This window comes from Candidatus Dormiibacterota bacterium, from assembly GCA_035536395.1.
Taxonomy (GTDB): domain Bacteria; phylum Patescibacteriota; class Saccharimonadia; order UBA4664; family DATLOE01; genus DATLOE01.
In genome coordinates this window covers 1-55050 of record DATLOE010000006.1, presented here as the reverse complement: position 1 = coordinate 55050, position 55050 = coordinate 1, and the positions used below count along the sequence as shown (strand labels likewise).

Annotated in this window: 66 protein-coding genes, 6 tRNA genes and 1 other RNA gene; 23 read left to right on the top strand and 50 right to left on the bottom strand. The window is 48.6% G+C overall.

The window, feature by feature from the left end; all coding sequences use genetic code 11:
* Positions 1-163: 163 nt before the first annotated feature.
* The 3 genes from VNA68_01560 to VNA68_01550 all read left to right on the top strand — a co-directional run bounded on the left by VNA68_01560 (position 164) and on the right by VNA68_01550 (position 2821).
* Positions 164-382 (top strand): hypothetical protein, encoded by a 219-nt coding sequence (locus tag VNA68_01560; protein ID HVE80807.1) that lies wholly within the window; start codon positions 164-166, stop codon positions 380-382.
* Positions 383-500: 118 nt separating this feature from the next.
* Positions 501-1517 (top strand): glycosyltransferase family 4 protein, encoded by a 1017-nt coding sequence (locus VNA68_01555; protein HVE80806.1) that lies wholly within the window; start codon positions 501-503, stop codon positions 1515-1517.
* Positions 1514-2821, top strand: a complete 1308-nt coding sequence (locus VNA68_01550) for a glycosyltransferase (GenBank protein HVE80805.1) — start codon at positions 1514-1516, stop codon at positions 2819-2821. The genes VNA68_01555 and VNA68_01550 overlap by 4 nt, the downstream gene beginning before the upstream one ends.
* 550 nt (positions 2822-3371) lie before the next feature.
* On the opposite strand, the gene VNA68_01545 is transcribed toward VNA68_01550, so the two are convergent.
* Positions 3372-4172 carry a helix-turn-helix domain-containing protein gene (locus VNA68_01545; protein ID HVE80804.1) on the bottom strand — a complete coding sequence of 267 codons (801 nt, stop codon included), beginning with the start codon at positions 4170-4172 and terminating at the stop codon, positions 3372-3374.
* Positions 4173-4299: 127 nt separating this feature from the next.
* Between VNA68_01545 and VNA68_01540 the strand changes: the two genes are divergently transcribed.
* Entirely contained in the window at positions 4300-5796 is a 1497-nt protein-coding gene (locus tag VNA68_01540) for a YifB family Mg chelatase-like AAA ATPase (GenBank protein HVE80803.1), read from the top strand.
* On the opposite strand, the gene VNA68_01535 is transcribed toward VNA68_01540, so the two are convergent.
* Positions 5797-6033, bottom strand: a complete 237-nt coding sequence (locus VNA68_01535) for a hypothetical protein (GenBank protein ID HVE80802.1) — start codon at positions 6031-6033, stop codon at positions 5797-5799.
* A 74-nt stretch (positions 6034-6107) separates the two neighbouring features.
* Between VNA68_01535 and VNA68_01530 the strand changes: the two genes are divergently transcribed.
* The 6 genes from VNA68_01530 to rplT all read left to right on the top strand — a co-directional run bounded on the left by VNA68_01530 (position 6108) and on the right by rplT (position 8994).
* Positions 6108-6605, top strand: a complete 498-nt coding sequence (locus tag VNA68_01530) for a DUF4446 family protein (protein ID HVE80801.1) — start codon at positions 6108-6110, stop codon at positions 6603-6605.
* Positions 6589-6981 (top strand): polymer-forming cytoskeletal protein, encoded by a 393-nt coding sequence (locus tag VNA68_01525; protein HVE80800.1) that lies wholly within the window; start codon positions 6589-6591, stop codon positions 6979-6981. Before VNA68_01530 ends, VNA68_01525 begins: the two co-directional genes overlap by 17 nt.
* Entirely contained in the window at positions 6981-7856 is an 876-nt protein-coding gene (locus VNA68_01520) for a diacylglycerol kinase family protein (protein ID HVE80799.1), read from the top strand. The genes VNA68_01525 and VNA68_01520 overlap by 1 nt, the downstream gene beginning before the upstream one ends.
* Positions 7857-7925: 69 nt before the next feature.
* Positions 7926-8456, top strand: coding sequence for a translation initiation factor IF-3 (infC, locus tag VNA68_01515; protein HVE80798.1), 531 nt, complete (start codon positions 7926-7928; stop codon positions 8454-8456).
* Positions 8434-8634 carry a 50S ribosomal protein L35 gene (gene rpmI, locus VNA68_01510; protein ID HVE80797.1) on the top strand — a complete coding sequence of 67 codons (201 nt, stop codon included), beginning with the start codon at positions 8434-8436 and terminating at the stop codon, positions 8632-8634. The genes infC and rpmI overlap by 23 nt, the downstream gene beginning before the upstream one ends.
* A gap of 3 nt (positions 8635-8637) precedes the next feature.
* A complete protein-coding gene (gene rplT, locus VNA68_01505; protein ID HVE80796.1) occupies positions 8638-8994 on the top strand; it encodes a 50S ribosomal protein L20 in 357 nt (118 codons plus the stop codon).
* Here the strand turns inward: rplT and VNA68_01500 are convergent, their stop codons facing one another.
* The 6 genes from VNA68_01500 to VNA68_01475 form a co-directional block, all read right to left on the bottom strand.
* Positions 8995-10104, bottom strand: a complete 1110-nt coding sequence (locus tag VNA68_01500) for a glycosyltransferase (GenBank protein ID HVE80795.1) — start codon at positions 10102-10104, stop codon at positions 8995-8997.
* Positions 10104-11561, bottom strand: coding sequence for a sugar transferase (locus tag VNA68_01495; protein HVE80794.1), 1458 nt, complete (start codon positions 11559-11561; stop codon positions 10104-10106). The genes VNA68_01500 and VNA68_01495 overlap by 1 nt, the downstream gene beginning before the upstream one ends.
* Positions 11562-11617: 56 nt before the next feature.
* Positions 11618-12022: RNase P RNA component class A (gene rnpB, locus VNA68_01490), an RNA gene on the bottom strand.
* 37 nt (positions 12023-12059) lie between these two features.
* Positions 12060-12491, bottom strand: a complete 432-nt coding sequence (locus VNA68_01485) for a ribonuclease HI family protein (GenBank protein HVE80793.1) — start codon at positions 12489-12491, stop codon at positions 12060-12062.
* A gap of 60 nt (positions 12492-12551) precedes the next feature.
* Positions 12552-12627, bottom strand: a tRNA-Pro gene (locus tag VNA68_01480).
* A 217-nt stretch (positions 12628-12844) separates the two neighbouring features.
* A complete protein-coding gene (locus VNA68_01475; protein HVE80792.1) occupies positions 12845-13486 on the bottom strand; it encodes a site-2 protease family protein in 642 nt (213 codons plus the stop codon).
* Between the two features lie 79 nt (positions 13487-13565).
* Here VNA68_01475 and rpmB point away from each other — a divergent pair, with 79 nt between their 5' ends.
* Complete coding sequence (rpmB, locus tag VNA68_01470) at positions 13566-13799, top strand: 50S ribosomal protein L28 (GenBank protein HVE80791.1); 234 nt, start codon at positions 13566-13568, stop codon at positions 13797-13799.
* Between the two features lie 36 nt (positions 13800-13835).
* Here the strand turns inward: rpmB and VNA68_01465 are convergent, their stop codons facing one another.
* The 11 genes from VNA68_01465 to VNA68_01415 all read right to left on the bottom strand — a co-directional run bounded on the left by VNA68_01465 (position 13836) and on the right by VNA68_01415 (position 23698).
* Entirely contained in the window at positions 13836-14450 is a 615-nt protein-coding gene (locus tag VNA68_01465) for an MBL fold metallo-hydrolase (GenBank protein ID HVE80790.1), read from the bottom strand.
* Positions 14451-14454: 4 nt separating this feature from the next.
* Positions 14455-15132 carry a winged helix-turn-helix domain-containing protein gene (locus VNA68_01460; protein ID HVE80789.1) on the bottom strand — a complete coding sequence of 226 codons (678 nt, stop codon included), beginning with the start codon at positions 15130-15132 and terminating at the stop codon, positions 14455-14457.
* A gap of 120 nt (positions 15133-15252) precedes the next feature.
* Positions 15253-16593, bottom strand: coding sequence for a divalent metal cation transporter (locus tag VNA68_01455; GenBank protein ID HVE80788.1), 1341 nt, complete (start codon positions 16591-16593; stop codon positions 15253-15255).
* A 38-nt stretch (positions 16594-16631) separates the two neighbouring features.
* Positions 16632-17357, bottom strand: a complete 726-nt coding sequence (locus tag VNA68_01450; GenBank protein ID HVE80787.1) for a glutamine amidotransferase — start codon at positions 17355-17357, stop codon at positions 16632-16634.
* Positions 17348-18718: a MurT ligase domain-containing protein gene (locus tag VNA68_01445; GenBank protein ID HVE80786.1), complete on the bottom strand. Its 1371-nt coding sequence runs from the start codon at positions 18716-18718 to the stop codon at positions 17348-17350. The genes VNA68_01450 and VNA68_01445 overlap by 10 nt, the downstream gene beginning before the upstream one ends.
* Positions 18719-18725: 7 nt before the next feature.
* The gene (gene miaA / locus VNA68_01440) at positions 18726-19616 is read right to left on the bottom strand and encodes a tRNA (adenosine(37)-N6)-dimethylallyltransferase MiaA (protein ID HVE80785.1); all 891 of its coding nucleotides are present in this window, start codon (positions 19614-19616) and stop codon (positions 18726-18728) included.
* A complete protein-coding gene (locus VNA68_01435; GenBank protein HVE80784.1) occupies positions 19603-19935 on the bottom strand; it encodes an MGMT family protein in 333 nt (110 codons plus the stop codon). Before VNA68_01435 ends, miaA begins: the two co-directional genes overlap by 14 nt.
* Positions 19928-20734, bottom strand: coding sequence for a hypothetical protein (locus VNA68_01430; protein ID HVE80783.1), 807 nt, complete (start codon positions 20732-20734; stop codon positions 19928-19930). Before VNA68_01430 ends, VNA68_01435 begins: the two co-directional genes overlap by 8 nt.
* A 12-nt stretch (positions 20735-20746) precedes the next feature.
* Positions 20747-22588 carry a threonine--tRNA ligase gene (thrS, locus tag VNA68_01425; GenBank protein HVE80782.1) on the bottom strand — a complete coding sequence of 614 codons (1842 nt, stop codon included), beginning with the start codon at positions 22586-22588 and terminating at the stop codon, positions 20747-20749.
* 767 nt (positions 22589-23355) lie between these two features.
* Entirely contained in the window at positions 23356-23544 is a 189-nt protein-coding gene (locus tag VNA68_01420; GenBank protein HVE80781.1) for a hypothetical protein, read from the bottom strand.
* 77 nt (positions 23545-23621) lie between these two features.
* Positions 23622-23698: transfer RNA gene (locus tag VNA68_01415), tRNA-Val, on the bottom strand.
* A 72-nt stretch (positions 23699-23770) separates the two neighbouring features.
* Between VNA68_01415 and VNA68_01410 the strand changes: the two genes are divergently transcribed.
* From VNA68_01410 to VNA68_01385, 6 genes are all read left to right on the top strand, one after another.
* Complete coding sequence (locus VNA68_01410; protein HVE80780.1) at positions 23771-24220, top strand: NUDIX domain-containing protein; 450 nt, start codon at positions 23771-23773, stop codon at positions 24218-24220.
* A 66-nt stretch (positions 24221-24286) separates the two neighbouring features.
* The gene (locus VNA68_01405) at positions 24287-24820 is read left to right on the top strand and encodes a host-nuclease inhibitor Gam family protein (protein ID HVE80779.1); all 534 of its coding nucleotides are present in this window, start codon (positions 24287-24289) and stop codon (positions 24818-24820) included.
* Positions 24821-24945: 125 nt separating this feature from the next.
* Positions 24946-26082, top strand: a complete 1137-nt coding sequence (locus VNA68_01400; GenBank protein HVE80778.1) for a helix-turn-helix domain-containing protein — start codon at positions 24946-24948, stop codon at positions 26080-26082.
* Positions 26079-27287: a helix-turn-helix domain-containing protein gene (locus tag VNA68_01395; GenBank protein ID HVE80777.1), complete on the top strand. Its 1209-nt coding sequence runs from the start codon at positions 26079-26081 to the stop codon at positions 27285-27287. The genes VNA68_01400 and VNA68_01395 overlap by 4 nt, the downstream gene beginning before the upstream one ends.
* A 117-nt stretch (positions 27288-27404) precedes the next feature.
* A complete protein-coding gene (locus VNA68_01390; GenBank protein ID HVE80776.1) occupies positions 27405-27599 on the top strand; it encodes a hypothetical protein in 195 nt (64 codons plus the stop codon).
* Between the two features lie 148 nt (positions 27600-27747).
* The gene (locus tag VNA68_01385; protein HVE80775.1) at positions 27748-28932 is read left to right on the top strand and encodes a hypothetical protein; all 1185 of its coding nucleotides are present in this window, start codon (positions 27748-27750) and stop codon (positions 28930-28932) included.
* A 33-nt stretch (positions 28933-28965) separates the two neighbouring features.
* Here VNA68_01385 and VNA68_01380 read toward each other — a convergent pair whose 3' ends face one another.
* Both VNA68_01380 and VNA68_01375 read right to left on the bottom strand, forming a co-directional pair.
* A complete protein-coding gene (locus VNA68_01380) occupies positions 28966-29307 on the bottom strand; it encodes a hypothetical protein (GenBank protein ID HVE80774.1) in 342 nt (113 codons plus the stop codon).
* Between the two features lie 134 nt (positions 29308-29441).
* Positions 29442-30212: a hypothetical protein gene (locus tag VNA68_01375; GenBank protein ID HVE80773.1), complete on the bottom strand. Its 771-nt coding sequence runs from the start codon at positions 30210-30212 to the stop codon at positions 29442-29444.
* 289 nt (positions 30213-30501) lie between these two features.
* On the opposite strand from VNA68_01375, the gene VNA68_01370 reads away from it, so the two are divergent.
* Entirely contained in the window at positions 30502-30945 is a 444-nt protein-coding gene (locus VNA68_01370; GenBank protein ID HVE80772.1) for an ATP cone domain-containing protein, read from the top strand.
* Positions 30946-30986: 41 nt separating this feature from the next.
* Here the strand turns inward: VNA68_01370 and VNA68_01365 are convergent, their stop codons facing one another.
* From VNA68_01365 to VNA68_01345, 5 genes are all read right to left on the bottom strand, one after another.
* Complete coding sequence (locus VNA68_01365; protein ID HVE80771.1) at positions 30987-31721, bottom strand: 50S ribosomal protein L25; 735 nt, start codon at positions 31719-31721, stop codon at positions 30987-30989.
* A gap of 90 nt (positions 31722-31811) precedes the next feature.
* Positions 31812-32141, bottom strand: coding sequence for a hypothetical protein (locus VNA68_01360; protein HVE80770.1), 330 nt, complete (start codon positions 32139-32141; stop codon positions 31812-31814).
* Positions 32142-32209: 68 nt separating this feature from the next.
* Positions 32210-33250: an MraY family glycosyltransferase gene (locus VNA68_01355; GenBank protein ID HVE80769.1), complete on the bottom strand. Its 1041-nt coding sequence runs from the start codon at positions 33248-33250 to the stop codon at positions 32210-32212.
* The gene (locus VNA68_01350; GenBank protein ID HVE80768.1) at positions 33247-34953 is read right to left on the bottom strand and encodes a glycosyltransferase family 2 protein; all 1707 of its coding nucleotides are present in this window, start codon (positions 34951-34953) and stop codon (positions 33247-33249) included. The genes VNA68_01355 and VNA68_01350 overlap by 4 nt, the downstream gene beginning before the upstream one ends.
* Positions 34954-34956: 3 nt before the next feature.
* Positions 34957-35352 (bottom strand): hypothetical protein, encoded by a 396-nt coding sequence (locus tag VNA68_01345; protein ID HVE80767.1) that lies wholly within the window; start codon positions 35350-35352, stop codon positions 34957-34959.
* Between the two features lie 84 nt (positions 35353-35436).
* On the opposite strand from VNA68_01345, the gene VNA68_01340 reads away from it, so the two are divergent.
* Together VNA68_01340 and VNA68_01335 are read left to right on the top strand one after the other, a co-directional pair.
* Positions 35437-35512 (top strand) — tRNA-Thr (locus tag VNA68_01340).
* Position 35513: 1 nt separating this feature from the next.
* Positions 35514-35587 (top strand) — tRNA-Gly (locus VNA68_01335).
* Positions 35588-35917: 330 nt separating this feature from the next.
* Here the strand turns inward: VNA68_01335 and VNA68_01330 are convergent.
* The 6 genes from VNA68_01330 to VNA68_01305 all read right to left on the bottom strand — a co-directional run bounded on the left by VNA68_01330 (position 35918) and on the right by VNA68_01305 (position 38394).
* Positions 35918-36097 (bottom strand): hypothetical protein, encoded by a 180-nt coding sequence (locus tag VNA68_01330; protein HVE80766.1) that lies wholly within the window; start codon positions 36095-36097, stop codon positions 35918-35920.
* A gap of 145 nt (positions 36098-36242) precedes the next feature.
* Positions 36243-36674 carry an SH3 domain-containing protein gene (locus VNA68_01325; protein HVE80765.1) on the bottom strand — a complete coding sequence of 144 codons (432 nt, stop codon included), beginning with the start codon at positions 36672-36674 and terminating at the stop codon, positions 36243-36245.
* On the bottom strand, positions 36637-36936 hold the full coding sequence (locus VNA68_01320) for a hypothetical protein (GenBank protein HVE80764.1): 300 nt from the start codon (positions 36934-36936) through the stop codon (positions 36637-36639). Before VNA68_01320 ends, VNA68_01325 begins: the two co-directional genes overlap by 38 nt.
* Before the next feature lie 85 nt (positions 36937-37021).
* Positions 37022-37771, bottom strand: coding sequence for a hypothetical protein (locus tag VNA68_01315; protein HVE80763.1), 750 nt, complete (start codon positions 37769-37771; stop codon positions 37022-37024).
* Positions 37768-38184: a cupredoxin domain-containing protein gene (locus tag VNA68_01310; GenBank protein ID HVE80762.1), complete on the bottom strand. Its 417-nt coding sequence runs from the start codon at positions 38182-38184 to the stop codon at positions 37768-37770. The genes VNA68_01315 and VNA68_01310 overlap by 4 nt, the downstream gene beginning before the upstream one ends.
* Before the next feature lie 133 nt (positions 38185-38317).
* Positions 38318-38394 (bottom strand) — tRNA-Asp (locus tag VNA68_01305).
* Positions 38395-38537: 143 nt separating this feature from the next.
* Between VNA68_01305 and VNA68_01300 the strand changes: the two genes are divergently transcribed.
* Complete coding sequence (locus VNA68_01300; GenBank protein ID HVE80761.1) at positions 38538-38936, top strand: hypothetical protein; 399 nt, start codon at positions 38538-38540, stop codon at positions 38934-38936.
* Positions 38937-39105: 169 nt separating this feature from the next.
* Here the strand turns inward: VNA68_01300 and VNA68_01295 are convergent, their stop codons facing one another.
* The 10 genes from VNA68_01295 to VNA68_01250 all read right to left on the bottom strand — a co-directional run bounded on the left by VNA68_01295 (position 39106) and on the right by VNA68_01250 (position 47752).
* Entirely contained in the window at positions 39106-40293 is a 1188-nt protein-coding gene (locus VNA68_01295) for an MFS transporter (protein HVE80760.1), read from the bottom strand.
* A gap of 12 nt (positions 40294-40305) precedes the next feature.
* Entirely contained in the window at positions 40306-41343 is a 1038-nt protein-coding gene (locus VNA68_01290; protein HVE80759.1) for a peptidylprolyl isomerase, read from the bottom strand.
* 56 nt (positions 41344-41399) lie between these two features.
* Positions 41400-41927, bottom strand: coding sequence for a PH domain-containing protein (locus VNA68_01285; GenBank protein HVE80758.1), 528 nt, complete (start codon positions 41925-41927; stop codon positions 41400-41402).
* Positions 41928-42005: 78 nt separating this feature from the next.
* Positions 42006-42233: a hypothetical protein gene (locus tag VNA68_01280; protein HVE80757.1), complete on the bottom strand. Its 228-nt coding sequence runs from the start codon at positions 42231-42233 to the stop codon at positions 42006-42008.
* Positions 42234-42573: 340 nt separating this feature from the next.
* Positions 42574-42649: transfer RNA gene (locus VNA68_01275), tRNA-Arg, on the bottom strand.
* Positions 42650-42679: 30 nt separating this feature from the next.
* Positions 42680-43189 (bottom strand): nucleoside-diphosphate kinase, encoded by a 510-nt coding sequence (locus VNA68_01270; protein ID HVE80756.1) that lies wholly within the window; start codon positions 43187-43189, stop codon positions 42680-42682.
* Positions 43189-44472 carry a pitrilysin family protein gene (locus VNA68_01265; protein HVE80755.1) on the bottom strand — a complete coding sequence of 428 codons (1284 nt, stop codon included), beginning with the start codon at positions 44470-44472 and terminating at the stop codon, positions 43189-43191. Before VNA68_01265 ends, VNA68_01270 begins: the two co-directional genes overlap by 1 nt.
* Complete coding sequence (locus tag VNA68_01260) at positions 44469-45086, bottom strand: DedA family protein (GenBank protein ID HVE80754.1); 618 nt, start codon at positions 45084-45086, stop codon at positions 44469-44471. Before VNA68_01260 ends, VNA68_01265 begins: the two co-directional genes overlap by 4 nt.
* Positions 45087-45878, bottom strand: a complete 792-nt coding sequence (locus VNA68_01255) for an undecaprenyl-diphosphate phosphatase (protein ID HVE80753.1) — start codon at positions 45876-45878, stop codon at positions 45087-45089.
* 38 nt (positions 45879-45916) lie between these two features.
* Positions 45917-47752 (bottom strand): O-antigen ligase family protein, encoded by a 1836-nt coding sequence (locus VNA68_01250; protein HVE80752.1) that lies wholly within the window; start codon positions 47750-47752, stop codon positions 45917-45919.
* Positions 47753-47815: 63 nt separating this feature from the next.
* On the opposite strand from VNA68_01250, the gene xerA reads away from it, so the two are divergent.
* Complete coding sequence (gene xerA, locus VNA68_01245; GenBank protein ID HVE80751.1) at positions 47816-48727, top strand: site-specific tyrosine recombinase/integron integrase; 912 nt, start codon at positions 47816-47818, stop codon at positions 48725-48727.
* Positions 48728-48733: 6 nt separating this feature from the next.
* On the opposite strand, the gene VNA68_01240 is transcribed toward xerA, so the two are convergent.
* The 4 genes from VNA68_01240 to VNA68_01225 are packed head-to-tail and all read right to left on the bottom strand — an operon-like array spanning position 48734 to position 51177.
* A complete protein-coding gene (locus VNA68_01240) occupies positions 48734-49756 on the bottom strand; it encodes a hypothetical protein (GenBank protein HVE80750.1) in 1023 nt (340 codons plus the stop codon).
* Positions 49756-50403, bottom strand: a complete 648-nt coding sequence (locus tag VNA68_01235; protein HVE80749.1) for a prepilin-type N-terminal cleavage/methylation domain-containing protein — start codon at positions 50401-50403, stop codon at positions 49756-49758. The genes VNA68_01240 and VNA68_01235 overlap by 1 nt, the downstream gene beginning before the upstream one ends.
* Positions 50388-50939, bottom strand: a complete 552-nt coding sequence (locus VNA68_01230) for a hypothetical protein (protein HVE80748.1) — start codon at positions 50937-50939, stop codon at positions 50388-50390. Before VNA68_01230 ends, VNA68_01235 begins: the two co-directional genes overlap by 16 nt.
* The gene (locus VNA68_01225) at positions 50923-51177 is read right to left on the bottom strand and encodes a hypothetical protein (GenBank protein ID HVE80747.1); all 255 of its coding nucleotides are present in this window, start codon (positions 51175-51177) and stop codon (positions 50923-50925) included. The genes VNA68_01230 and VNA68_01225 overlap by 17 nt, the downstream gene beginning before the upstream one ends.
* 130 nt (positions 51178-51307) lie before the next feature.
* Here VNA68_01225 and VNA68_01220 point away from each other — a divergent pair, with 130 nt between their 5' ends.
* Positions 51308-51754 carry a hypothetical protein gene (locus tag VNA68_01220; GenBank protein HVE80746.1) on the top strand — a complete coding sequence of 149 codons (447 nt, stop codon included), beginning with the start codon at positions 51308-51310 and terminating at the stop codon, positions 51752-51754.
* 10 nt (positions 51755-51764) lie between these two features.
* Here VNA68_01220 and VNA68_01215 read toward each other — a convergent pair whose 3' ends face one another.
* From VNA68_01215 to VNA68_01200, 4 genes are all read right to left on the bottom strand, one after another.
* Entirely contained in the window at positions 51765-52985 is a 1221-nt protein-coding gene (locus VNA68_01215) for a prepilin-type N-terminal cleavage/methylation domain-containing protein (GenBank protein ID HVE80745.1), read from the bottom strand.
* 22 nt (positions 52986-53007) lie between these two features.
* Positions 53008-53805, bottom strand: coding sequence for a prepilin peptidase (locus VNA68_01210; protein ID HVE80744.1), 798 nt, complete (start codon positions 53803-53805; stop codon positions 53008-53010).
* 56 nt (positions 53806-53861) lie between these two features.
* Positions 53862-54302 (bottom strand): type II secretion system protein, encoded by a 441-nt coding sequence (locus VNA68_01205; protein ID HVE80743.1) that lies wholly within the window; start codon positions 54300-54302, stop codon positions 53862-53864.
* A gap of 74 nt (positions 54303-54376) precedes the next feature.
* Positions 54377-55050 (bottom strand): type II secretion system F family protein (locus VNA68_01200; GenBank protein HVE80742.1); only part of this gene is annotated, 674 nt, incomplete at its 5' end.

Here is a 55050-nt window from a genome sequence, read left to right as displayed (position 1 = left end):
TTAACTCAGCTCCACCAAAAACGCATCAGTTCAAACTGGTGTGTTTTTGTGCCAGTTTTGCCAAAAATCCGCTTGTGAGAGCGAGCTATTTTGTGAGCCTGCAACTACCTCCCTTATCTGTAATACCGTTAAAATAATACCCAAGTAATTAAAAGGAGACAGTATGGCACAAGACCAGAAATGTGAAGACGCAGAGGGAATGGAGTTTGGCGAACAAATTAAAAGAGATGCCCAGCAAAACGCGGATCCGGAGCTAAATGACGCTCTTCAAGAAGAGTTTTCTGGAGAAGAAACAAAAAACCACCCAACTTTTGGGGAGCAATTAGATCACTCTGGTACTGAGGGAGAGGAAACCGAACCTGGCCAAGAAGACCGCATGTAGTTAGTGCGGTTCTACTGCAACCGGAGGCAGCTAGCCTCCGGTTTTTGTTTTATTACTATAATTTTTAGTACAATATAGCCCAGTGCCTAATTTCTTGTTATAAAACCGCGATTATTATATGAAACTGAAAGTAAATATTATTTCTGAATCGGCCTTTTCTATTGGTGGGCATGGGGTCGATACAGCCTTTAGAGAGCATGTACTGGCCCTGGGTGAGCGTAATGATGTCCTGGTTAGAGTTAACCAACTGGGATCCGCTGACATTACGCACGTGCACACTACTGGCCCGTACGGCCTAGTGGCGCTCGTGTTGGGTGGCAACAAAAAGGTCGTAACGGCCCACGTTGTGCCAGACGCTTTCGTGGGAACGGTAGCCGGAGCTAAGTACTGGTATCGTCTGGCGGCTTGGTACCTAAAATTTTTCTACAACCGCGCAGACAAAATCATAGCGATATCGGAAGAAGTAGAGCAAAGCTTGATTAGAAAGCTTGGAATAAAGTCAGATAAGATTACCGTAATACCCAATACGGTCGATACAGCCCAATATAAACCGGCGAAAGATGGTAAGCGGCTGGCCCGGCAAAAGCTGGGGCTTGGATCCACTGACTTCATCGTACTGTCTGTCGGGCAGATTAACCCCACCAAGCGGTATGAGAGCTTTTTGAGTCTTGCAAAGCAGTTTCCGGGCTTCAGATTCATTTGGATTGGCGGTACGCCGTTCAAACACCTAAGTGCCAGTTATAAGGATATGCTAGAGCTTACGCACAAGCAGCCAGCAAATATGAGTACTATTGGCCCCCTTGAGCATAGCGAGGTCAAGCAGTACTACTGGGCTGCCGATGTGTTTATTATGCCCTCCAATCGGGAAGGACACCCATTAGCTGTACTAGAAGCCGCCGCCGCCGGCCTGCCTATTGTCGTTAGAGATATCCCCTCTTACGATTCTAACTTTGGCCAAGATATTCTTCGCGGCACAGACAAGACCTTTGCGCATATAGTGCAACGCCTTCACGACAACCAGGTATACTATAGGGAGGCAGTTGAGTTATCACGCGCAATTGCCACCAAGTTCGATAATGCCAGCGGAGCCAAGCAACTATGCAGACTATACCGACAACTAATAGCTAGTAAATGAAAATAGCTTTTTTCACAGATTCATACCTGCCCAGAGCTGATGGAGTAGCTTACTCCATAGAGACTTTTCGGGTTGAGCTGGAAAAGCTGGGCCACGAGGTTCACGTGATCGCCCCGGCTCCTGGGCTTCGTTATAAGGAGAAATCCCCTAACATCCTTAGGTTTCCGGCAGTCAAGGGCCTGGTATTCGATGACTATCTGACTAGTATATTCTTCCCCCCGCAGGCTCTGCTGAAGATAAAAAAGATAAACCCTGACATCGTGCATTACCATACCCCTGGCCAAATCGGCCTACTAGGAGCCTACTACGCCATACACAACCGCAAACCCCTTGTTACCACCTATCACTCAGACTTATATGAGTACGTTACTTACTACCCCCAGGTCTTGCCTGGCGCGATTGCCCTTTCTATGCTTTCCCCTTTAATTACCGGGGGCAAAATGGACGACCTACGATTTGCTCTAAGCAGCATAAAGCCGGAACGTAATGTGGATGCCTGGAATCAGAAAATAATCGTTAAAGGCATTACTATGCTGCATAACTATTGTGATCGGGTTATTGTACCCTCTATCAAAATCGAGCAGCAGCTGCGATCGTGGAAAACCAAGTCTTTAATCAGGGTTTTACCGACAGGTGTTGACAAAATTACTACGACCACTAGGGCTGCTAAGCTGTTCCGTGAGAGATATGGGTTAAAAGAGAGCGATCAGGTAATCCTCTTCGTCGGCCGGCTGGGAGATGAAAAAAGCGTGGATCTGTTAATTACCGCCTTTGCTATAATTGCGCCCAGCCACCCTAAGGCTAAGCTGGTATTAATCGGCCGCCACGAGAAGCAGGACAAGCTGGTGAGGCAGGCTAAGAACCTGGGTGTAGCCGATCGCGTCGTATTTACCGGCCGAATAGAAAGAAGTCGGCTGGGGGCAGCCTATAAGGTAGCCACCGTCTTTGCCTTCCCTTCCACCACCGACACCCAAGGCCTGGTTATCCAGGAAGCGGCTTGGGCCGGATTGCCGATTGTTATGATCGATCACGACATCACTAATGTAGTTATAGATAAGGTTAATGGTCTATTCTCCCGTAATAACGCGCGCAGCTTTGCCCGAAGACTCAGCCAGGTGCTGACGAACGATCGGCTGCGCCAGGATATGGGTGAAGCCAGCATTAAGCTTGCGGCTAAGTACTCTGCCGAGCGCCAAGCCAAGCAACTGGCCAGACTGTATGAAACGGTACTAAAGGGCCATATTAACGCTAAAAAACCGCCTAAAAGACGGTTTAGACTACCTGCGCGCCTGCCTAAAAAGTAAAAACCCTGATATATCCAGAGCCGATAGACTAAACCGGTCCAAGGAGCTTATATTGAAAAACCTCCAGCAGAACTGGAGGTTACTGAGAGCTAAAAGCTCAAAGTTGAGAAGCGTGGCCGGGGACGGTCTTTTGGACAAAGTCCTTGGGACCGATCCCCGGCGCCGCTCGGTGCAATGGGTTCCTGAGGTGACTCTCGAGCCAATCCTTGGCCCGGCAGTCCATGCTCAGGATTCCCTGTCTTCTTCCCTTAGCTGACGCGCGGGGCGTCACTCCTAAGCGACAGCATAGGCAGAAGAAGTCTTTGACGCCCCGCCGAAGCGGAACTACAGCTAGGTAGCCGTGAAGAAACCGCTTTCAGCGGGGGCGCCATGTGCGTGTCGATCTACAGACCGAACATGGCATCCCACTCTCCTTGCCTGGTCGGCTTCTTCGACGGGGCGAAGAAGCTTTTTGTACTGCACTTCTTTTGGCATAAACCATAGGCCGATGCCAAAGAGACAAAACCGATTGTACTCCTATTACGGCTTAAAGTCAACTACAAGTTTTAACTTACTTACTCTTATTTTCTTTATCATACTTTTCAGCGCCTTCCCAGGCCAGCTCAAACACAGCCTTGAACCCCTTAGCCAGAGCTGCGCTTTCAATAGTAATTCCCATTGGCCGTGGTGTTTCAAGTGACATGACCGAGATAAAATCCCCCACTATACCAATGTCACAATTGAAGGGGAATTTATCTAAAGGCACAAACCTTGATTCGCGTATTGCGACCGAATCTGATTCTTTAATAATTGGTCCTTCTTTAGTGGTGTAAATAAATCTGCTCTTTACTTTGGCATCAACACGAGAGGGGTTAGCCTGGGCATCTTTTATCTCAGGAAAGGAAGCATATAGTTGATCCAAATTGCTGATACCGAAACTTTCCTTAACATTGTATTTTTTAAAAACGAGAGGCAAAGACTTATAAATAGTCATCATACTCTCTGCACCTTCATAAAATTTTACTGCTGGAACATCTTTAGAAAGCGATTTAAGCTTCTTTATATCTGGCAGCAATTCGCTAAGGTTCTGCTTCTGCTCCTTAAGCGCTTCCTCCCTCTTCTCCAGTAGACGGCTGAGATGTTGAGGGTCTTCCGCATTAAATAAAGTTTTTTTGGCATGGGTAGTCTGGCTGACCAGCCCCAGGCCGACTAAAGATTCGAGTATAACGTAGGTAGTAACCCGCTTTATACCTGCGGCTTCTGCTATCTGCTGCACGCCAGAAGGGCCAAGCATTAGGTTGGCTAGATAAACCCGGGCTTCCTTGTTGCTCAGGCCGAGATCTTCTACTTGTTTTACCAGTTCTTCATTCATAGCTTATAGATTGTACGCTGATTTGTAGCATTTGTAAATAAGCATTGACAACATAAGACATTTGACAGTTCGCTTTTTGTTCGCTAACATCGTTTTATTACTAATTAACGGGCGGCGGAGAAATAAAATGCCAGCTAAAGTGCTCGCCCCAACCTGTATAGGTGTAAAAGGACAACTCATCGATGTGGAGTGCGATCTGGCCAGCGGCCTCCCCTCCTTTACGGTAGTAGGTCTAGGAGATAAAGCCGTAGCCGAAGCCAAAGATCGCGTACGCAGCGCTATTAAGAACAGTGGCCTATTTCTGCCCCCCAAGCGCATTACCCTTAATCTTGCTCCGGCCGACCTGCCTAAAGACGGCACGGCTTATGACCTGAGTATTGCTGTTGCTATACTCACAGCCAGCGAACAGCTCAGTATAGACCCAAACGATTATCTCTTTACAGGAGAGCTGGCACTGGATGGTTCGGTGCGCTCCACCAAGGGCGTACTCTCGGCAGTACGGCTAGCCAAAATCAGCGGTATATCTGAGATATTCGTACCCGAAGCTAACATTCAGGAGGCTTCTTTAGTGGAAGGGTTAACCCTCTACCCCCTTAAGTCCTTGCGGCAGCTGTACCGGCACTTGGCGAAAGAAGAGGCAGTAAAGCCCTATTCCGGCTCTGCTAGGAAGGTTAAAGCTCAGGCTAAACCGGCTGTCGATATGCAAGATATTTACGGCCAGAACCAAGCCAAGCGAGCTATTGAAGTAGCGGCGGCGGGCGGCCATAATATTCTGCTCTCCGGCCCTCCCGGCACCGGCAAGACCTTGCTAGCCAGAGCCTTGGCCGGGCTCCTACCTGCACCAAGCTTAGAAGAAACAATCGAAATCGCTGAGTTATATAGCCTAGCCGGTCTGTCGGCTGAGGCGGGCTATCAAAGGCCTTTCCGAAACCCTCACCACACGGCCAGCGATGTAGCTCTGATTGGCGGCGGCACTTGGCCTAAGCCAGGCGAGATCAGTCTGAGCCACCGGGGAGTACTCTTCCTCGACGAGCTGCCGGAATTCCCCCGCCATGTACTGGAGGTGCTGCGCCAGCCCTTAGAAGACGGTGTGGTAAGTATTGCTAGAGCTTCTGGTTCTATCACCTATCCGGCCCGATTTATGTTGGTAGCCACCCAGAACCCCTGCCCCTGCGGCTATGCTGGCGATGCTAAGCGGGAATGTGTCTGTAGCCCGGCACAAGTAGCACGATACAGCAAGAAGGTCTCCGGCCCGCTACTAGACAGGGTCGATCTATTCGTAGATGTGGCGCCGGTCGAACAAGAAAGTATGATTGCTAAAGCAACCGCCGAACCAAGCAAGTCTGTAGCCGAACGAGTACATACTGCCAGGCTCATTCAAGCCAAGCGCCTAAAATCTGCCAACATCAACGCAGGTATGGATAATGCTCAAATTAAGACCCACTGCCAACTGGATGAAGAAGGCCGCCGCCTGGAACGCCAAGCGCTCTCCAGTCTGAATTTATCAGCTAGGTCGTATATGAGAGTTTTAAGGGTAGCCCGAACCATAGCCGATCTGTCAGGAAGCCAGAATATACAAACCTGCCACCTGGCTGAAGCTTTGCAGTATCGGCCAAAACTCTGACTACTGTAGTTGAAAGGCGTACCAAATAGTTATTTGCAGAATGATAGCGGTGGCCAGTAACCACACTATCCTTTTAATGTCGGTCTTCACATAACTTAGCTTGTGGTCTGTGGGAAGTTCAAGCGATTGCGGCGGCTCCTCGCTGGCTTGCACGGCTGGCATAGCCGGCGGTACAACTGTACTAAGTTCCTGGCGCTTCTGTTTTTTACTTTTTTTGCGCTTGGTTTTTCTAGCCATAATAGACTAATTTTAACACAACTGGGGCTGGCTGCAGTTGCAGAGAGTTTGCCCCACACACTATACTGTTTGGCGTGGAGAACGTTAATACAATTTGGCTAATCAGCGGTGCAAGTATTGCTACAGCAGCCTTCGCGGTATGGCAAACTATCAGGCTGCGCCAGCGATTTAATGCTGCATTTACAACCGAGGGCGGTGAGCTGGAAAAGACATTGGCCAAATATTTTCAATCGGTTAATTCAACCGAATCCCACCTGAAAAAACTCGACACTCTCTACCGCCAATTAGCCGAATCCCAAAGCCTGTCATCGCAAAAAATTTCGATTGTGAGGTTCAATCCATTTGGTGATACCGGTGGGGATCAAAGCTTTGTGCTGGCGGTCCTGGATGCACATGATTCCGGCTATGTCATAACTAGCATCCACAGCCGAACCGGTACACGGGTATATGTAAAACCAATTGATTACGGTAAAAGTAAGCATGCCCTCGCCGAGGAAGAATTAAAAGCACTTAAACAGGCCTCAAAAAGAAAGCCGCACAGTAAGGAGAAATCAGATGCCAAAAAAACATGATTTATTAGGAGTTACCGAAACAGATACTATTATCGGCGCTAATGTTCGGCTCAAAGGTAATTTAGCCAGTGAGGGTGATATTTTAATAGACGGCCACCTGGAAGGCAATGTAAAATCGGCCCGCGATGTGACAATTGGAGTCAATGCTCAAATAGCAGGTGATGTTGCTGGGCAAAACATCACAATAGCCGGGCAGCAAAAGGGAGACATTCAGGCTACCGAAGGAGCTACTATTACAGCCACTGGGCAAGTAGCCGGTGACATTACCGCCTCTCTCTTAAGCATAGAGCGCGGTGGTATATTTATCGGTAATAGCAAAATGAAGCCAGCTCAAACACAGACAGAAGCCACAAACAAAGAGCCTGCTGAAGACTAATGTACTACTACATCATCAATCCAGCCGCTGGTAAAGGGGCGATTAATAACATTCAGGACAAGCTAAGAAGCAGGCTAACAGAGCTGGGTATTAGTGGAGAGTTTGCTAAGACTACCGGCCCTGGCGATGCCGCCAAAATAGCGGAGCTGGCTGTAAAAAAGGGAATGAATACCATTGTGGCTGTCGGCGGAGATGATACGGTGAATGAAGTTATTAATGGTATAAGCCGAGAGAATAATACTGCCATAGGCATTATTCCAACCGGTAGTTCTAACCTGCTGGCGGGTCATTTGGGTATCCATGATTGGCAACAGGCCTGTGAGGTGCTGGCCGCCCGCCGAATTACAAGCTACGGACTAATTGCCGCCGGACAAAAATTCTTTTTATCGACCTTGGTGCTGGGCTTTGAAACCCAGCTGGAAGATCGGGCGGAAAATGGCTCCAAGGAAGGTTTGAAAGACAAGATTAAACAGTTTAAGACCAGTTTCGACCAAGCCAAAAATTTTAAGCCACTAAAGTGCAAGATTACGGTTGATAGTAAATATGAACTTACATCCCCCCTCTTCAGCCTGACCGTTGCCAATCAAAAGTTCGACAACCCTCTGGCCGACAATAAACTAATCATTAGCCTAACCGAAAAACCTTCGCGCTGGGATCTCACAAATTATGCCTGGCAGCTGCTGAAGAAAACTCCTGGTAGATTGGAGAATATTAGCACCAGAGTCAAAGCCGATCGGGCTGTCATCGAAATTAACCCCGAAACACAAGTAATGATAGACGGCAATCTGGCCGGTAAAACTCCGATTGTAATTCGCCTGACCGACAGACGCATACGGTTTATTACCGAAAAACAGTCCGGAAACTTCAAAAATTAAGCCTTTTTGTAACTTATTGACCAGAAGAGGCTCATCTGTTAGACTCGGGTTAGCTTAAGGAGACCTGTAATAGCTCACAAAACCCGCCTCAACCGAGAGATCACTGCCCCTGAGGTCAGATTAGTCGATCTCGAAGGTAATCAGGCTGGTGTTGTCAGTTTGCAAGAAGCCCTGGAGCGCGCGGAAGCAGCTGGGTATGACCTAGTTGAAATCGCACCCAATGCCAAACCCCCAGTGGTTAAAATTCTGGATTGGGGCAAATACCGCTATGAACAGACTAAGCAGATCCAAAAAAGCCGTAAGAATCAAAAACAGGTAGAGATTAAACAGGTGCGGTTTGGATTAAAAATCGGTGATCATGACTTTAATGTTAAGCTTGACCGAGCCCGTAAATTTTTAGAGTCTGGTCATAAAGTTAAAATTAGCGTATTATTCCGCGGACGGGAAATTACCCATCCTGACCTCGGCCTGGCTATTATCAGCCGGGTCATTGAAGCTCTATCCGATATAGCTGAGGTCGAACAGACCAACCCCCTATCGGGCCGGGAAATAAGCACAGTAATTGGAAGTAAGAAAGATGCCAAAACTCAAAACTCATAAAGGAATGGCTAAGCGGATTAAACTTTCGGCTGGCGGCAAGATGCTGCGCCGGAAGGCATATCGTAGTCACCTCCTTGGTCATAAGCAAACCAAGACTAAGCGTACATACGTTAAAGAGTTCGAAGTTTCTCAGGGCGATGCTGCCAATATTAAAAAGATGCTAGGAAAGTATAAGTAATTTATGAGAGTTAAACGGGGCGTAGCCTCCCACAAAAAACATAAGAAACTGCGGGCTCAAACCAAAGGTATGAGCCATATGCGGCGTGCCAGTATTAAAAAAGCCCGTGAGGCAGTGCTGAAGGCGCTTTCTTACGCCTACCGCGACCGACGGACTAAAAAACGCGACTTCCGCTCACTCTGGATTGTGCGTATCAATGCCGGGCTACGTGAAACAGGAATAACTTATAGCAAGTTCATGGGTCTAATGAAGAAATCCGGTGTAACACTGGACCGTAAAATCCTAAGCGAACTAGCTGTTAGCCAGCCAGCCGCTTTTAAGGCTGTTGTGGAACACGTTACTAAGCACCAAGCTAAATAGTTAGCTAACAGAAACTGAGACTTTAGAAACAAAGTCTCTTATTTTTTTTATAAATACTTTTCTATCGAACTGTTTGGCATGACGCCTGATCTTCTTCTCGTCAAACTTAATGCCTTGCAAGCGCTTAACTGCATCAATCAGGTCCTGCGGGGTCTGTTTTTTAAATAAAACCCCTGTCTCCCCTTCAATAACATACTCCAGTGCACCGCCCTTAGCATAGGCAATTACGGGGCAGCCGGCCGACATTGCCTCAACCGGTGCTATACCAAAGTCTTCTTCGGGCGGGAAAATAAAACCCTTAGCCCCGGCGTAAAGATCGGCCAGTTCATCTCCGCTAACAAAACCGAGATACTCAATATTGGGCTTGGATCGGGCTTTCTGCCGGTTTATTTCCTCACCCGATCCTGCAACTTTCAGCTTCAACCCCAGTTTATTAAAGGCATCCACGGCCAGATCCAGACGCTTATAAGCCACTTGCCGCCCCACTATTAAGTAGTAGTCCTTTGGGGTGCGTGGTTTTGTAAAACTGCCAGTTTCAATGGGGGGGTATACAACCTCAGAGTCGCGGCCATAGTAGCGCTTAATACGCGCCTGCACATTTGCTGAATTTGCTAGATAATAATCGACCTTTTGGGCCGCTTTGTAGTCCATTCTGCGCAAAGTGCCAATTAGAAACGGGAGTACCAGCCCAGCAAGAGGGTTGAGCTTGCCGAAAGGCGGATGCTTGCGATACCAGTCGTAATCGCTCCAATAGTAGCGTACGGGCGTATGGCAGTAGCAAATATGGGCTGTGCTGGGACCAGTTTTAACATATTTAGATTCCGCACTGGACGAGGAGATTACCAAATCATAATCCGACAAATTAAGTGTTTTAAAAGCCCATGCTCTGGGGATTGTGAATAGTTGATGTTTAGTTTTTGCTAGTTTTATGCGGTTTAGCCAAGTAGGTCGCACATCCGCATCCGCAAATTCGGGAAACTTGCTCGGCTCATAAGCAGCAGTATATATCGGTGCCTTGGGCCATATTTTGTGAAGCTCCAGCACAACCTTCTCGGCGCCTCCTGGCGAAACCATCCAGTCATGAACTATCGCAACTTTGAGCTGCCTCATCAATAAGCTCCTCGGCCTGCTATTAGGACCACAACTGTTCTTAAAATGATCTTTATATCCAGCCAGAAGCTCCAGTTCTCGACATAATACATATCCAGCTTAACCCGTTCATCGTAATCTATGTCGCTTCGTCCAGAGATCTGCCACCAACCGGTAACACCAGGGCGCAGGGACAGCAGCTTGGACTGCTGCGTGCCATATCTATCTAATTCGGCCTGAACTATAGGGCGGGGGCCAACCAAACTTAAATCGCCTTTTACAACGTTGAATAGCTGTGCAAGTTCATCCAAACTGGTTCGGCGTAAGAATCTACCAACTGGGCTAACACGAGGATCATCTTTCAGCTTCTGCTGTTTATCGAATTCCTGGGTCAGCTCTGGTTTACCTAAATCAGCAAAAACCTCGGCATCAGACTTGCCGGTAAAGCCAGGCCCTGTGCAGTATTTGGCTTTCATTGTTCTGAATTTATATACATTTATATACTTGCCTTCCCGACTCAGACGTTTGTGCTTATAAAACACCGGCCCGGGATCAATTAGCTTAATAATAAGGCCAATTACAGTAAAAAGAGGGGTCAAAATTATTAAAGCCAGTCCTGAAGCAGTTAAATCAAAAGCTCTTTTTACAATCCTTCCCCAGCCATCGAGCGGAGTACGCTTGATTTCCACCATTGGCATCCCAGCCATTGTGCTGATAGTCGAGTGGGTAGCATAAATCCCCAGCTGGTTTGGGACGAACCTATAAGTCAGGTGGTGATTGCTAGCAAATGTTACGAGCTCGAGTATTTCTTCTTGGGCCAGAGAAGAGTCAGCCTGAATTATTTCATCAAATTCCACACCACCCAGGCGGTTAACAAGATTAGTTAGATTACGGTCGACTCTTATCTTGCCCATACGCTTCTGGGAGCCTTTTGCGCTATCAATCGCTCCGACTATTTGGTAGCCGGAGGTCCTGGTGTCTTTAAGCCCGTTCACTACATTTGCAGCAATCGGGCCGCTGCCTACAACCACTACCCGGTAAGTACCAATTCCGCGGCGGAACAGCGCTCGTTGCAGGCTCCTTACAATTTGACGGCCCAGTGTTACTGTAACCAGACTTATGCCATAAGCATAGAACGGAATAGACTTGGAGGGGAATATTGGCGAGATACTAAAGAAATCCACCATTATCATGAACATCAGACCCCCTGAAACGGCTACGAATATCTTACCGGCTTCCTGCAAGCGGCCTCTAATACTAGATAGGTTGTAAAGACCGGTTAGAGCGAATATGAGGATAATAACTGGTATTATCAGCAGAAAAATCTGCAGAAAGAATTCAATTCCCAGGGGGTAAGCTACAGGCCTGGCATCGATCTTTACGCGTATGGCATAGGCTACGACAAAGGCTGCCAGCATCGCAGCAAAGTCGATGGGCAAAAGAAAGAGATTAAAAAATAGCTCACTGCGTTTACGCATAGGTATGGTTTATTTTAGCTTAACTATTCAAAAAACAGAAAGCCCCTAGAGGCTTTCTGGCTAGATTGCTTATAAGCCGGATTCTGTCCCCCGCTCCACCAACTGGCGGACCGGGTTGGATGACCATCTATCTGGGCCGAGCATTGCTGATCGGCTCAAGCGGCACTCACGCCAGCCGCGACGAGCAATCGCGTATGGCTGGCAGCCTTGCAGCAGACGGGGTTTACCTCCTTCGGTTGTCACCAACCGAAGTTGTGGGCTCTTGCCCCACTCTTTTCACCCTTACCCAGCAAGCTGGGCGGTATCGTTTCTGTGGCACTTTCCCTAGGCTTGGCTCAAGTATCATTTTCTCGAGAGAAATAATGCTCGAACTTACTCCCGGTTGCCGTTAGCAACCGTCATTGCTCTATGCTGTCCGGACTTTCCTCCCGTAATTTACGGGCGGCCATCTGGCAATCTAGCCAAACAAATATACCTGAAAAAAGCTGTTTTTTCAAGCTATCTAGCTTGATCCAGCGCTTTATTAACCTCAATGTCAGCTAACTGGTTATTTTCTCTTGTCACATGGTGGAATGAGACATCCACACCCTTAATTAGACTATGCACTTGCTCAAATAACGGCTTTAGCTCAGGATTCTTGACCCTGTAACGGCCATTTAATTGCCTTACCACTAGCTCACTGTCAATATTAAAAGTGATCTTTTGAGCATTATATTTGTTCGCGGCCTTTAAGCCGGCAATTACCGCCTTATATTCTGCCTGATTGTTAGTGGTTGTCCCAATGTACTCCCCAAATGACTCGAGGTGCTCTTTATCTGGTGTAAAAATCACTACACCTATAGCTGATGGGCCTGGGTTGCCCCTGGAGCCACCGTCTGTATGAATAATTAGTTCAGGCTGAGGACCAACCGAATTTATTAATGCGGGCATATGGATATTATACTTTAATTTAATACTAGATTGTAAACTAACAAAGTGTGACTTTCGAATTGGTCGGGGTGACAGGACTTGAACCTGCGACCTCACGGCCCCCAGCCGTACGCGCTGCCAACTGCGCCACACCCCGTTCTCCAAACTGGTTTCACTTATACGTGTCGAGATCAAAGCTGCTCTTAAACCCATGCATCATGGCAGCGCTTTGCCTTTTTCCCGCAATATCGCAGGTGGGTGCCCTCAGTCATAACGGCGCACCGTCAGACAATCTTGAGCTCCCATTCAAAAAGCTTGAGAAAAAATACTTAGCGCCGCCAAGGATGCACAAGCTGTATTTATTGTAGCCCAGTTTAACCTGTTAAACCAGTCAAGCCAGGTACTAAAATCTGCATAATCGCTCCTACCACGCCGCTAATTAAGGGCATAATAACCGGGCTGGCCACTAGCAGTAGTAAGAATATAATAATGAGCCCGCTCTGCTCCAGGCTATCCATTACCCTTCTGAGCCCGCTGGGTGCAACCGCATATAGGATCCTAGAGCCGTCTAGAGGCGGGATGGGTATCATATTAAACACAAAGAAAGCGACATTCACTGAAATCATCATAATAAATAAGGGTATGAGTTCTTGGACGATTGGTACAAATGCCAGCCAAGCCGCAAAAAATATGGCTAGTAGCAGGTTGGTTAATGGTCCGGCAAAAGCCACCAGCGCCGCCCCCCACTTGCCGTACCTGACTGCCCAGGGGTTAAACGGTACAGGCTTAGCTGCCCCGAATATTACCGGGGAGCCGGCAATAATCAAAGCGAGAGGTAGGAGCAGTGTCATAAACGGATCAATATGTGCCTTTGGGTTTAATGTCAGTCTGCCCTGAGAGCGGGCGGTTGAATCTCCAAGGTAATCACTCGTCCAGGCGTGGGCGAACTCATGCAGGGTTAAAGCCAATATTAAGGCGAGAATGATATATATAAGTGATATTGGGTCTGGAAACATAACACGATTGTATCATTAATAAGGTTTGACTTAGCAATGTGTATTGGGTATGATTGTGTGGTTCTAATATAAGAGTCAAATGGCATATAGTTGTGAAATCTGCGGCAAAGGCAAACAGTTCGGTCATAATGTTCCCTTTTCCCTAAAAAAGACCAACAAAGTCTGGAAGCCAAACTTACAGCGTAAGTACATTACCCTCGGCGAAAACCGCGTCAGGGTTAAAATGTGTACCCAGTGTATGCGCACGCTTGAAAAATACAAGCGCAAGGAAGCCACCAAGACTGAGGCTGCTAAATCGCCAGCCAAAACCTAAACCCGCCCAAAGGGGCGGTTTTTTAATTCAGGTTGATTATGCCTTTTCTAGAATTATAGTGGTGGTTTCCAGTGGCAGGTCCTTGGCAACTACTTTTAACTTGCCGACTGGCTCAGGGTGGGCTCCAATTTCCTTTAAGAAAACCTCTAGCTTATCCTGGGCTACGGAATACTTGGTTTTACCATCATCATAGTGAGTGGGAATAATATACTTTGGCTCCAGCTGGCTTATAATCTCTGCGGCTGCGGTGGCATCCAGGGTTAAGCCGTGACCTCCTACCGGTATAGTCAAAACATCTACTTCGCCAATGGCTTCAATCTGGCTGTCGGCCAGCTTAGGGGAGATATTGCCAAGATGCAGAACCCTTACGCCGTCAATCAAAATAGAATAAATGGTCGAATTATTCCCCTCTTCTTCAGTATGTAAGGTAGCCGGCACACCAGTAATTAGGCAGTTCTTAACCTCATATTCACCAGGCCCGTCAATGATCATTCCCGGGCCAGGGGGAGCAGTCACTCCTTCGTCCTGAGAAAGCAAAATCACATCGAACGATCCCTTAGCGGCAGACAAATCAGCATAAGGGTCACAAATAATACTGACACCCTTGCCTGTCAGCCGTACGCAGTTCATGCCAAAATAGGTTACCTCCACTGCCCTACTCCTTACTTTCTTCTTTTTGCGAACCTGTATCCTCAGCCACTGGAATATCTACTGGATCTTCCTTAAGCCTGGCAGCAACCGGCCTGATGTCGGCCTTAGTCTCGTCAACCAATATGATTTTCTTTGACTCTAGGATTCCGGTTAAAAACCTATCATTTAAGCTCAGACGGTACTCAAAATCTTCCGGAGTCATGATGGTGAAATTGATTTCTTTATTCAATTCTTTCTCTACCTCCTGCACTACCTTATTCACTCGGCTGCGGTTTACATCACCCATAATAAATATATCGGTACTGGCCTTGTGGTCTCGTACAAAAGTGCCAGTTAAGAAGGCCAATTCCACATTACCGCTCGAGCGCAGCTTTTTAGCCAGCTCGTCATCTTCCCTCGTCTCTTTTAGCTGCGGTTCATCAAGTGAAATATTAGTGAATATGGCTCTAAGCGGCGCGTAAAACTGATACTTCTTATTAACTTCGTAGTAAAGCCGATTATTAGTGCTGTCAGAACGCACGATGCCGATTGCCAGCAGGTTGGAAAGCTCACGCCTGACCGAATTAATCTGCTCATCTACTTTACGGGTAATCTCCCGTACGTAGTAAGGACGGTCTGGGTTATTAAGAAATAAGCTTAATAATTTTACTCGGGTTTTTGAACCAAATAGTTGATCGAACAAATATTTCTCCTGCCTCACTAAAAATTAAAATATGAAATCGCACTTAATTATAGCAGAAGGATTTATACCGCAACACCTTTTGTGTTCAAAGTTCGGACGGCCGAGAATAAGAACTCAAAGTTAGCTCAATACAAATGACACCAATAAGGCGGAGGCAGCCAGCGACATAATAATGAAAGTTATTGCTAGTACAATCCTAGAGAGAAGGCCCCCGGTGTATACTCCGACAACATCTGATGATTGGCTAAGCCTAGCAATTAAGAACACCAAGGGGACCGCCGCTAGGCCATTAAAGACGGCTGTAAACACCAACGCTTTAATAGGGTCGATTCCGATTAAATTCATCGTCAAACCAAGTAGGGTGCCTAGGGCAATGATAGTGTAAAATCCCTTCGCTTGCCTGAGCTTTCTAAACAAGCCCTCTTGCCAGCCCAAAGCTTCGCTTAAGGCGTAGGATGATGAGCCTGCCAGAACGGGCACAGCAAGCAAGCCCAAGCCGATGATGCCGACAGCGAATATACCCTTGGAGATCAAGCCGGCGTTAGGGAAGCCCTGCACTAAAGGCTCCAGTGCACGAGCCGCATCGGCCGCACTGTTTATTTGAGTGATGCCATTGGCATGCAATACGGCAGCTCCTGTCAAAATGATAAAAAAGGCTGTCACATTAGAGAAAACCATCCCGATTACATTATCGGTTTTGAGGTTTCTGAGAAATTTAGCGCTTAGCCTAGGAACTCCACCCTTCTGGGCAAGCCGGTGGCTAGCGATTTCTTCTTCTACCACCTCCGAGGTCTGCCAAAAAAACAAATAAGGAGATATGGTTGTACCCAGCACCGCTACAAAAATGAATAAATAATCTATACTGAATTCAATGCGGGGAATTAATGTTGCTTTTATTACATCATCCCAGGGTATTTGCACTATAAATGCTGTTAATGGGTATGCAAGAAGAGTTATTGCCAACCATTTGAGTGATTTAGCTAGGGTTCTATAAGATACAAACAACTCGAAAAATATGACAACCAATGCGAATAGCAAAGCCAGCGCGGTAAACGAAACAGTTGGGACTATTAGCCTTGTAGCGGCTGCCATGGCACCGATATTCGCTCCGATATTAATGGTATTAGCCACTACCACTAGTAGCACAACAGGATAAAGAACCTTGCGGCCATAATGCAGCCTAATAACTGCAGCTAAGCCTTTGCCTGTGACAGCACCGATACGAGCACAGGCCTCCTGTACAGCCGTCATCAATGGCAGGGTTAGCGGCATCAGCCAGGCGGTAGTATAGCCGAACTGGGCGCCTGCCTGCGAATAGGTGGCTATACCGGAAGGATCATCGTCGGCTGCTCCTGTGATTAGACCAGGGCCTAAGATTCTCCAGAACCGCCCAAAGCGCGACTGCTTTACCTGCAGTACGAGCCCTTTGCGCGTAAAACGAGATTTTCCCTCAGCAGCCATATTACGGCTAGCATATACGGCTTATGCTTATTTGGCAACTACTTGGGCCGCTTGGCGGCGGTCATAGCAGCTTGGAGTTCAGCCGCATCATCTAATGGCGCAAGCTCACTAACTCCATACCTATTTGTAAGAGCCGTCTTAATTAGGAAGTCTGCCAGTACGGGGTTTTTAGGTAAAATCGGACCATGCAGATAAGTCCCCAGTACATTATTAAATCTCGCCCCCTCATAGCCGCTGCGGCCATCATTGCCATAACCCTTAATAATCTTGCCGAGCGGCGACTGGTGCGCCTCTAGTACAGTCTTGCCGCTATGGTTTTCGAACCCGACCAGTTGACCCCACTCAGTTTGAATCACAATATTACCGATCATCCGATGGCTAGAGCCGGTTGTCGTAGCTCCAAAGATCTCAATGCCGGGGATCTCCTCTCCCTCAGCTGTCTTAAAGCCTTTGCCAAATAGCTGATAAGTGCCGCAGACAGTGAGCATGGGTATACCCTTTTCGGCAGCCCGATGCAGTCTTCCGGCGGAGCGTAGCAGATCCTGGCCGACTGCGATTTGGCCTTTGTCCTGGCCGCCGCCGGCGAAGATGATGTCGGCCTGATCGATCCCCTTGGTTTCACCGATACCCCTCCCAAGAACAACCGGCTTAAACCCCCTCCACTCGAGCCTTCGCACCAAGGTTAGTACATTACCTCTATCACCGTAAATATTCATCTCATCGGGGTAAAGGTGCAGAATGGTAACAGTTTTATTCATTCCCATATCCCCTTAATGTCGGTTTTCTTGCCTAATATCTTCCTTAGCTCAAGCATTGCCGTATAAGTTGGAACTATGTAGCCAGCCTGGCCCGGTTTCAGGCTACCTATGAAATTATTTAAAGCCTTCTTTAGATTCGGCTCTGTGCTCTGCAAACCGATACCGGCGTATTTAAGTCTCAGAGCTAGATCGCTCGCCCTTATGCCTGAGGCGGTAATTGAGTGATTCAACGGTTTAAACTCCTCAAAAGCTACATCCCACAGCCAGGAAACGTCCCGCCCATCGGCAAACTTGTCATTGACCGCAATTAAAAGCGGCTGACTCTTTTTCCCTAGTAAGAAGGTTTGGATGATTTGATTGAACCCGGTTGGGTTCTTAATTAAAAGCAGATAAATCTTTTTACCATCAACTACCAGAGATTCCACTCGGCCGAAAGCCGCACTAACCCCTTTTAGAGCATGAACCATATTAGGGGGCTCCAAACCTAAAATATACCCTAGGCCAAACACAGCAGCAGCATTATATATATTGTAAACGCCCGGCAGGTTAAGAGACGCATCACCCCCCCAGTCACCGGCTAGTGACATTTTGAATTTAGAGTGGCTGCCGGCTAGTTTAATGGCACTTACCACAAACTCCGGCTTGGGACGGTTAAAGTGCCCCCGGCTGCAAGCGTAATGGCCGATGTGGCCAAAGAATATTCGGCTGAACTTCAGAGCCCTCCCGCAAAGTGGGCAGTTAATAGAATCAGCCGTTACATCGTGAGCCATCTTTTTTACAGGAACGCCGCTGAGACCAAAGTAGTAAACCGGCTGCGATTTAAGCATTTTCTTTAGACCGGAAACCAAAGGGTCGTCGGCATTCAGAAGCACGGCGGCATCGGTAGCGGCTATAGCCTGCCCGATAAGCGTGGCGGTAGAATCCAGCTCACCGTATCTATCGAGCTGATCACGAAAGAGATTCAAAACCGTAATTAATTTCGGTTGGAGCATCCTGCAGACCTCGGGCATAGCCGCTTCATCGACCTCGAACACACCGACGTCTTCGCTGATCCGCCCATTCATGTCGCAGTGTTCGATTAGAGTCGAAACTATACCCCTGGCCAGGTTTGAACCGGCACGGTTAGCAACGATTGTGTAGCCTTCCTTTTGGATAGCGGTTACCAGCATTTTACTAGTAGTGGTCTTACCGTTCGTACCGGTTATAATCACGCTACCGCTCTTTATGGTAGCGGCTATTTTGGCGCCTATATTCGGGTTTAATTTAAGCGCCACCAGTCCCGGCAGAGCCGAACCGCCACCTCGGCCTAGCGCACGACTTAGGCGCAAGATGGTTTTGGTAATCAGTATCGTTATATACACAGGCATAGATACATTATACCGCTTTAGTCATAAACTTCTGCGCGACTCTTAGGGCCTCTTCGGCCGATTGCGCCCACATAATGTCTGGACTGCGCTTGAACCAAGTCATCTGCCTCTTCATCAACTGGCGGGTATGAACCATAATCAGTTCCTCAGCCTCGGCAAGCGTGGTTTTACCCGTAAGGTTATCGATTATCTCTCTGTAGCCCACAGTATTTAGAGGTTCGCAGTCAGGGCCGTAATGAGATACCAAGGCTTTAACTTCATCCGTCAAACCGGCCTTAAACATGGCGCTGGTACGTCTGATGATATTGCTCTCAATAGCTTGCTGGCCGGGGTTCAGGCCAACCAGTAGCCAGTTCGGCGGCAGCTTCGGGCGACTGGTTCGCGGCTTACCCGCTGTTTCGATAGCCCTAATGACCCGGCGCGGATTATTAAGGTCGATTTCGGCCGCCCGCTCCGGGTCTAGTTGTTTTATTTGAGCAACTAGCTCAGTAATCGGCATTTTTTCTAGCTGCATTCTAAGCTCGTTACTAGCCCCGGCCGGAAACTGGTAGTCATATAGAACAGCATAGGTGTACAATCCGGTACCTCCCACCAAAATCGGCAACTTGCCTCGTGCGCGAATGTCGCAAATGGCATCCAGCGCGTGAGCCTTGAACTCCGCCGCGCTGAAGTTACGATCGGGTGTAATTAAATCCAGGCAATGGTGCTTAATACGGGCCTGCTGAGCGGCAGTAGGCTTAGCCGTACCGATATCCATACCTTTATATATCGTACGAGAGTCGGCAGCTATAATTTCGCCCCTATATCGTTGTGCAATCTGCAACGCTAAGTCTGTTTTTCCACTAGCTGTGGGGCCAACAACCGCTATCAGCCTGGCATCTCGTTCAGTTTTGCTCATCGGGCCACCAAATCAGATCTTCAAACTTTATCACCCTATACTCTTCACTTATCTTCACCCCTTCTGCTTCCAGATCACGCTTGTGAGCCTCACGGCCCCCTGTAGTGTAGCCCGAAGCCAAACCGCCATAACGGTTCACCACCCTCTGCCACGGCAGCTCAAGCGGCCCCCAATGCGCCACCTGCCCCACGATAATAGCGGCCCTGGGGTGACCGCACAGAGCCGCCACTTGGCCATAAGTCATTAGCCGGCCTTTCGGTATTCTGGCAACTAAATCATAAACATCCTTGGTAAACTGACTGACCTTGCGCTCAGCCACCAGCCAGCACCTTTAGTCTGCGTAGTGCCTTTGGCTCAAAGTAGTGCGTAGTTTGTACAAAATCGAACCGGCTATGCCACTCCTGCTTTTCGATCGGCTGGGCTGGGTCGGTAATATCAATACTGCCATACTCCACACCGCCATAATAATCTTTCTTTCCATGCGGACCCCCCGAATGCACAAACTCGATTACATCTTTTTTTACCTTTACCACTAGTACAGCATGGGGTATTCCGTCGTGCCCGGTCATATAAATCATGTCCCCCGGTTTTATACCTGATACGTCATCAAAGCAATCATTAGCCAGAGGACTGGCAATAGTAGCCATATCGGCAATGTTGCGCGGCTGGTTGCCCCAGTCTTTTTGAATTTGGCTCAGGGGCACAGCATCCGGATAAGCCTCTACTGCCCCCCTGTTCAAACCAGCCGGGGGAGTCAATACCGGATTGTCATATATCTCAAGCATCTGCTCCCGTGATTTATACAGGCAGTCTGCCAACCGAATGCCACGGCTTTTTAAAGCTTGGTCGAGCACAAAATACATAAAGCCTGAGCATTCTACACCTAAACCGATTCCGTGCATAAACTTGCGATACTCCTCACCGTCTTTCAGGCGCTTGTCGGCTAGTTCTTCTAGTAGGACTTGTGTAATTTCGGCCGGCGAACCCTTGCCTTTCAGTGGACCCGGCTTGGGGTTTGGATTCTCTTTAGTATGCACAGGCGCCATATAATAGGGTGTCCAGAAGCTAACCCCATCCACCTTCAGCTCATATTCATCAATAAATTTACGCATGTTCATATATAGGGTCCTTTAAAAGCTACTTTTTGCGGCCCGTTCTGCAACCTCACTGATTACCCTGCTTACAAAACCGCCAAACGGTAATGGTGCCGGCTCCTGCTTCCGCAGCAAATCGGCTCGCACACGGGGTGCTACCTTACCACTTGCTACCTCTTTATCCCCCACAACAATCGTATAAGGCACCTTGGCGAGTGACGCGCCGCGAATCTTTTTACTCACAGATTCGTTCGAGACATCTAGCTCTGTACGAATACCGGCGGCTTTTAATTCACTCTGCATTTTCTCTGCAGCAGCCGAGATCTTTTTTGTTTCATTTACAGTCATTATCCTAACCTGCTCTGGCGCCAGCCACACCGGGAAATTACCGGCGTAATGTTCTATAAGAATTCCCAGCATTCGCTCAAAGGTGCCGTTCAGGGCACGGTGGATTAAGACCGGCCGCTGCCTGGAGCCGTCTTCGGCCACATAGCTAAGGTCGAACCTCTCGGGCTGGTTAAAATCGAGCTGAATTGTTGAAAGCTGGTGCTCCCGGCCAATCGCGTCAGTGGCCAGAAAGTCCATCTTCGGCCCGTAAAAAGCTGCCTCCCCCTCAACCGCCTCGTAATCCATCTTAAACTTCTTAGCCAAGACCGTAAGCTGCTGCTCAGCTTTATCCCAAACAGCTTTATCGCCCAAATACTCCTTCATCCTACCTGGATCGCGCAAAGATAGTCTTACTCGGTAAGTTAGGCCGTAAACCGACATTAATGAATCGATTTCTCTTACGATTTTGCCTATTTCTGCTTCTACCTGATCGGGGCGTACAAAGGCATGGGCATCGTCTTGGGTCAGTGCCCTCACCCTAGTTAAGCCACCCAAGGCACCCTTAACTTCATTCCGGTGCAGGGTCGAAAACTCCGCGTATTTTACAGGCAAGTCGCGGTAGCTGCGCAATTTAGCAGCATAAAGCTGGGCATGGTGGGGGCAGTTCATCGGCTTAAGTGCCAGTTTATCGTCCTCGGCATCTATTACAAACAAACTACCCGCGAATTTATCCAGGTGGCCGGATTTGGCATACAAGCCGGTTCTTGTCATGTGACCGGTGCGGACCTCTTCGTAACCATCCGGCCCATTTAGCTCTCGTACCTGTTGCATCATAGCGTTAATCATCGCCGTGCCTTTAGGGGTAAACAGCGGTAAGCCAGCGCCAACCATTTCATTCTGTAAGAAAATGTCTAGCTGGGCACCAAGCTTGCGGTGATCACGACGCTCGGCCTCCTCCAACTGATGAAGGTGCGCCGCAAGCTCCTCTTTACCGGCAAAAGCCACCCCATAAATACGCTGCAACTGAGGGTTTTTCTCATCACCACGCCAATAAGCACCCGAAACCTTAGTGAGCTTAAAGCTACCGGCCTGGCCTGTACTTTTTAAGTGCGGGCCGGTGCACAAATCCTCAAAATCACCGTTCGAATACAGACTTACTGTTGTAACTTTTTCCACATTTTTTACACCGAGCTGTTCTCTATCTAGGTCCTTTGCCTTGGTGGTGCCATACTTCTTCAGGTCATTCATCAGCTCGACCTTATATGGCTGGTGTTTCTGCTTAAACAGTTTGATTGCTTCATCTATCTTTATCACACTACGCTCAAACTTCTGATCTTCGGCAATAATCTCGTGCATCGCCTTTTCTATTTTCGGCAGATCTTCCGGGTTCAATGCGTCAGGCAAATCAATATCGTAATAAAAGCCGTTTTCTATCACCGGGCCGATGCCAAATTTGGCCTTAGGGTAGAGGCGCCGCACGGCCGCAGCCATGATATGGGCCAGCGAGTGGCGCATGGGGTGCAAATCGATTTTTTCGGCTTTTTTGCTCATCTCTCTCCTTAAAAATAACAAAAACACGCAAACTTTTGCGCGTTTGGGCCCGATGTAATCGGACGGTTCCACCAAACTTCCCGGCAGCTGCCGGACACTCTTTATCAGTCTGACGCGACCGATGAACGGAGCTACGGGGCGGTTAACTCCCGCTTCGCTCTATTTACCTCTCTAGCCTAATAATTATATCATCAAATAATGAATGAGGCGCTTCGGCAGTACATCCCCTTAGATAAATCGTGGATTATTCGCATGGGCCTACTGGATATTATTAATGGTAAGCCGCAGATTGTTGAATTTTTGAGCGGCCAAACAGGATTGAGCGATGATCTTCAGGCACTATTGCAGGCAGCCAAAGACTGGCCGGTTAAGCAATCTATTGGTGTTGGTGAATCAGGCACCCTATACCGCTTTCTGCATTTTGCCTCGTGGAAGATGGGGCTAGGTAAGACCTTCGTTCGCCGCGGTACCCTTAGGCATCGCAGTATTACAAACGACCCTGGCATTATTACGCTTAGCCAAAGGGAGCTGCTGGGGCTAGATAATGGCACCTCACAGTGGGCTAGCGCTGCAGTACTTTTAGGTGACGAGAAGAGGCTACCCGGTCCCCCACTTAAGCTGGGCTTAACATATGAAGCAGCTTATGAATGGTCGCCACGTCAGGAGTGGGAGCCGAGATGGGATGAAACGATAGAACGTCAGGCCGAGGCATTTATAAGGCAAGTAAAAGGCCAGCCGGCCGGCTTTCGGCCGGGGCACTCAGAAGATTACTGCTTGGCGCGGGCACTTAATATGATTTCGGCAGGCGAAGGCAGTAAGAGATGGCCTAGCCTGGCCGGCCATGAAACCAACCGGCTGCATGAAATGGAGACTGCAACCAGCCAAGCCGATAGCGGAAGGGTCGTTACATCAAAAGACCACCGCGTGGTGCAGGCGGTGGCAATAAGAGCAGTCATTAAAGGTAGCAATGTTAAGTTCAAGCACCCGAAAGCTATAACTAAAAGCTGGCCAAGGTTTTGGGAATTTATAAAAATGGTGGGTCCTACAGGACTCGAACCTGTGACCTCTTCCACGTCAAGGAAGCGCTCTAGCCAGCTGAGCTAAGGACCCTAGTGGGTCAATCAACCTAAGAAATATAGCCGAAATACACCTGAAAATCAACGAATCTGGTATGCTTGTGCTATGAGTAATCCTAGGTCAGGCATCGAGTATATCGGCGTCACCTGCGTGTTTATCTGTCATGACGGCAAGGGTAAGATACTGCTGCACAAACGCAGCCAGAACTGCCGTGATGAGCGTGGGCGCTGGGATAGCGGTGCCGGCGAACTAGAGTACGGTGAGGATTTTGAACTGGCAGTTGAGAGAGAGATATTAGAGGAATATGGATGCCAGGCCGAAAACATTCGGCAGTTAGGCGTTCACAATGTTATTCGCAATGAGGAAGAAGGCCTAACCCACTGGGTCGCTGTCGTGTTCAGCGCTCAAGTCGATCCAGCAGAAGTTAAGATCGGTGAACCACATAAAATGGATGAGATCGGTTGGTTTAGCCCAAAAGACCCGCCCTCACCGCTTCACTCCCAGCTTAAAACCTATCTTAACTTTTTGGGTGATATCGACACTCTAGAGACTTAAGCTTGCCAATTGCACATATTAATTGCAGGATATTAGGATACTTGTACATCGACAGATTGGAGAGCGATGCCCAGGGCAACCAAGGGTATTGAAAGTAAAACAGCCAGCAAGGAGCAGATAGACAAGGCTTGCGAAGAACTCGCCCGCTACGGTGAAGTCAGCCGGGAAATTTCATCGATCGGAATTAAGCTGAATGATGAAATTGAGACGCTGCAGTTCAAGGCATTGAGCCAGATCAGCGCTTTGCAAGAAGAGCGTGAGCAGTTAGAGGCCAGCCTGGAAACATTCGCGGTAGCCAACCGATCGATGCTAGCAGAAGGTAAAACCATCAGCCTGCCAACGGGTAAACTGAGTTGGAAGCATGGTAAGGCCAGCCTGGAAGGCACTGATGATAAAAAAGCCATAGCCAGCATCCGCAAGCTCAAAAGAGCTAAGGACTTCATTAAGACCAGTTTCAGCCTTAAAAAAGCGGAACTCCTTAAAGAGCCTGACTTTGCCAAGAAAGTCGATGGCGTGGTGTTTAACCCGCCCAAGGAACGCTTTTATATAGATCCAGTGGAGGTCAAGGCCGACACTCCAGCCACCGGTAAAAGCGGTTAGCAATAGCCGGGTGTCTTAACGGACGCCCGGCTTTTAATTTTTATTCAATCCTCCAAAAACCAATCCCCTTACGCTTGCCTCTCTGCCCCGCGCCAAAGTAATCTATTTGTACAGTCTTCTAAAAAATGAGGGGAACGCCAATGGTGCTTAATCACCATATAGCAGAAAAGATTCAGGGCAAGGTTGCGGGCTTAGTCAACCAGCCGATATCGGTTGTAAGCCCAGAGGGTGCTGTGCTGGCTAGTAATGATCCCCTGGTAGAGGAAAGCGTAGAAGTAGAAAAGCACCCTCATGCAATCGACATTCTCTACAACAGTGATGTAGCTGGCTACGTAGTACTAGCCTCTCAGATGCCTAACCAAGAAGAAATCGCCCCTCTCATTCGCTCGATCGCTGAACTGATAGTGCACCAATCAGCCTTAATTGAGCAGCTCCCCCAGCAAGAAGAACGGCTCGATAAATTCGTATACGACTTACTCAATTCCGAAAGCGATGGCGACCGTATGCTAATAGCCGAAGCTAGGCTATTCGACATAGAGCTTACCGGCCCGCGGATTGCCATTACCATTTATATAGACGACCCCATACTAACCGGCGAGACCAGGGACGAAGGTGACCGTGAGCTAAGAATTTCGCGTTATAAATTCAACATCAACCGAGCCCTAAACTCCTACTATACTTCTACTCGAAGGAATGTCATTGCCTACTTGGGGCAGAATGTATTCTGTATTTTAAAAGATATAGACAGCACTGATAGTGATCTGGGCGAAAACCTAGAGAAGTTTAAAAAATCGATTAATACCATCTATGGCATTCTGAAATCGGAGCTCAAAGTCACAGCTACTGTCGGGGTTGGCAATTATCACCCAGGCGTTTCCGGCCTACGCACCAGCTACCAGGAAGCAGTCTCAGCCATTGAGCTAGGGGCGCAGAATTGGGATAAAGATCGGGTTTACCACATTGACGACTTTGGGGTAGTCGCCCCTCTGCTGTCAGGTATAGACGAAAGTAATATTTACTTCAGCCGTGAACTGCTAGAAAAATTAGGCCAGAACGGCGGTGTAATAGAAACACTTGAGACTTTCTTTAAAAACAATATGGGTCTCACCCAGACCGCTGGCGAGCTAAACATTCACCGCAACACTTTGGTGTACCGGCTAGATCGCATTGCTGAAACGCTTGGCCTGGATCCTCGCAGCTTTGAGGACGCTGTACAAATTAAGCTAGCGATTCTGTTTAATAAATTCGTAGGCCAGAAATGAGAATCGGGCAACCTCTAGCAGATCAGATATTAGAAAGAGCCAAAGGCATCTTGGATCGAACGGTACTGGTAGCCGATGCTCAAGGCTTGGTACAGGCCAGCCAAGATTACACCGGCCAGATTATGGTTGACGCGCTTAGGTCATGCCAGGAAGGCAAGATCGTCCGCTCCTTTTTAGGTGAAAGCCAAATTGCCTGGTGTCCTTTTGTGTATGATGGGCAGACAGTCGGTGCTTTTGGAATTATAGAAGGAAATGAAGGGCCGATTACGCCCGAAGCTATCAGTCTGCTGCAGGGGCTGGCCGAAGTCATTACTCACCAATACTTCCTTATGAGGCATATCCAGCCATCGGCCACCGTGCGGGCCAAATTCTTTAAGCAAGTACTAACCACAGCACGCGGCAGTCATACAGAAACCTACCGCCAAGCTGACGTTTTACAGCTTAACCTGCGTATGCCGCAAGCCATTATTTTGATTGAAATTAACGGCTTTCAGGAGGGTATTCGCAGCCAGCTTGGAAGCATTTCGGCAGATGAACAGGAGCTTAAAATCGCCCAGGCTGCCGATGATATCACCCAAACTGTTTTAGGAGCATTCAATAACCATCCCGGAAATATCTGCTGCTACTTGGGTGGTGATACCTTTGTGCTCTCAAAGGGTATTGGAGGGGAAGGATTAACCATTCGCAATACTATGCGTTTCTTAATCGAAAAGGCTGAGTATGTATATGGGATTCTGAAAAAACAGTATCCTGACAAAACCGTATCGCTAGGAGTGGGACAGTACTACCCCGATCTGGGGGGCTTACGTAAGAGCTACCAAGAGGCCAAGCTCTCTCTTCACGTCGGCACTAAGGTTTGGGGTAATGATACGGTTTACCATATTAAGAGCGTAGGGATGTTCGTTACCCTGGCTAATGTAACCCAGGAGCGCAAGGCCGAGTTAGCGCACCAGATTTTATACCCCCTCTTAAAAGATGAGCAGCTCTATAAAACCGTTAGAACCTTCCTGACCTCGGGGCTGAACCTAACCGAAGCTGCCGGGCTTCTGCATGTCCACCGCAATACATTAATATACCGGCTTGATAAAACTAAGAAGGTTATAGGCCTCGATCCCCGTGTATTTGATGATGCATTGCAGATAAAGCTAGGGCTGATGTTTTACCAAGACACTGAGCCGGAATCACCTGTACTTCATAAGGCATAATGACAAAAATATCATAGGTTAAGGCGAGTTTTTTGGAGGCTCTTATGTTTGACTTCCACCTCCAAAGTAGTAACCTTAATGTTTATTGAGGCTACTTAGGCAGATAAGGGAGAATACATGGAGCCAAATTACAAGCTAGAAGATTTTCAGCTTTTTTATGAAGAAATCAGCGGGCAGACAGCCACCGGCGGTGTCCAAGCAGAGCACCAAGAAAACGGCTACGAAAACACCCCCAGTCTCAGCGAAGCGCAAGTGAATCAGCTCCGGGAAGATCTGGAGCAACAGAGCCAAAGTTTATATAGAGAATCATGAGCTTTCAAGAGAAGCTCTTTTTTTAGATTGACAGTTCGGTATTTGTTCGGTATACTTCAGAGCAAGGGGATGCTTCTAGGGAGGCTGTGTGGATATAGAGGGTTTACTAAAACAGCAGCCGAGGCAAGGTCGAGCTCTATTTATAGACATGAACTCATTCTTTGCCTCGGTCGAACAGCAAGAAAACCCTCAACTGCGCGGTAAGCCGGTAGGAGTTTGTCCTTTTGTCGGTGATGCCACCTGTGTCATTGCTGCCTCTTACGAAGCTAAGCGGTACGGAGTTAAGACGGGTACTAATATAGCCAAGGCCAGGCGCCTTTGCCCGCATATTCAGCTAGTAGAGAATAATGCCAGGCTCTACCGGGATTACCACCGCCGTATTATGTCGGCTTTAGAGCAGACCCGGTGCCAGGTTAGAGTACAAAGTATAGATGAAGCCCTCTTGCTAGTACCCAGAGACCTGCTGGGCGAAGGCTTAAAGCTGGCAGAAGAAGTAAAGAATATTATTCGAACCATAGGCAGCCATCTGCAATGCTCGGTCGGGATTGCCAGTAATCGCTTCTTAGCCAAAATGGCTACCAATATATATAAACCCAATGGTTTAATTGAGATTAAGCTAGAAGATCTTGAGGGTTTTTACTCTATTTTAAAACTAACTGATCTGCATGGTATCAGCTGGCGGATGGCCAGGCGCCTAGGCTCTATGGGTATTCAGACACCGCTCGATTTCTATCAAGCACCTTACTCTCTGCTGAAAAGCCGACTGGGTGTTAATGGTGAGCGCTGGTATCTGCGCCTACGGGGCTATGAGGTCGATTTAGCCGTAACTAAGCGAAGAATGATTGGCCACCAGAACACCATTATTCCCCGGCCGGCCAGTACCACGGGAGAGGTTTTAAGCGTGGCCAGCCGGCTAACCTACAAAGCCGCTGTACGACTGAGAGCCTCCGGGCTGGCCGCACAATCTGTAACGGTATATGTGCGGTTTGCGGATAGATCCTATTGGGGCAAAACTTTAAAGACCAGATCTCCCTTCTTTGATTCCAGCACCTTTTTTGCGCATGTCCAAAAAATACTGGCGGGCTGGTCCCCTCCCCGCCCGGTCAGGCTGGTTTCGGTTACGGCTACCGACCTAATTCCTATCCAGGCCACTACCCTAAGGTTATTTGATCCAACAGATAAAGCCGAAAAGTTAAGTGAGGCACTAGACGAAATAGATCTGCGCTTCGGTCGTAATACTATTAAACCGGCTAGGCAGTTGCTAGGCGGAAAGATTATAGATCAAGTTGGCTTTGGCAATGCCCCTGATACCGCGCTGGCCTTAAAAAGTTAAGGGGCCAAACTACTCGTTCGGCCCCTAGAAGGACTACCCCCTGCCCGATAAAGGGCGAAAGTCCTCGGGTAAAATGGCATCGCTTTGCAGTGCTCTTACAAACCGCTCGATTTCCGACTCCATATTGGAGTAAGCTAGGCGCTTAAGGTCACGGTGGACGGCTTCGGTCGCATCATCAAGCCATATATCAAATGCATCGAGCTCATCCTGATGGCATAGCAGAGTACGCCACAGTTCACAGTTGGGGCAGCGTAAAATTACCTGCCACTCCTGGCTCCCGATTTCCTGCCATTCTTCGGGATACACCAAATCCTTTTGGCATTCAGGACAAATATGCAACTGCCGCTTTGCCCGCTGGGTGTTAGGATCAAACATAAACACCTCCCCTTCAAAGAACCTTTGGACTACTCCAAGCTTACCGCCTAGTATAGACCTACAGTCTATAAGCGCAAGAGTTATTTTTAATAGGGTTAACAGCCAGCATAATAATTAAGGCTGAGCTCGAAGGCTCAGCCTTTTGTTTGCCGTAACAGTGCCGCGCTGGCCGTTAGGAACCCGAGGCATTTTTTTAAATCCAGTTGGTCATGCTCATCGCGCAAGGCGGATTCCGCATCCCAGCTTAATTCCGGATAAATCTCGAGTAAGGGGCCTAGTATGGCAATATTATCAGCAGATAACCCTCCGGCCAGCCCCCAGCTCATCGGCAGCCCGGAGTCTGTCAGAGCTTCAAGAATCTCCTTCGAGCGGTCGACATCCAGCTCCACCCCCTGTCCGCCGCTTGGGTCAAACAGCACACTGTCGACAACTCCACAGTAATCTTGCAGCTTGCGGCCCAAAGCAGCCGGTGATTGTCCCACTGAGGCGTAAGCCCGACGGCTAACCTGCAGAACGACCCTCGTAAACATCCTCTCCCTTAGGCGCTCCAGTTGATCAGGACGCGGCCAATCCACATTCAACTGCACTCCATCGGCATATTTGCAGGGTTTTAGTATGGTTTCCAACTGAGCGCAGAGCCCAGCTGCCCGGCTGTTGTAATGCGCCAGATTTAGAGCCATCTTACTGCCGACAAAGACCCGATCAAGGCTATCAGGAGAAATATAGCGGTTAATATTGCTTGCCGCGCCCAAGGTCAGGCCCTTATAGCTAACCAGGGCGCCGATCATAAGCTGATGACTGTCTGGCCAACCTAATTCCTCAGCTGATTTAAGCAGTACCTCAACCTGATGCCTGTCTGTCACGCCAGTAATTCCAATGTATGGTTTTGCGACATAGGCTTTCAAAATACCTCCCGGTGTAAGCTAGCAGGACATAATCATACTACTTAAGCTTAAAAACCAATGATAGCGGCATATGTGGGCATACCAGAGACCTGTTATCCACTTTTGGCATTAGTTTTCCACCTTAAAATTTAATAGTTACCTATCAACATGTTGTCATACAATTTGCATTTTATTTCCAAATAGCCTACTATTTTGAAGTGGTAAGGAAAGCCTTCGTGATTATGCCGTCTTTTTATTTGTTTTTTTCGGCCAAAGCGGGGCTTTTTATTATTAATCCCCCGGTTAGCTCATGAAGTGCCCTTTCTGTCGGGCCGAGACTACCGACGTTTTTAACTCCCGCCCCACCAGATTCGGCACCCAAATCTGGCGCAGACGGCGCTGCCTCGAGTGTAAGGAGTCATTCACTACCTATGAAGCGATTGATCTGGGGTTTTTAAAGGTAATCAAAAAGCCCGGCAAGAAGCAGCGCTACTCTCGGGCAAAACTCTATTCAGGTATTTATGGTGCATTTTTGAGCATTCCTGCCAAGGAAACTACGGTGGACTCAGTAACAGATACGGTAGAATCCAAAATATTAGATACTAGGCTGCAGGAGATAACTTCCCAACAGATAGCAGAGATCGTACTTTCAACCCTGAAACACTTCAATACGGCTGCTTTCTTACGATACTTATCCTACCAAGCCGATTTAGAATCTGACGCCCAGCTGAAAGCCGAACTGAAGAAATACTAATAAGCGGCCCGAAAGGCCGCTTATTGTGTATTAGGAAGGTTTTACCCCTTCTTCTCGCCCTCACCACTAGCATCGGGCTTCTTGTCTTCGGGTTTACCACCTTCACCTTGCTCAGACTGCTTACCCTCGGCTTCCTCGGCCCCTTCAGCGGCCTCTTCGCCCTCTTCAGGCGGCAATGCATCCTCAATAGGCTCCTCTAGCTCAGCCAGCTCCTCCTCGCTTCTAGGTGGATCGACTTTCACAATCAGCTCTTCTAGCGGAGTCAGGATGGTGACGCCCTCGGGGATTTTTAAGTCGCCAACGGTAATCGTTTTATCGAAATCATCGAGTACGGCAATGTCTACTTCAAACCCTTCGGGCAGGTTGGTCGGCAAAGCTTCAATTTCAATCGCCTCAAGGTTTTTGATTAAAGTACCCTCTTGCTGGTAGACGGCAGTTGATTCACCAACTAGGTGTACCGGTATTTCAGCCTTAATCTTCTCATCCATGCGAACAGCATAAAAATCGGCATGGATAATCTGCCCAGTGCGGACATCTTGCTGCAAGTCGTGAATTAATACGTTCTTTAGCCCTGCCTCATCAATCTTAAGACCGATAATCTTATTTCCGCCGGCATCCCCATATGCTTTCTCTAGTTCTCTGGAATCTACGCTAATTGGCAGGGTTGTAAGCCCATGACCATAGACGACAGCCGGTACAAGGCCATTTGCCCGCAGTTTACTTGCTTGTTTTCCATCTTTCTTCCTAGATTTAACTGGAAGTACTATTTTATCCATTCTCTTCCTACTCACGTAACTGAGGTATAGTACACCAAAAATTGCTCATTTGTAAATGACTTAGATAGACTTCAGGAGCACCAAAATAAGCTATTTGCTTCTGGAGAATCCGCCGCGGTGAGCGGTGATATAGCGATGAAAATCTGCAATCTCATCGGCGGTAATGACACCCATAGCGGCAAACTTGGCTTCCTCTGAAGCTGTTAAGTCGGTTTTACTGCGGTTGGTGGTCTTGCCGCTGGTTGCGACCGTAGCCAGTACCGGCAAGGAGCATTCATGGCAACTGAGCTGCACAAAACAGTACTGGTTCAGCTCGCCCAGAAACTTTATATCCTCAAGGTAATAGTTGGTATCACACGAAGGGCACTTGTAAAATTCCTGCAAGCTTTTAATCAGCTCTTGTAGATTCTTCCTGCTCATATGTGCGCCCCTTCCTTATGACTAAATTATATCAAAAATCCGTCCATAAACAGTGGATATTTGTACTTTTAGCCCTCGCCGCGGCGAGCATTTATTTTAACGAGAGCGGTCAGGAGTACTACCATGAAGCAAAAGAGGGCTACCAAGGCCAGAAACTTCGAGAAGCTAGTTGAAGCCAAGGCGATTATGCCGAAAAAGATCGCCAGTGAGTAAAGCAGTAGTACGGCGGTGCGCTGTGAAAGGCCAGCTGCCAACATTAGGTGGTGAAGGTGTTCCCTGTCGGCCTTAAAGGGGTGCGTACCACGCCTGATTCTCCTGACAGCCGCCCATAGAGCGTCGACAATCACAAACCCCAGCACCAGCGCAGCCGTAGCTAACTTACCGCCCGAGTAAATGGCGAGTAAGGCTAGTGTAAGACCCAAGAAGTAGGCACCGCTATCCCCCATGAATATTCGGGCCGGGAAGAAATTATAGGGCAGAAAGCCAAGCGCCGAGCCGGCCAATATGATAGCAAGTAAGGCTACCACTGGCTGGCCAACTTGAATCGCCAGCGCAAACATAACTAGCGCCGCTATGCCTGATACGCCACAAGCCAAGCCGTCTAAACCATCTAGAAAATTGATAGCATTCACCAACCCAACCATCCAGATAACACTCAGCAGATTGGCAATGGGGGTAATGTGGAAGTCGAACCCAAGCAGGTCGACGGCAAAACGGCCCCAGCTTAGATCAATAATCCCACCAAAGGGATTGGTGATAGTAGTAATGCCGATTCCGCCGGCTAGTACCACACAAGCTGCAACAATCTGCCACAGCAGCTTGGTTAGGGGTTTTAGGCCGCGAATGTCATCTACCGCCCCCAAAACTACTAAGACGAATACTCCGCCCAGAAGAGCTCCTAATTGGCGGCCAACAGGCAGCATAGCAAGCACCACCAAAACGAAAGCGAAAAAGATCGCTAGCCCCCCTAGACGCGCCACCGGTTTTAGGTGGACCTTGCGGCTGTTCGGATGATCCATGGCCCCAATTGCAATTGCAAACCGTCGCACCAAAGGGGTGGCAGCCAGAGCCAGCAAAAAAGAGGTTACAAATGCTACCCCAAAGCTCATTTGCGCCTGCTCTTCTCGGTTACCTGGAAGTCGAGATAGCGCCCGAACATTAAACGGGTTTGGGAATTAATGGCAGCGAACGAGCCGAATACCACACTGGTAATAGGTAACAGGCTCCACTGCAATATCATCGCTAAGCTGCGCCTTTTCCCATAGCGGGCGGGGCGAGGAGGCAAGGAAATCATGCTAATAGCCACGGTGATTATCAGACCGACCATGGCAACATTTTGAATCCGGCTGGCAATAATCGGTAGCTGGTGCGCCAGTACAGTCTGTGAGAATTCGTAGTTTAAAACTAGCGGCAGCCAGGCCACAAAGCTAATTAAAAGCGCGGCCGTTGCCCAGCTAAAGTGACCTTCGAGCAAACGCCCTATTTGAATCAACTTATCGAGCAATTTGATATTTTTATTGCGAATAGCGTTGCAAACCACATAGCTGAAATCTGAAACTCCCCAGGCCCACCGCCGTAGCTGCCTGAACTGGACCTTAAAGGTCTGCATATAGGTATCGGCTAGTACAGCGTCTTGGTAAATCGGTACGAATAGCGGCACCACCTGGTGATCGCCATCGAAGGTAAAGTAGCTGCGCCAATACTGATGCCCGTCTTCCACAATTGTAGTTACGCTCCAGTAATCTGTGTCGATTAAAGCCCTTAGGCTTTGGGCATGGGCCGCAAAGTTGCGCAGTCTGTGCGGCCGCATCGTCTCAATAATCAGCCAGAACGAGTTGCTGGTAGCTATCACACGCATCGGCGCCGGTGCATCCCAAATATTATTGTGAAACATCGGAACCGGCTGGTAAGACTTGCGCACACGGTTGGGATTAATAGCATACTCGTAGCTTAGATAGGCAAAATATTGTTTACTCGGACGATGGTCGGCATCGAGCGTAGTCACAATGACATGCTCAGGGTCGATATTCTGCTCTGTGATATATTCGGTCAGCTTACGCCCGGCATAAGTTATGTTGCCCCCTTTGCCTATTACCTCACCTTTAATTCCGTCGGGGTGTTTGATGGCCGCGGCATACGCGAACTGATTGCCATATTTTTCTATTAGTTGCTTTGCGTTCTTTTCAGTCTCTTTTCCTCCTCGTTCCTCATAGGCAATTACGAGCATTATCTGGGCCGCCGGATAGTCGGCATCTAGCAGCGCCTGCACCGATGGCTCTACGATATCGATTGATTCATTGTAGGTAGCTAGTATCACCGCGTGATACAGCGATTTCGGATCTAAAATAACCGACTGACGCTCGGTAATACCCCGCATGCGCTTAACTTCGGCCGCCAGCTCTAAGTATGTTTGGCGCTGGCGCCGCCCGGCCAAAGTGAAGTGCAGGATACTCCTGGATCGTGGGAATTTGTGCAGGTGGGCAGACAGATTAGCCTCGGCCTCCACTAGGTATTTATCGGGGGTTCTAAGTCGCCTTAGCTGATCGGACCAATTAACCTTTTCGGCCCGATGTAGTTTCCTGTATCCCCTCACCAGGTAACCGCTGAGCCGTAATGATTTAATCAGCCAAAAAAGATCGAAGGCAATAATAAAGTAGGCCACAAAAAGAGGGTGGATCAAACTTAAAACTATCGGTGTGAGTAAAAATGTCCAGGTGATTAATCCTGGAAATATTTCTAAGGCTCTAATAAACCACCTCTTGTCAGTAAGGTAGACTAGCGAGGGGCGCAGATTTTGGGTAACTTTTTTCATAGGCTAGGTTATTGACGCGAAAGCAACACTAATTATTAAACAAAATAATGAAACCACCACACTACCGGAAAGCAGAAAGAAGCTTGCCACGCGATTGCGCCTGAAACTCTTAGCAGCTAGCAAGGTATTTACGAAAGTCGCTACTAAAGAGAAAAATACTATTTGGTAATTCTCATACCATTTGCCGACTTTATCAAAGCCAACCAGGCTAGAATAATGAACCGGCACTGGGTAGTCGGTCTGCTTAATTTGCGTGATAGCCGCCAGTACCGTAGCTATACTAAAAACAATAGCCAACCCTATGGCAATCTGAGATATGCGGTCTCTGAAGAGAGGATGCTCTTTCAGCTCCGCTATGTTGCCTAAGCCCCGCCAGCCAATACGCTTTTGGTCATTCATACCTGGCATTATATCATTTAGATAGGCAGTTTACTGGTGTCTTAGGGAAAAATTCAGTACCCTGTGGGGGTAGATATATTATTTGCCGATGTAGCTCAGCTGGCAGAGCAATGCTTTCGTAAAGCATAGGTCAGCGGTTCGATCCCGCTCATCGGCTCCATGCGGGTATAGTTCATCGGTAGAATGCGACCTTCCCAAGGTCGAGAGGCGGGTTCGATTCCCGCTACCCGCTCCAGCAAAGACGGTCACCATGCGTGGCCGTTTTTGTTGAGGTAAGCGGGAAGCGAACCCGCAGGGTTCGGTGCAGCAAAGCGCGCAGACAAATACTGCTTGCAGGAATTTGGCGAGCACTTTGCGGAGGTGGTGCAGCCACATTCCCGCTACCCGCTCCAGTTATTTTGGGCTTCAGCTTTCATAATCAGGCTTATTCCAGCTTGCGCCACAAAGCCTCACTTTCGGGCTCCCAAACAGCTCCGCTTGGTTTGGAATCCCGGTTCAGAGTCAGAAAACTCAAACCAAAAGGCACCCAACAAGGTGCCTTAATTATGTCTGCCTGCTACTGATATTATCCCTGTGAAAGCTTGGTCTTTTTATTAGGGTAGCGCCGCTCATAGCGCTCGGCTAAGTATTCGTACTTGTCGGCCAAAAAGTCCTTGGCTTCCTCCAGGCTCATGTAGAAGACTTGCTGATCTTCATAATTGTTCCCGGAAATCGACCTTAATTTACGCCCTCTTGAGTTACTCATTTCTTTCCCCTCTTATATGGTAGGGTAAGTATCCCAAGATTCATAAACTGATACATTAGCGTTTATCACAAACTACATCGTGTTAGTTATGTTACTTTTGTATGATTCCGCTAATGTTACCTAAACGCAAGAATTAAGAGCTGGGCTAGTACTGGAGATAGGCTTTATATATATACCCCTTCTTACCATTATGGCTGACCTGCTGCCAGGTGCGATCGCTATCTTCTGCCAATTCCACCTCCGTGCCCGGATCCAAATTCATAACCAAATCGGTATTTGCACTCTTGCCAGACCGAACATTTACATACTGTGTAGTCGTGGCCTTGCCTAGCTTGGGCAACTGAGTGTTTTTAGACTGGTCGCCAGCGGTTTTGGCGGGACTATTAGTAATCTGCGGTAAGCTGACCGGCTGAATGAATGGTTTTATAAGCAATCCCAAGGGTGGTTTAACTACTTGAATGTAGGTCACAATAAAGCTGATCGTACCGATAACAACTAGTACCGCAAAGTAGTTTATTAGCCTGTGCCGCACAGTCATTTTAAACCGGGTAGTAGTAATAGAAGTAAATGAAACCACCTATGCCTGCTGTAAGGCCAAGGACTAGAAGCGTCAAGAATAGTCGCCATAAGAGTTTCTTTATACGGCCCTTCTTTTTTGGCTTCTTCGGCTTAGATTTTAACTTGGCCTGTGTCACCGGTTCACCTGCATCCTGCTGGCGGGTATCGTAATAGCTCAGGTCAACAGGCTCAGGGCTCACCGCCTTTTTCGTGCGCTTAGACTTTTTACCCTTATCACTATTGGGCAGTATGTCATTTAATCTTGGAAACTCCGATGCCATATTATAGTGCATTATAGCGCACCCTGAAAAAGCATTCAATGTGCTCATGCTGTCCTAATCGTGTGGAGCTCACACACTAAAACTGCTAGAAGGTTTCTTTTTCAGTTTTCCTGCTACGCCGGGTCGGACCTTCATCAAGAATGCCTTGCAGAATGTTGGTTATCCGCTGGTTGGACTTGCGCAGTTCGGCCGTTCTGGCCTGAACCTTCTTCTCCAAGCTACTACGAGCGTCCTTGAGCTGTCGAACTGATCGACGGTTATTATTGGCCAGAATGGTGGTAAAGATTACTGCTATCAGTACCGGCCAGGAATGCGCAAAGAGCGCCAGGTCGTTACGGCCATACTGGTAAACCCAGAACGGTGCAATGTAGTTAAGGATGCCGTGGTGGAGGGCCACCAGCACCAACATCAACCAGCCTAGCCGCCAGTCAGAGTAAATCAGCACCAAGGTGATCATGGCAAAAAAGATAAAGTGCATTTCTATAGCCCCACCGGCAATGAAAACCATCAGGTAGGCGTAGATGGTCAGCGTGGAGGTGACCAGCAAGCGCCAATAATAGTGGTTATTGATCTTCCCGTGCGCCAGTGTGACCAAGGCGGAACTTAATAACCCAAGCACCAAGGCACCTAAGGCCTCGGCCGGGCTCATTACCCGCCAAGATAGCGGCGATGGATAGTAGTTGGCAATCTTGACCACCGCGGCTAGGAAGGCAAATAAGGCCAAGCCGCCAAAGCTCCACCAGTGAATCTTAACAATAAGTTTATCGGCCCAAGGATAGTTCATCTCTGTGGCGTAATCTAGGTTGATGTCAGATTTAATATCTATACGTTTCATTTGACAATGATGGTTCCATGCGCTGACGGGTTAGCATGATCGTGAAAGCCAAAACTCCCCTTCTTTTTTATAATAACCTTTGCGCTTTGGCCAGGCAATATTCTGAGAACAAACTCGCCGGAGGACACCTCGTGATTGCCGGTATGGACTGGGTGAGGGTCGGCACCAATCTCCACTTCTTTGTTGGTCTGATTGACCCAAGTAACGCTCTCTCCTGCCGTAAGACGGGTGCATGATGGCGCAACCTTGCCGGATTGAAAGACTATGCGGTGCTCCTTATTATGAGCGCTGACGGTTCCGGCGGCACAACCGGATGAGGGCACGCGGTTGACTAGCCAAAAGGCCCCCAGCCATAACGCAACCAGTGCCGGCAGAAAGAGCCAACTTCTTCGATTTAGAGATTTCTTAACCACGCCACAAATATAACATAAGGGGTCCGACCGGATTCGAGAAATTACACTCCGCTTATTTTACGCCCCGGCTTCACCAGTCCGAATAGTGTTGGCACACAAGAAAAGCGCACGACACAAAGTCATACGCTTTTCTTGGCGGGCCCGACCGGATTCGAACCGGCGATCTCCTCCGTGACAGGGAGGCGTGTTAGGCCTCTACACCACGAGCCCGCGTCAAATTAACTGATTAATACTACCAAAAAGCCACCTACCTGACAATAATGCTATGCTGGGTTTTTCTTATGCTTGCAAAAAAGCTGATTTATAGCTTAAATGACCCTTTACCTTGAAAATTCTGATATAGAAGGGTGGAAATGACCCCCGCACAGCTAGCAAAGATCGGGACTAATACTTCCGAGGACGATATAGCAAAGATAGTTTTATTGGGAGCAGCCCTTTCGCATCCCCTGCGTATAGAGATCATGAAAGCGACCAAGTTAACTGAGATGAGCCCGGTAGAGGTGGCAGCAACTATTACGGGGCGGGGGCGGCTAGGCAGTATCAGTTATCACTTCCGGTGGCTGGCGGACAACGGTCTAATCAAGATGACCAGAATCGAGCCGCGGAGGGGAGCATTAAAGCATTTCTACCGCCTGAATCAGGAATTTATCGAAGAACTGGCGGAGGCTACACGGAGTTGCCTGGATGAAGGCTTGGTCAAGTTATTGGCTTCGGACCTGAATAATGACAAGCCTACTACTGGCAGAAGCTAGTAATTTTACCCTTAGAAGACTGTGGAGCTATACCTGATGCCCTTTGAAAAGGCTCTAGGCCATGCTTTTACGCTTTTAATCGCGCACGGCATCAAAGACCCGAAGAATTGCTTAATAACCAACGGTATCCTCCAATAACCCCTGAGTATGGACACTCGGGGGTTTTCCTTTAATAATGCCCGACGTAGATTTTAGTGCGCTTGGCCTTCTGATCAATTTTCATTACCAAAAGCATGCCCAGGGCGGTAACGGCAAAGGCAGCTATGAATATTGCCTTGGCAGAAGCCACTATGCTAGCAGCCAACATAGCCGCAAACAGCAGTACCCTTCCTGAGTAAGCAGCCAGCTCCATCGCCACGATGTATTCCAGACGACTGTGGCGGTCGGCATTGCTATAATACTGCGCCCCCCAGGCAATGCGCACTATGGCGCGAGTGATATCGCTAAAGATATTAACCGCAAGTATTGAGCCTAGTCCGGTTACTAGCATCCTGGCTACATTAGCCATCGCATTACTAATGCTGCCGATTCTTATCAGCCGCGCCCTATAGCCCCGATCGGTCAGCCGCCCGATAAAGTAGCTGGCAAAAAGTGTGAGCATTAGAGCTACTGTGGTCACGGCTCCAACCTCCACCAGACTGCCGAGGAATAGGAACATAAATAGCGGCCACACTAGCAGCGTAACTACATACTCCAAGCCTCGTCCGCTATAACTAATTAAATCATTCTTTATTTTCATTAAGCTGATTTTACTCATATCAAGCTTGTGTCTGGGTTTGATATCTCGTGTGGCAAATAACGGGCCGATACCTAGCACCATAAGCCCGAGGCAAACGAAAAGAGTCATTTGTAAACCGTAAATGGCACCAATCACGCCTCCTAAAAACGGCCCGATGGCCGCGGCTAGATGAACCATGATTGTTACATTACTCAACTGCTGGCCGCTATGGTCCGCATCTTTAACCTTAGAGAATTCATAGTGATACGCGACAGAATGGAAGCTCTCTGCTACCGCGTACAGCGGAGCAATAACCGCAAACAATACCCATACCTGATTAAAGGCCGCCAGGGCCAGTAAATAAGCAAAAGCCAGAATAAAGGAGGCACCCAAAAGATGCTTAACCCCATACTTGGGTATGAGGCTACCCCCTAGCCAGGCCGCTCCAATCTGTAAAATAGTCGACCACAGCAAAAAAGCAATAATTAGAGTCAGCGGTACGCCTTTAGTGTAGAGGTATATAGGAATGAATATACCGACCAAGCCTAGCGAGAGGAATTTGATCATTTCCGCCGCGTACATTTCGCGTAGGTCGGTCAGTTTAAAAAGATGAAAACTCTGTGAAGGCAGGTGCCACATATTAAACCCTACCTAAATTTTGATGTATTGGGTAACTTTGGCCTTAGCCAGTTCATCCTTTAGGTACTGATCGAAATCGATGGCTTTAATTAAGATGTGAGAGGCCTTCACTTGGTCATCTTTCTTTTCAGTCACCTTAATGATGTGATAACCGAATTTGGTCTTAACTATCTCAGAGGTCTGCCCTGGCTGCAGCGCAAAGGCGGCGTTTTCGAATTCAGGCACCATCTGCCCTTTGCCAAACAGCCCCAGGTCTCCGCCATTTGCGGCAGTTGAATCTTGAGAATGTTTCTTAGCCAGCTCGGCAAAGTCGGTGCCGGCCTTAACCTGCTTCAAGACATCTTCAGCCTTGGCCTTGGCTTGGGCGTTAGAAGTCTCATCACTGCTAATCTTTGTAGCCAGCTTTTGCTTAAGCAGCTGGAAGTGAATCTTTTTCTTCAGGTCGCCAGTATCCCAACCATAGAATTTCTTCAGCACTTCTTTTACCTTAGCTTCCCCGCCGGCAGATTTAGTAATTTGGTCTACTTGTTCTTTTACCTCTTTGTCAGATACAGATATCTTATTCTTATTAGCCAGCTGCCTCACGACAGCATCACTCTTGAGCTGCTCTAGTACCTGTTTTTGCAGCTCCTTGAGTCGTGTCTTGCCTTCGGGGGTATTAAAATCTATAGCTGGCTTATTGTCGGGGGTGGTTTGGCTTAAGTAGTAGTGCTTAATCGAATTAACTTCAAATAGGTAATCACTATAAGTTATAAAACTACCATTCACCTTTTCGGCCGGGTAAGGCACAATGGCTGCCGCCAGCTGAACTGCTCGGCTATCACTCTTATATTTGTAAATCAGTACACCAAAAACGATTAAGAATATGGCTAGCAGGGCTGAAATAATAGCAGCTGCAATCAAAAGCGCTCTGCGATTATCGTCAGTCAGGCGCCTCTGACCTGTACCCGAAGGCATTACCGTGGCGCTAGCTACCGCCGAAGTTTTTTTGGCTGATGTTTTCTTTGCTGGTGATTTCCGGCCGGTTTTACGCTTGCTGTCTTCGCTCAATATACCACTCCATTTAATTAGCCGCTGTTTGCGGTTACGTTAATATTTAATCTACCTTATTTATCGGGCACTGTCGAGGTAGGTACAAACTCCTTGGAGACTTTTCTGGCTACTTCTATCATTTTGGTATGTGTTTCTACCGGATGGCTAATAGATTTCATTAGCCACTCCCCACTAAAAGTCTGCACGGTAATATCGCCGAACTTAAACAGAGCTGCCTGCAGGCCTTTAATATGGTAATTAATCGATTGCACCCTATCTAGCCCCACCTCACTTACTTTACGATTAAAGAAGCCTCTTTGCTTAATGGATATTAGCCGGCTATCGGTGAGAATATTAATACTATAGTGCCAGCCGATCCAATGGTAGAACCAGTAGGCCAAGGTGATTATGGGGCTGGCTATTAAGATCTTCATGGCCAGATCCGACAGCGGAAAAAGCAACAGCGGGCCGGTACCGGCTAGTATAATAAGCAGCCCTATTATCAGCTCTTTTCTGAGTACAATGGGGTGCTGACGAAATACCAGTTCTATCTTTTCATCTTGATGTTGGCCGGGAAATTCCGGTTCAAACTTTTTTTCCATATCTATATTGTAATGCAGGCGTAAGGATTTTCGCCAATGAAAAAGGCGGGCCTATTATAGCCCGCCTTGCCGATCTTATTACTCCGCGCCCCTTATTATGTGCCCCTCATCTGCCACTTCTTCTCGCAGCCGCACGGCATTTGGATGGTCGCCTTGATAGTGAGTGAGTTCTTGCAGCGAGACCGTACGTACGGGCTCGACCGTCAGGTTTTTGAAAAATCCGTCCTCATCGGCCGTTTCGGTCTTTCCGCAGGAGACGCAAATCCTTCTTTCGGGCAGGTTAATGCTAGAAATGCCCAGCTTCATACCCGAGCCGCGTATCAAAATTCCGTGGCTACAGGTTGTCGGTGATTGTTCTTGTTCTACCGTGCGGAGCATCACAACAACTCCTTTGTAAATTCAAAGATCAGACATACCCATTCTGGCATAAGAAGTGTTGTTTGCAAAGATTTGTCATACAGGAAAAGCCAAGCGATAGCTTATGGCGCCCTCGGAGAGATAGCGGCCTGCAGCCTTCTCCCTGCGGTGCTCGGAAATAATTTGAGCCAGCTCATTATTTCCTGCGCTCCTCGTCCACCGAACTCAGCGGGAGTTCTCACTCTCCGAACCATGAGCTATAGCTCGAAAAAGCTCAAGCGACAGCTCATGGCGCCCTCGGAGAGATTCGAACTCCCGACGCCCTCCTTAGGACGGAGGCGCTCTATCCACTGAGCTACGAGGGCAGGACGTAACAAATTATATCAGAGAAGGAGCTACTTCTTCTTTTTAGCCTGAGTGAATTTCTGATGCACGCTCTCGTAATCGTACAGTTCTGACTGGCTAAACCAATGGGCAATCTCAGCCTCTGCTTCTTTCTCGTCTCCCGAAGCATGCAGAATATTAGGGATTCCAATCTGCTCCGCATCCCCGTGCTTATAACTCATATGAGCGTAATCGCCGCGAATGGTCCCGGGCGGGGCGTCTTTCGGCTCGGTCGGTCCGACCATTTTACGCACCAGCGAAACAGCTTCGATACCTTCAAGTACCGCCGCAACCACTGGCCCCTCCATCATCATATCCAGTGTGATTTCAAATGTATCCTTGCCCCGGCGACTGATTAGCTTGCCAATGTCTTCGTAGTGATGGTAGTAGTAATCGCGGTCGGGCGAGAGCATTTTAAGGCCAGCGATCTTCAGCCCCACCTTCTCGAAACGCGAAAGTACCTCCCCTACAATTCCCCTCTGCACGGCATCGGGTTTAAAGACAATTAAAGTACGTTCCATTATGATAGCTCTCCTGTTAGTTTACGAAATGTTTTAGCGGCCGGCTCAGGGTTGGGGGTAATAATAGCCATGCGCAGCTTCTGGGGATCTAGCATTTTCCGAGCTACCCGCAGCACATCTTCTGGTGTTACGGCATCTATTTCCTGCAAAATCTTTTCTACGCTTTTAATCTTATTAACCAAAATCAGCTGAGTAGCCAGGCGGTCGGCCACGGAAAAATTGCTCTCTAGCGACATTTGCAGCCCGCCCTTGAGCTGGTTTTTAGCCTTATTAAGCTCCCTTGCCGCAACCTTCTTGGAGCAAATCAGCTCTAGTTCTTTCATTATGGCTTCAATAGCCAATGTAGTTTTGTCTAGATTTACGCCGGCATAAACATCGAACACACCGGTGTCGGCAAAGCTGTGAATCGAGGCATTCACACTGTAAGCCAGCCCTTTACGCTCACGCACATTAATAAATAGGCGCGAGCTCATCCCCCGGCCAAGGATAGCCGTTACTATTTGAGCCGCCGGATTATCCCTGTCTAAGAACTTGTAGCCGTAAGTGCCGATTATTAAATGAGTCTGGGCAGTATCTTTAGCTAGAATTCCCACCTTATCCGCGGCTGGGGTGTCCTTAGCTCTAGCAGCTTTTGCCAAGGTCGACTTTTTTAGACCGCCCAGCAGCTGTTTAGCCTGAGTCACTATCGCATCATGATCGACCTTGCCGGCAGCTGCCACTACTAAATTATCAGGACGGTAGTGAAGCTTGTGGTACCCGACTATGCGCGCGTGGGGAATTTCCCGGATCACCTTTTCGCTGCCGATTACATCTTGGCCAAGCGGCTGGTTTGGCCACAGCAACGGCGGCAGCAAGGAGCCGACGTACCGGCTGGGGTCATCTCGGTATACATTCATTTCTTCCAAAATAACGTTACGCTCTCTATCTGTCTCAACTGGATCAAGCAAGGGGTTTCTGATCATGTCGGCTAGAATATCCATGGCCAGTGGTGCATGCTGGTGCGGAACTTTCACAAAGTAATTAGTCATGTCGTTAGAAGTGTAGGCGTTATTGTAGCCGCCAACGGCATCGATTTTTTCCGAGATTATCTTAGCTCCCGGCCATTTCTTGGTGCCTTTAAAAAGTAGGTGCTCCAGAAAATGCGATACACCGCCATTTACTTCATAGTCCTCATACCGACTGCCGACACCAGCAATAATAGAGACCGTTACGCTTTGGGCGTCGGCCATATGGGAGGTGACAATTCTAAGTCCGTTAGGGAGGGTGGTAATACGCTGTTTCACGCTTTTTCCTTATTACTGCGAATTCTATGAATTATGAAATATACCATGCCAAAAGCCAAGCCGAGTGCAATCACAATCGAAAACGGCCGCATTATCTCCTCTATCCGGTGCATATTATCGGCTACCATGTAGCCCAACACCGTCAGAATGATAGTCCAGGTTAGTGATCCTATAAAAGAAGCCGCCAAAAAGCGCTTAAACGGCATTTCGGCAATCCCCCCTACGAAGCCGATGTAGCCGCGGATAATCGGCATACAGCGGCCAACAAAGGTTAAGCCTTCGCCATAGCGCTCAAACCAGCGGTGGGTTAAGTTGAGCTCCCTGTTAGAAATTAAAACGTATTTGCCATACTTGCGTATAAATGGCAGTCCCCGCCGCAGGCCTATATGGTATGCAATCACTGCGCCCAGTGTTTGGGCAAGAGTCGCCACAGCCATCATCACCACTACATCAAACCGGCCCTCTTTAGCTAGAATTGCTGCTGCCGGTATTAATACCTCGGAAGGAATAGGCACACCGGCTGAATCGATAATAAGGCCGAAGGCCAGGCCTCCGTAACCGAGATCGTTAATTAAGTTTATTGCGTAAGACGCTAAAGATTCCGTAATTCCCACTTACACTCCAACCAGTAAAATTATTATTCCAAGTGCTATCCGATAATACGCGAAGAGGCCCAGCCCACGTGTGGCAAGGTACTTTAGCATAAATTTAATAGCCGCGTAACCGCTCACGGCGGCGCCTACGGCTCCGGCTATGTACAGCGCAGGTGCAGCTGCCATATCAGTAAGTCCGCTTGGTTCAAACACCACCTTGAGTACTGCCCCTAAAATAACCGGAAACGAAAGCAAGAAAGACAGTCTAGTAGCCGCCACGTGGTTAAAGCCGGCTAGCAGCCCCGCGCTTATGGTAATGCCCGAGCGCGACACCCCCGGTACCAATGCCAGTACTTGCGCCAGACCAACCGCTAAGATTTTAGGAATGGTGGTGTCTTTTAGCTCATACTTCTTTGCGCCCAAACGCTCGGCCGCCAGCATAATTACAGCTACAGTAATTAAATTAGTGGCCACAACCACTGTAAAGGCATCTGACCTAAATAGGCCCTGGGCATATGACTGCAAAAGCACCCCGCCAATTACTGCCGGTATGGTGGCAAGTACAATCATCCAGCTCATACGGCTGTGCTCGGTTTTCTTAACTAGCCCTATGCCAAGATCGTACAGATCACCGCGGAAAAACAAGAAAAGCGCTACTAGTGTGCCGATATGCAGGGCAAGGTCGAAAGACAGTGTGCTGGCTTCGAAGTTTAACCATTTGCCGAAAATCAGTAAGTGTGCGGAGCTGGATACCGGTATGAATTCTGTGAATCCCTGGATGATGCCAAGTAAGAGCGCTTCTAGAATTTGCATGAAATCATTATACGCATTAAGTGCTTATGCCGCTAGAATCACTCGGGCAAGGCTTTTATTAACTGCCCTGCTGCTGCGTTGGCCGGATAAACCTTAATTGCCTTCTCGGCCAGAGAGCGGGCCTCTTTTATGTGGCCGGCGCGGGCCAGATGATCGGCCTTAAACACCATTACTCCCGAAATAGTCCGGGGTACCTCTTTATCATGCACTCGGTTAGCCAAGACCGCCTCGTCATACAAGCGTAAAACCGTATCGGCAGTTTGGATTGCTTCTGGTATTTTACCGCGGGCGGCCTGCAGTTTAGCTAGATCAAAGTAATACTGAGGGTGATTGTACGGATCAAGCTCTAAAGTTTTGCGGTAGAGGCTCTCGGCTTTCTCTATACTACCTGCCAGCTTCTCGGTACGGGCCAGCAAAAAATAATGCTGGGCATCCTTTGGATCAAGGCGCACAGCCTGCTCGGCGCGGTCGCGCGCTAGAGTTGTAAAGGTCTTCGATTTACCTGTAAATGAAGCTAGCGTGTAGTAGTATATCCCCTCCTGCGTCCAGTAGTCAGGGTCGTATAATAGGCCAGTATGTGCCTGGCGGTATAGTTCCGCGGTACGGATATAATCACGCTCTTCTGCCGCCGTTTCAGCTTTTATGGCCCAGGTTTGGCTCTGCTGAAAACTAACAGCCAAAACTAACGCTAGAATTAAAGAAATCGGCAAAATACGGCTGTTTTTGCGCACCGGCCGGGGCGAAGCATACGTAAGGCCCGCCAAAATGGCTAAGAGTAGGATAAGCGCCGGGTACCGAGAACCTGTATCTAAACCGAAATGAATCAGCAGGCCAACTAGAGATAGGGCTACTATTCTTAGCTCTGGCTTCAGCCACACTGTCTTAAGTACCCCGAGAATTAAGGCCACTTTTACTGCTAGTAGCAGTAAAAACCCGAGGATACCTAACTCTGCCAGGGTTTGCAGATATGCATTATGCGCGTGGCTTGAAGCGCTAATAACTCTTTTTTGATACTGAGGGTGGATGGTTTCGTAGGTGCCCGCTCCTGTACCTAAAAAGGGATTATCAGACCAAATGGCAACCGCGCTGGCTAGGTAATTAGCCCTGTCGCTGAGGCTGGTAGATTCGCCTTTGACGGTTTCTGCAAACCGGCTGCCGGCATCAACATGCTGCACACCGATCTGCTGCCTAATATAGGTGGCTCCCGTACTCAGCAATATTGAAATTCCTAAAACGAACACGATTTTTACCCAACCCTTCCGTACAGTCCGGCTAAACGTTAAGGCAATTAGGCTTAATAGAGCCAAAACAGCTAACCCGCCGCGCGAATATGTGAGCAGTAATGAAGTCAAAAATATGGTGCTCAAAGCCCCATATCGCAATTTGTGCGAACCTAGAAAGTACCAAAAAGCTATTAAAAAAGCCGGTATTAAAAAGGTCGCGGCTGGATTGGCCCAATAAAATAGCGAGGTAAAGCGCTCGTACCCTTCGGCTAAGTATAGATAAATTCCGTATAGGCTAAAGGCTGTTGAGGTAGCCAAATAGCCCAGTATCCATTTGCGTGCTTCCCAGTCAGTCAGCTGCCTGGCCAGGCTAAAGCCAATAATAGCCATAAGTAGGTACATAACCCACAAGCCAGTCTGATAATTATTAACCGACCAGAAGTACGAGGCAGCCGCCCAAGCCGTTAAACCGGCTGTGGCCGCAAGTAAGTATTTACCGGCCGGGCGGAAGTAATGGCGCTGGAGGATAAAAAAGGCCCCGAGCAGCATAGCGAACACACTAACCACAACCGCCCATCCCTCTCTACCCCCGCTCCCCCAAGGGATAATGGGTGCAAGCAAAGCCAAAACCGGCAGATAACGGCGTATCATAGGCTAAAGTGTACACCACGCGTACGTTGTGCGACACTGCACTTCCGGTGTACCATAAGCAGTATGAAGCTTAGTGAGCTAATAACTGATTTCTTAGAGCATTTAGAGATAGAACAAAACCGCTCCCAGAAAACGGTAGCCAACTACCACCACTACCTGATGCGCCTGGTAGAGTTTACAGGTGACTGCAGCATAGCCAAGCTCTCAGCCGAAACCGTACGTAAGTGGCGCCTGTGGCTTAACCGCCTGGAGGACGATCGGGGCCAGCCTATCAGTAAAAGCACCCAAAATTATCATTTAATTGCCTTGCGCAGCTTTTTAAAGTATCTGGCTAAGCGAGATATTAAGGCGCTCACCAGCGATAAGATTGAACTAGCTAGTGTAGTGCGCCCACAGGTAAGCTTTCTACAGCCAGAGGAGGTAGAGAGCCTGCTGGGAACAATCGATACCGGTAATCCGGCTGGGCTGCGTGACCGGGCTATTATAGAGCTGCTATTCTCTGGAGGCTTAAGAGTCTCGGAGCTGGTCGGCCTTAATAAGGACCAGATTAACCTGGAGCGGCTGGAATTCATAGTGCGAGGCAAGGGCCAGAAAGACCGGCTGATATTTATTTCAGAGGATGCTGCCAACTGGCTGGGTAATTACCTAAAAAGCCGCACCGATAACTTTAAACCGCTATTCATCCACTACTCCGGCAGTAAAGACAGTCTAGATGAGGGAATGTACACGAGGCTCACTGCCCGCTCGGTACAGCGAATAGTTTCGCGCTATGCCAAGCTGGCCGGCATTACCAAAAAAGTCACCCCGCATACGCTGAGGCACTCCTTTGCCACCGATCTGCTGGCTAATGGCGCCGATCTGCGAAGCGTGCAGAGCCTGCTGGGGCATGCCAATGTCTCCACCACCCAGATATACACTCATTTAACCGACCCGCAATTACGTAAGGTACATGAAAAGTTCCACCGCAAGAAGTAGCCTGTTCTAGTTTTCTCCGATGAAAACCGGGCACTCTACCTGGCGCACATGGTCAAAACCGGTAGCTGTTACTAGCTCAAAATCCTTGCAAATGTCAGTATCGGAGTAAATCACATCGGCTGGCGGCAGCGGACTGGATTTAACCGGTACGTTTTTAATTATGCGCCGGTAGGACTCCCCTATTTTGGCCGTAATATCGACATAAGCATACTTAAACGGAATAGCTTCTATCCTGGTGCCGTCATCCTTAAACAGCTGGAACTTTACTACAGCACTGCGCTGTCTGGGGCGGAACCTAAGTACCGCTGAACCGGGGGCTCCTTTATTGAGCCTGATTTCATAAGGGGTCTCCCCGCCTACCTTGGTGACCGGAGGGGTTACGCGGCAAGCGTAGTTGGCTCCTTCGGCCTCAGGCCGGCCGTAATAAAAGGTAAAGCGGCCGTTAGGGTCAGGGTTACAGCCGGTAGTTTTTCGCGGGTCTAGTAAAACGGTACTGGTTTGCGAAACATCATTGCCTTGGTAATTAGTCATGGTGGTTTCTAAAAGCGGCAGGTTTGCCGGGTCGGTATTACCCTCCACCTGGGGGCCGAAATTGATCTTAACGTAGTCAAAATCTAGCCCGGAAAGATCGAACTCCAGAGTATTATCTACACTTATATCAGTTGGGGGCGGCGAACCGACCGCCAAAATACGGATACAGGTAATCGGGTCGGCTGGCAGTATATTGAGGGGGGTACCCGGTACCCCCACGCAGCCTTGGTTGAGCCCGGAGAGCTTCAGGGAAGGGTCTTTGCCGATGCGGTCAAGGTATTCAATAATATCCAAAGCCACCTCCTCGGCCTTACTTTCGGCTTCATAATAAGCCTTAATGCTGTTTTCGGCATCGGTTGCCTGGCGCAGCTCCCCAGACATTTGGCTGGCCATCGCGACCGTAATAAGAATGATCAGGAAAGATGTAAATACTACCGCCAGCAGCGAGGCGCCGCCTTTTTGATTTCTTAATCTGCCAAATCGGGCAAAATTAAGCATTACAGAGCCCCCTTAACCCTAGTGGTAGCCGAGGAATCGAGCCTGGTAATAGAGCAGTACTGTGAGCCGATTTGAGCCCTACAGCCAATCCGCCCCCCGCTCCGCTCAAGGTCGGCTGCATTAATAGCACTTGAGGCGGCAATATCCATGCCAAAGTTCGCCTCCGAACCATTCACCACCGATATATCGAACTTAAGCACCGAAACAGCGACCCCATTCAGCTGCTCGGAAGCCTCGATTTTGTCGCTATCGGCGCGGCAGTCATCACTGTTAATACGCCCTTTGTACAAGTTGTACTGATTAATGGCTCCGCTTGCCGGCCTTAAATAGAAGATTGTTCCCGAGGGCCGATTATCGGGGTATATACAAAGTGCATCAGTCGGTGAATCCACAAAACCATCTGCGGTGGCAATAGCGCTGTTCAAGCTGCCGACAGTAAAATGATCGGCTCCCCGACCCAGCCGCACAATTTCCTCGGAAATCAAACGAGCCGACTGCTGCGTATTACGAATGCTGACCCCCGCCTGGTAAATCTTAAACAGCTGCAACACACCAGATGTCATAGCAAGCATCACCACACTGAAAAGGGCCGTAGCCATTATCAGTTCAACTAGAGTAAAGCCGCGCTGTCCTAAAGGCCCAAACATACCGATGTTCCTTTCACATCACAGTTAATCAGGTTATAGCCGCGAACGTCGGTTAAATTCACATTCAGCTTTACTTCATTTACGACGTCACCTATTAGGCTGTTCCACCTCACTATTATGGTTGAGCGCATAGCATCCGGATTGTTCAGTAGGCCTGGCTTGAGATCGGTTTTAACTGAGGTGATGTTATAGCTGTAGAGACCGTCTTTGGTTTTGGCGCCATTTTCTATTACCAAATTAGAGTTTATAGTGTAGGCCGTATCGGGAAAGCGCGGCGGGTTTGTGCCTTCATTCTGATTGAACAAGTTGGTAGATTCGCTAATCAGCTTTTGGCGGTTGTCGCGGTAGGCAATTAGCCGTTCGGCCTGCTGCTGGGCTAAGTTGACCGCTTCTGTCCGCTCGCGGGCCTGTAAACCAAGCCGAAAGCTGGCATTCGCTACGTTAAAGCCCGCCACCAGCACTACTGACAGCAGGGCAACCGAGAACACAACCTCTATCAGGGTATCCCCCCGCTGCCACTTACGGCCGAATTTCACGTTTCAGCCCGCCGCTGGCCGGATCCACAGTAATTATGGCCTTATCGCTAGTGTCGGTAGTAAACTCAAGCTCCTTGGTCTGTTCAAAAGCCGAGTTACCGGCATAATTTTCAGGGTTCAAAATATTTTGGTCCGTAGCCGCCAAGGCTACAGACAAAGCAGTCAGCAGTAAAGCAGCGCACAATACCACGCTCACTCTGGCCGGATGTAAACTAAGAGCTGTCTGTAAGTACCTCATTAAGGCTAATTATAACATAAGCATAATAGCTTCAACAGATAAGCGGTGTACGGACATTACTCTTACGGTTCTAGACTCTGGCCGTGGGGCGTGCTAAATTTAAATTACTTAAGTTTGGTGGAATACGGATATGAGTAGTAAATTAAAACTCCTAATAGGCCTCCTAGCCGCTGTTCTGATAGTGGGTGCTGCCGGTGCAGCCGTATGGCTGAACCAATCCTCAAAAACCGCGCCAAAAGCCTCAACCGCAGTAGCAGTACCAAGCGCAACCGAGGTGGTTAAAAACCTGCAAAAATACGTCGGCAAGACTATTAGCCTAAAGGGCAATATAGTACAGCAGCAAAATGATTATTTCGTTGTCGGGCTGGAGAAAGATTCACCCGGAGCTATTAAGCTGGATTTCAGCCAGAGCAAAATAGATCCGCTGCAGTATGCCAATGTCATCCCGAAGGATCAGAAAGAATCTGATGTGGCTAAGCAGCCCGTACCCAAAGGTCCGTTTACTGTAAAAGGCAGGCTGGTGCAAGACGTTCCAAATTCTGCCCCCCGCTTAATCGTCGAATCTATATCCAAATAGCTTTACTTAATTAAGGAGGGCAGACGGGAGCGGTATACGGGTCGCCATAGTAACCCTGATAGTCGCCATAGTAACCCTGATAATCACCGTAGTAGCCGTAGTAATCACCGTAGTATTCGTAATGATAGGCCCAGTGCTCATACCAAGGGCTACCCTTACCTGGGTTGCTGGATTTGTAGTGGTGAACCTTATGATACATATTTGCAACCATATAGGTGTGGTTGTGCCCATTGTAGGCGTAACCATCAAACTGGCCGTAATGATCGGAGTAGCCCATATAGTGCCAATATGGCGGTCCGTAGTGGTGGTATGGCGGTCCGTAGTGGTGGTATGGGGCAGAATAATGGTGGTATGGCGGTCCGTAGTGGTGGTATGGCGGAGTAGTACGCTGCTCCGTATAGCAGTCAGGTTTAATCCTCATCACAATCAGGGGCGGGTTTTCTGGCCGTGCGGTTACCTCTCCGCTGTCTCCACAGGAGAGAAACCCGGTGGGGACTTGCAGAAACGTAGCCTTATATTTAGCCGCGTCCACTAAGTTTTCATAGGTAGCGGTGGAGCCGGTATCGATATTCTTGGTTTGCTGGTCTGTACCATCGGTCTGGAAGAGCTTAACAGTAGAAGTACCGCCGCCGGCATCGCTTAGATCATTGCAATTGACAGGGTCTGTATCACCTGGCCCTGGCCTCACTTTCTTTACCTGCACATTCACCTGCGAGCGGGTTTTGGAGACCTTACCGCCTTTATCAAAAGTCGGTGTCTCGTTTGCTACCGCATCACAAGTGCTGCCGTCTTCGGTGTATCCGGTTGGGGCCGTAAATACTTTTTGGCCGCTGCGGGTGAATATAATGGCCTGCTTGCCTTTGGTGGTATTGTATTCCAACCCGCTGGGCAGGCTTACCGCCTCGGAATCACACTTAGCTAGCTTTCTCGTATCGTCATCGTCATTACTGAGCAAAGTAGAAACGGTAAAGCTGCTTTTACCCTCAAATTCCACGAGCTTACCGAATACGGTACTGTTACTCTTCCCCTGCCCAATAGCTACCGAGCTGACAGCTTCGGTACGCACCTGTTCCAGCCGGTTTTTAAGCTGATCGATCGAAGCGGTCTGATTGGTCCTTTGGCGCAGGGCGCTCTGGCCGGCAATCATACCGCCCACCAATAGCGAAGAGATAGCCAAAGCCAAAACAAGCTCTACTAAAGTAAATCCGGACTGATTCCATCCCCGCTTCATTGGGGTTATTATAGCATAAGCGCTATGTAGCTAACAGGTAAAAGCCACTGGTTCTGAGATACCAGTCTATAATCTGTGTACCGGCCAGTAAGGCAACGATCGTGCCGGCTATCAGAAACGGGCCGAAGGGAATGTAATCGGTGCGTTTTTTTAGCTTTAGGGCTATTAATACTAAACCGACAACCGCTGCTGTATTAAAGGCCAGAATCATGGCGAGGGCCGTCTTCTGCAGACCGAGCAGTAGGCCCATAATAAAGGCCAGCTTAATGTCTCCCCCTCCCATCCACTTACCGCCCGAAACTGCGGCAATACCGTAAAACAGCCCGCCAAACAGCAAACCGGCTGCTATCGGTTTGTATAGGCTATCTATAGTTCCGAAATGCGCAAAATTAATACCCAGGAGTATTAAGGCCGGAATGATAAGTGGCAGCATGACTCTATCTGGCAGCAAATACCATTTAAGATCATAAACCGCCAGCACTATTAATGTGGATAGAACGTAGAGCCATAGCAGGTAAATCGCCCAGCCGCCCAGGGTCACAGGTAGGAAGTAGAGATAAGCAAGGATAAAAATGAGAGCTGTAGCCAGCTCTACTAAGGGGTATTGAATCGAAAGTTTGGCACGGCAGCCTCGGCAGCGGCCACCCTGGACTACCCAGCTCACAACCGGTATTAGCTCATATGGGCTCAATACCTTTTTACAGTCAGGGCATTTAGAGCGGCCCTTCTTAAAGTCCTTTTTCTGATGCAGGCGCAGAATTATCACATTCAAGAAGCTGCCAACAATCAAGCCGAAAACCAACACCAAAAGAATAAGCATAAGCACATTATACTAAAAAACCGCCCGTTTGGGCGGTTTTTATGAACTAAGAGTAATTAGTTACCGAGGCATTGGGTAGCACCGGCGTTCTCTGACCAGTAGACCACAGCGTAGCGGCGTCCGGTGGAGGCAACTGCCGCACCGTTAGCACAGGTAGCAGGGGCAACGTAGCGCACTCCTGAAGTTGCTGTAGCAGAAGCAGGCGCACCGGTGTTTGTTGGTGCAGCGTCTGTATCAGTATCGATAATACCGACCAGATAGCTTGCTGCAAGAGCAGTTGTAGCTGTTGGAGGGTAACTACCGTTGTTGTTAGAAGCATGGTTCTCCATAGCAGTAGCGGTCCTGGCAGCTACTCCCTTACGAGCCGAGTCACGCTGGGAGCGCTGGGCGCCGCCAACGGCCAGTAGTACACCAGCCAATACCAATGCTGCAATAGCCAGCACAATCACGATTTCTATCAGGGTAAAACCCTTCTTATTTTTTACCAATAAAGACATCTATTCTACCTCCTTGTAATATGAGTATGATAACTCTTACGTTTAAGTATCTGTGTTTTGTTTTAGCTTGTCAACTATTTTCCGAGATCACCGCTCCCGACCAGGCTATAAACCGGGCCAAGAACAGCCGCGATGATCACTCCGACTATCAAGCCGAGCACTATCATCATTACGGGTTCCAGCGTGGTAGAAAGGTTCTTAACGGCTTCATCTACCTCATCTTCAAAGTAAGTCGCGCAGCGCCCCAGCATGTCATCGATTGCCCCCGATTCCTCCCCTACCTTGGTCATCTGCGGTACTAACGATAGAAAATGCACCCTTTTACTTAAGGCTACAGAGAGAGCCTTGCCCCCTCTTACCTCGGCAATAGTCTCGGTTACATCAGCCGCGATCACTTTATTACCCACGGCGTCGCGCGTGGTCTCTAGCGCCTGCAGCATAGGAATGCCGCTGGCGAGCAGCGTATTCATGGTGCGGGCAAAGCGAGCCATATAGACTTTGGTAAACAGTACACCAAAGAGGGGTATCTTCATCTTTAAGCGGTCCGCCTCTAGCTGCATTTTCTCTGTAGCAAGCAGTCGCCGCGAGGCCAATACTGCGGCTATTGTGCCTATAATAAACAGCCACCAAAAGTTCTTTAGAGCATCTGCTACCATTACCAGTATTTTGGTCAGAAACGGCAGCTCCTTTTTAAGATCAACATACAGCTTGGCTACTTCAGGGACTACGGTCGTTACCATTAATATGA

Bases quoted from the DNA above. Each gene is read 5' to 3' on its own strand.
- VNA68_01300 (HVE80761.1), top strand. From the start codon at position 38,538: ATGACCCCCGCACAGCTAGCAAAGATCGGGACTAATACTTCCGAGGAC.
- VNA68_01395 (HVE80777.1), top strand. From the start codon at position 26,079: ATGAGAATCGGGCAACCTCTAGCAGATCAGATATTAGAAAGAGCCAAA.
- VNA68_01210 (HVE80744.1), bottom strand. From the start codon at position 53,805: ATGCTTATTCTTTTGGTGTTGGTTTTCGGCTTGATTGTTGGCAGCTTC.
- VNA68_01445 (HVE80786.1), bottom strand. From the start codon at position 18,718: ATGCCTGTGTATATAACGATACTGATTACCAAAACCATCTTGCGCCTA.
- VNA68_01430 (HVE80783.1), bottom strand. From the start codon at position 20,734: ATGAACATGCGTAAATTTATTGATGAATATGAGCTGAAGGTGGATGGG.
- rpmI (HVE80797.1), top strand. From the start codon at position 8,434: ATGCCAAAACTCAAAACTCATAAAGGAATGGCTAAGCGGATTAAACTT.
- VNA68_01315 (HVE80763.1), bottom strand. From the start codon at position 37,771: ATGAAACGTATAGATATTAAATCTGACATCAACCTAGATTACGCCACA.
- VNA68_01450 (HVE80787.1), bottom strand. From the start codon at position 17,357: ATGGGAATGAATAAAACTGTTACCATTCTGCACCTTTACCCCGATGAG.
- VNA68_01475 (HVE80792.1), bottom strand. From the start codon at position 13,486: ATGTTTCCAGACCCAATATCACTTATATATATCATTCTCGCCTTAATA.
- xerA (HVE80751.1), top strand. From the start codon at position 47,816: ATGAAGCTTAGTGAGCTAATAACTGATTTCTTAGAGCATTTAGAGATA.
- VNA68_01345 (HVE80767.1), bottom strand. From the start codon at position 35,352: ATGAATGACCAAAAGCGTATTGGCTGGCGGGGCTTAGGCAACATAGCG.
- VNA68_01205 (HVE80743.1), bottom strand. From the start codon at position 54,302: ATGTCTTTATTGGTAAAAAATAAGAAGGGTTTTACCCTGATAGAAATC.
- VNA68_01360 (HVE80770.1), bottom strand. From the start codon at position 32,141: ATGAGCAGGAAGAATCTACAAGAGCTGATTAAAAGCTTGCAGGAATTT.
- VNA68_01455 (HVE80788.1), bottom strand. From the start codon at position 16,593: ATGGCTGCTGAGGGAAAATCTCGTTTTACGCGCAAAGGGCTCGTACTG.
- VNA68_01400 (HVE80778.1), top strand. From the start codon at position 24,946: ATGAGGGGAACGCCAATGGTGCTTAATCACCATATAGCAGAAAAGATT.
- VNA68_01410 (HVE80780.1), top strand. From the start codon at position 23,771: ATGAGTAATCCTAGGTCAGGCATCGAGTATATCGGCGTCACCTGCGTG.
- VNA68_01370 (HVE80772.1), top strand. From the start codon at position 30,502: ATGAAGTGCCCTTTCTGTCGGGCCGAGACTACCGACGTTTTTAACTCC.
- rplT (HVE80796.1), top strand. From the start codon at position 8,638: ATGAGAGTTAAACGGGGCGTAGCCTCCCACAAAAAACATAAGAAACTG.
- VNA68_01555 (HVE80806.1), top strand. From the start codon at position 501: ATGAAACTGAAAGTAAATATTATTTCTGAATCGGCCTTTTCTATTGGT.
- VNA68_01350 (HVE80768.1), bottom strand. From the start codon at position 34,953: ATGAAAAAAGTTACCCAAAATCTGCGCCCCTCGCTAGTCTACCTTACT.
- VNA68_01255 (HVE80753.1), bottom strand. From the start codon at position 45,878: ATGCAAATTCTAGAAGCGCTCTTACTTGGCATCATCCAGGGATTCACA.
- rpmB (HVE80791.1), top strand. From the start codon at position 13,566: ATGGCATATAGTTGTGAAATCTGCGGCAAAGGCAAACAGTTCGGTCAT.
- VNA68_01295 (HVE80760.1), bottom strand. From the start codon at position 40,293: ATGTGGCACCTGCCTTCACAGAGTTTTCATCTTTTTAAACTGACCGAC.
- VNA68_01525 (HVE80800.1), top strand. From the start codon at position 6,589: ATGCCAAAAAAACATGATTTATTAGGAGTTACCGAAACAGATACTATT.
- VNA68_01385 (HVE80775.1), top strand. From the start codon at position 27,748: ATGAACTCATTCTTTGCCTCGGTCGAACAGCAAGAAAACCCTCAACTG.
- VNA68_01545 (HVE80804.1), bottom strand. From the start codon at position 4,172: ATGAATGAAGAACTGGTAAAACAAGTAGAAGATCTCGGCCTGAGCAAC.
- VNA68_01485 (HVE80793.1), bottom strand. From the start codon at position 12,491: ATGCCCGCATTAATAAATTCGGTTGGTCCTCAGCCTGAACTAATTATT.
- VNA68_01540 (HVE80803.1), top strand. From the start codon at position 4,300: ATGCCAGCTAAAGTGCTCGCCCCAACCTGTATAGGTGTAAAAGGACAA.
- VNA68_01495 (HVE80794.1), bottom strand. From the start codon at position 11,561: ATGCGTAAACGCAGTGAGCTATTTTTTAATCTCTTTCTTTTGCCCATC.
- VNA68_01330 (HVE80766.1), bottom strand. From the start codon at position 36,097: ATGAGTAACTCAAGAGGGCGTAAATTAAGGTCGATTTCCGGGAACAAT.
- VNA68_01320 (HVE80764.1), bottom strand. From the start codon at position 36,936: ATGGCATCGGAGTTTCCAAGATTAAATGACATACTGCCCAATAGTGAT.
- VNA68_01520 (HVE80799.1), top strand. From the start codon at position 6,981: ATGTACTACTACATCATCAATCCAGCCGCTGGTAAAGGGGCGATTAAT.
- VNA68_01405 (HVE80779.1), top strand. From the start codon at position 24,287: ATGCCCAGGGCAACCAAGGGTATTGAAAGTAAAACAGCCAGCAAGGAG.
- VNA68_01285 (HVE80758.1), bottom strand. From the start codon at position 41,927: ATGGAAAAAAAGTTTGAACCGGAATTTCCCGGCCAACATCAAGATGAA.
- VNA68_01390 (HVE80776.1), top strand. From the start codon at position 27,405: ATGGAGCCAAATTACAAGCTAGAAGATTTTCAGCTTTTTTATGAAGAA.
- VNA68_01220 (HVE80746.1), top strand. From the start codon at position 51,308: ATGAGTAGTAAATTAAAACTCCTAATAGGCCTCCTAGCCGCTGTTCTG.
- VNA68_01215 (HVE80745.1), bottom strand. From the start codon at position 52,985: ATGAAGCGGGGATGGAATCAGTCCGGATTTACTTTAGTAGAGCTTGTT.
- miaA (HVE80785.1), bottom strand. From the start codon at position 19,616: ATGAGCAAAACTGAACGAGATGCCAGGCTGATAGCGGTTGTTGGCCCC.
- VNA68_01535 (HVE80802.1), bottom strand. From the start codon at position 6,033: ATGGCTAGAAAAACCAAGCGCAAAAAAAGTAAAAAACAGAAGCGCCAG.
- VNA68_01270 (HVE80756.1), bottom strand. From the start codon at position 43,189: ATGGAACGTACTTTAATTGTCTTTAAACCCGATGCCGTGCAGAGGGGA.
- VNA68_01225 (HVE80747.1), bottom strand. From the start codon at position 51,177: ATGAGGTACTTACAGACAGCTCTTAGTTTACATCCGGCCAGAGTGAGC.
- VNA68_01380 (HVE80774.1), bottom strand. From the start codon at position 29,307: ATGTTTGATCCTAACACCCAGCGGGCAAAGCGGCAGTTGCATATTTGT.
- VNA68_01355 (HVE80769.1), bottom strand. From the start codon at position 33,250: ATGAGCTTTGGGGTAGCATTTGTAACCTCTTTTTTGCTGGCTCTGGCT.
- VNA68_01250 (HVE80752.1), bottom strand. From the start codon at position 47,752: ATGATACGCCGTTATCTGCCGGTTTTGGCTTTGCTTGCACCCATTATC.
- thrS (HVE80782.1), bottom strand. From the start codon at position 22,588: ATGAGCAAAAAAGCCGAAAAAATCGATTTGCACCCCATGCGCCACTCG.
- VNA68_01550 (HVE80805.1), top strand. From the start codon at position 1,514: ATGAAAATAGCTTTTTTCACAGATTCATACCTGCCCAGAGCTGATGGA.
- VNA68_01560 (HVE80807.1), top strand. From the start codon at position 164: ATGGCACAAGACCAGAAATGTGAAGACGCAGAGGGAATGGAGTTTGGC.
- VNA68_01365 (HVE80771.1), bottom strand. From the start codon at position 31,721: ATGGATAAAATAGTACTTCCAGTTAAATCTAGGAAGAAAGATGGAAAA.
- VNA68_01240 (HVE80750.1), bottom strand. From the start codon at position 49,756: ATGCTTAATTTTGCCCGATTTGGCAGATTAAGAAATCAAAAAGGCGGC.
- VNA68_01235 (HVE80749.1), bottom strand. From the start codon at position 50,403: ATGTTTGGGCCTTTAGGACAGCGCGGCTTTACTCTAGTTGAACTGATA.
- VNA68_01420 (HVE80781.1), bottom strand. From the start codon at position 23,544: ATGACTGCTCTTATTGCCACCGCCTGCACCACGCGGTGGTCTTTTGAT.
- VNA68_01280 (HVE80757.1), bottom strand. From the start codon at position 42,233: ATGAAGCTGGGCATTTCTAGCATTAACCTGCCCGAAAGAAGGATTTGC.
- VNA68_01500 (HVE80795.1), bottom strand. From the start codon at position 10,104: ATGAGGCAGCTCAAAGTTGCGATAGTTCATGACTGGATGGTTTCGCCA.